Origin of the sequence: Chryseobacterium candidae (assembly GCF_004916905.1) — a bacterium.
GTDB classification, from domain to species: Bacteria; Bacteroidota; Bacteroidia; order Flavobacteriales; family Weeksellaceae; genus Chryseobacterium; species Chryseobacterium candidae.
Genome location: NZ_SDLV01000008.1, coordinates 1 through 57671, shown reverse-complemented (window position 1 = coordinate 57671; position 57671 = coordinate 1). Strand labels below are relative to the sequence as shown.

General features: G+C 36.8%; 53 protein-coding genes and 2 tRNA genes (1 of these 55 running past the window's edge). 28 read left to right on the top strand and 27 right to left on the bottom strand.

Annotation, left to right across the window (positions count from 1 at the left end; translation table 11 throughout):
• From EK417_RS04805 to EK417_RS04795, 3 genes are all read left to right on the top strand, one after another.
• Positions 1 to 201: the 3' end of a tRNA threonylcarbamoyladenosine dehydratase gene (locus tag EK417_RS04805; protein ID WP_076595343.1), read on the top strand. It extends 531 nt beyond the left edge of the window; the window shows 201 of its 732 coding nt (coding positions 532-732); the start codon falls outside the window, past its left edge; the stop codon is at positions 199 to 201.
• A complete protein-coding gene (gene rnpA / locus EK417_RS04800) occupies positions 201 to 572 on the top strand; it encodes a ribonuclease P protein component (protein ID WP_110368416.1) in 372 nt (123 codons plus the stop codon). Before EK417_RS04805 ends, rnpA begins: the two co-directional genes overlap by 1 nt.
• 248 nt (positions 573 to 820) lie before the next feature.
• Positions 821 to 1429, top strand: a complete 609-nt coding sequence (locus EK417_RS04795; RefSeq protein ID WP_136521479.1) for a DUF4126 domain-containing protein — start codon at positions 821 to 823, stop codon at positions 1427 to 1429.
• Between the two features lie 37 nt (positions 1430 to 1466).
• On the opposite strand, the gene EK417_RS04790 is transcribed toward EK417_RS04795, so the two are convergent.
• The 12 genes from EK417_RS04790 to EK417_RS04735 all read right to left on the bottom strand — a co-directional run bounded on the left by EK417_RS04790 (position 1467) and on the right by EK417_RS04735 (position 15935).
• Positions 1467 to 3482 carry a DUF8458 domain-containing protein gene (locus tag EK417_RS04790; RefSeq protein WP_136521478.1) on the bottom strand — a complete coding sequence of 672 codons (2016 nt, stop codon included), beginning with the start codon at positions 3480 to 3482 and terminating at the stop codon, positions 1467 to 1469.
• Position 3483: 1 nt separating this feature from the next.
• Positions 3484 to 4035: an LptE family protein gene (locus EK417_RS04785; RefSeq protein ID WP_076595518.1), complete on the bottom strand. Its 552-nt coding sequence runs from the start codon at positions 4033 to 4035 to the stop codon at positions 3484 to 3486.
• Positions 4025 to 4729, bottom strand: a complete 705-nt coding sequence (locus EK417_RS04780; RefSeq protein WP_136521477.1) for a hypothetical protein — start codon at positions 4727 to 4729, stop codon at positions 4025 to 4027. Before EK417_RS04780 ends, EK417_RS04785 begins: the two co-directional genes overlap by 11 nt.
• Before the next feature lie 13 nt (positions 4730 to 4742).
• Positions 4743 to 6029 (bottom strand): sigma-54 interaction domain-containing protein, encoded by a 1287-nt coding sequence (locus EK417_RS04775; protein ID WP_076595334.1) that lies wholly within the window; start codon positions 6027 to 6029, stop codon positions 4743 to 4745.
• Between the two features lie 25 nt (positions 6030 to 6054).
• Positions 6055 to 6858, bottom strand: coding sequence for a tetratricopeptide repeat protein (locus EK417_RS04770; protein WP_076595333.1), 804 nt, complete (start codon positions 6856 to 6858; stop codon positions 6055 to 6057).
• A complete protein-coding gene (locus EK417_RS04765) occupies positions 6830 to 7342 on the bottom strand; it encodes a hypothetical protein (RefSeq protein WP_076595332.1) in 513 nt (170 codons plus the stop codon). Before EK417_RS04765 ends, EK417_RS04770 begins: the two co-directional genes overlap by 29 nt.
• A gap of 10 nt (positions 7343 to 7352) precedes the next feature.
• Positions 7353 to 8789, bottom strand: a complete 1437-nt coding sequence (gene miaB, locus EK417_RS04760) for a tRNA (N6-isopentenyl adenosine(37)-C2)-methylthiotransferase MiaB (RefSeq protein WP_136521476.1) — start codon at positions 8787 to 8789, stop codon at positions 7353 to 7355.
• 178 nt (positions 8790 to 8967) lie between these two features.
• Positions 8968 to 9450, bottom strand: a complete 483-nt coding sequence (locus tag EK417_RS04755; RefSeq protein ID WP_228457887.1) for an energy transducer TonB — start codon at positions 9448 to 9450, stop codon at positions 8968 to 8970.
• Positions 9451 to 9589: 139 nt separating this feature from the next.
• A complete protein-coding gene (locus EK417_RS04750; protein ID WP_136521475.1) occupies positions 9590 to 11323 on the bottom strand; it encodes a thiamine pyrophosphate-dependent enzyme in 1734 nt (577 codons plus the stop codon).
• Positions 11324 to 11574: 251 nt separating this feature from the next.
• Complete coding sequence (gene lysA / locus EK417_RS04745; protein ID WP_170872057.1) at positions 11575 to 12777, bottom strand: diaminopimelate decarboxylase; 1203 nt, start codon at positions 12775 to 12777, stop codon at positions 11575 to 11577.
• 260 nt (positions 12778 to 13037) lie between these two features.
• The gene (locus EK417_RS04740) at positions 13038 to 14261 is read right to left on the bottom strand and encodes a 3'-5' exonuclease (protein ID WP_136521474.1); all 1224 of its coding nucleotides are present in this window, start codon (positions 14259 to 14261) and stop codon (positions 13038 to 13040) included.
• Between the two features lie 147 nt (positions 14262 to 14408).
• Positions 14409 to 15935, bottom strand: a complete 1527-nt coding sequence (locus tag EK417_RS04735) for a helicase HerA-like domain-containing protein (protein ID WP_136521473.1) — start codon at positions 15933 to 15935, stop codon at positions 14409 to 14411.
• A 346-nt stretch (positions 15936 to 16281) separates the two neighbouring features.
• Between EK417_RS04735 and EK417_RS04730 the strand changes: the two genes are divergently transcribed.
• The 3 genes from EK417_RS04730 to EK417_RS04720 are packed head-to-tail and all read left to right on the top strand — an operon-like array spanning position 16282 to position 18386.
• On the top strand, positions 16282 to 17691 hold the full coding sequence (locus tag EK417_RS04730) for an MBL fold metallo-hydrolase (protein ID WP_136521472.1): 1410 nt from the start codon (positions 16282 to 16284) through the stop codon (positions 17689 to 17691).
• A 4-nt stretch (positions 17692 to 17695) separates the two neighbouring features.
• A complete protein-coding gene (locus EK417_RS04725) occupies positions 17696 to 18073 on the top strand; it encodes a rhodanese-like domain-containing protein (RefSeq protein WP_136521471.1) in 378 nt (125 codons plus the stop codon).
• Between the two features lie 13 nt (positions 18074 to 18086).
• Positions 18087 to 18386 carry a thioredoxin family protein gene (locus tag EK417_RS04720; RefSeq protein WP_076595323.1) on the top strand — a complete coding sequence of 100 codons (300 nt, stop codon included), beginning with the start codon at positions 18087 to 18089 and terminating at the stop codon, positions 18384 to 18386.
• A 137-nt stretch (positions 18387 to 18523) separates the two neighbouring features.
• Here the strand turns inward: EK417_RS04720 and EK417_RS04715 are convergent, their stop codons facing one another.
• A complete protein-coding gene (locus tag EK417_RS04715; protein WP_136521470.1) occupies positions 18524 to 19276 on the bottom strand; it encodes a nitrilase-related carbon-nitrogen hydrolase in 753 nt (250 codons plus the stop codon).
• 221 nt (positions 19277 to 19497) lie between these two features.
• Between EK417_RS04715 and EK417_RS04710 the strand changes: the two genes are divergently transcribed.
• The 4 genes from EK417_RS04710 to EK417_RS04695 all read left to right on the top strand — a co-directional run bounded on the left by EK417_RS04710 (position 19498) and on the right by EK417_RS04695 (position 25166).
• Positions 19498 to 19938: a DUF6646 family protein gene (locus tag EK417_RS04710; RefSeq protein ID WP_105703900.1), complete on the top strand. Its 441-nt coding sequence runs from the start codon at positions 19498 to 19500 to the stop codon at positions 19936 to 19938.
• 106 nt (positions 19939 to 20044) lie between these two features.
• Entirely contained in the window at positions 20045 to 21535 is a 1491-nt protein-coding gene (rseP, locus tag EK417_RS04705) for an RIP metalloprotease RseP (protein ID WP_136521469.1), read from the top strand.
• Between the two features lie 80 nt (positions 21536 to 21615).
• Positions 21616 to 21689, top strand: a tRNA-Asn gene (locus EK417_RS04700).
• Between the two features lie 300 nt (positions 21690 to 21989).
• Positions 21990 to 25166 (top strand): S41 family peptidase, encoded by a 3177-nt coding sequence (locus EK417_RS04695; RefSeq protein ID WP_136521468.1) that lies wholly within the window; start codon positions 21990 to 21992, stop codon positions 25164 to 25166.
• A 106-nt stretch (positions 25167 to 25272) separates the two neighbouring features.
• Here the strand turns inward: EK417_RS04695 and EK417_RS04690 are convergent, their stop codons facing one another.
• Genes EK417_RS04690 through budA form a run of 3 tightly spaced genes read right to left on the bottom strand, consistent with a single transcriptional unit; the run spans position 25273 to position 27829 of the window.
• A complete protein-coding gene (locus EK417_RS04690; protein WP_076597836.1) occupies positions 25273 to 25575 on the bottom strand; it encodes a putative quinol monooxygenase in 303 nt (100 codons plus the stop codon).
• 47 nt (positions 25576 to 25622) lie between these two features.
• Positions 25623 to 27035 carry an L-dopachrome tautomerase-related protein gene (locus EK417_RS04685; RefSeq protein ID WP_228457886.1) on the bottom strand — a complete coding sequence of 471 codons (1413 nt, stop codon included), beginning with the start codon at positions 27033 to 27035 and terminating at the stop codon, positions 25623 to 25625.
• A 23-nt stretch (positions 27036 to 27058) separates the two neighbouring features.
• A complete protein-coding gene (gene budA, locus EK417_RS04680) occupies positions 27059 to 27829 on the bottom strand; it encodes an acetolactate decarboxylase (RefSeq protein WP_136521467.1) in 771 nt (256 codons plus the stop codon).
• A 111-nt stretch (positions 27830 to 27940) separates the two neighbouring features.
• On the opposite strand from budA, the gene EK417_RS04675 reads away from it, so the two are divergent.
• The 3 genes from EK417_RS04675 to EK417_RS04665 all read left to right on the top strand — a co-directional run bounded on the left by EK417_RS04675 (position 27941) and on the right by EK417_RS04665 (position 31808).
• The gene (locus EK417_RS04675; RefSeq protein WP_136521466.1) at positions 27941 to 28783 is read left to right on the top strand and encodes an AraC family transcriptional regulator; all 843 of its coding nucleotides are present in this window, start codon (positions 27941 to 27943) and stop codon (positions 28781 to 28783) included.
• Between the two features lie 146 nt (positions 28784 to 28929).
• Positions 28930 to 29003, top strand: a tRNA-Asn gene (locus tag EK417_RS04670).
• A 273-nt stretch (positions 29004 to 29276) separates the two neighbouring features.
• Complete coding sequence (locus EK417_RS04665) at positions 29277 to 31808, top strand: DUF5686 family protein (RefSeq protein WP_228457885.1); 2532 nt, start codon at positions 29277 to 29279, stop codon at positions 31806 to 31808.
• Positions 31809 to 31895: 87 nt separating this feature from the next.
• Here EK417_RS04665 and EK417_RS20970 read toward each other — a convergent pair whose 3' ends face one another.
• The 4 genes from EK417_RS20970 to rplU form a co-directional block, all read right to left on the bottom strand.
• Positions 31896 to 32060, bottom strand: coding sequence for a bacteriocin-like protein (locus EK417_RS20970; protein WP_167498883.1), 165 nt, complete (start codon positions 32058 to 32060; stop codon positions 31896 to 31898).
• A 204-nt stretch (positions 32061 to 32264) separates the two neighbouring features.
• Positions 32265 to 32432: a bacteriocin-like protein gene (locus tag EK417_RS20965; RefSeq protein WP_168801926.1), complete on the bottom strand. Its 168-nt coding sequence runs from the start codon at positions 32430 to 32432 to the stop codon at positions 32265 to 32267.
• Positions 32433 to 32608: 176 nt separating this feature from the next.
• Positions 32609 to 32866, bottom strand: coding sequence for a 50S ribosomal protein L27 (gene rpmA, locus EK417_RS04660; protein WP_002984034.1), 258 nt, complete (start codon positions 32864 to 32866; stop codon positions 32609 to 32611).
• A gap of 12 nt (positions 32867 to 32878) precedes the next feature.
• Complete coding sequence (gene rplU, locus EK417_RS04655) at positions 32879 to 33457, bottom strand: 50S ribosomal protein L21 (protein ID WP_076597840.1); 579 nt, start codon at positions 33455 to 33457, stop codon at positions 32879 to 32881.
• 184 nt (positions 33458 to 33641) lie between these two features.
• Between rplU and EK417_RS04650 the strand changes: the two genes are divergently transcribed.
• From EK417_RS04650 to EK417_RS04615, 8 genes are all read left to right on the top strand, one after another.
• Positions 33642 to 34529, top strand: a complete 888-nt coding sequence (locus EK417_RS04650) for a neutral zinc metallopeptidase (protein ID WP_110368459.1) — start codon at positions 33642 to 33644, stop codon at positions 34527 to 34529.
• A 146-nt stretch (positions 34530 to 34675) separates the two neighbouring features.
• Positions 34676 to 35764, top strand: a complete 1089-nt coding sequence (locus EK417_RS04645; protein WP_136521464.1) for an acyltransferase family protein — start codon at positions 34676 to 34678, stop codon at positions 35762 to 35764.
• Between the two features lie 74 nt (positions 35765 to 35838).
• Complete coding sequence (locus EK417_RS04640; RefSeq protein WP_076597842.1) at positions 35839 to 36417, top strand: MiaE family protein; 579 nt, start codon at positions 35839 to 35841, stop codon at positions 36415 to 36417.
• Positions 36418 to 36440: 23 nt separating this feature from the next.
• Positions 36441 to 37058 (top strand): DUF502 domain-containing protein, encoded by a 618-nt coding sequence (locus EK417_RS04635; protein ID WP_076597843.1) that lies wholly within the window; start codon positions 36441 to 36443, stop codon positions 37056 to 37058.
• A 93-nt stretch (positions 37059 to 37151) separates the two neighbouring features.
• Positions 37152 to 38528, top strand: coding sequence for a tryptophanase TnaA (gene tnaA, locus EK417_RS04630; protein ID WP_136521463.1), 1377 nt, complete (start codon positions 37152 to 37154; stop codon positions 38526 to 38528).
• A gap of 324 nt (positions 38529 to 38852) precedes the next feature.
• Positions 38853 to 39929 (top strand): FAD-dependent monooxygenase, encoded by a 1077-nt coding sequence (locus EK417_RS04625; RefSeq protein WP_136521462.1) that lies wholly within the window; start codon positions 38853 to 38855, stop codon positions 39927 to 39929.
• Positions 39930 to 39931: 2 nt separating this feature from the next.
• Entirely contained in the window at positions 39932 to 41089 is a 1158-nt protein-coding gene (locus EK417_RS04620; RefSeq protein WP_136521461.1) for a pyridoxal phosphate-dependent aminotransferase, read from the top strand.
• A gap of 161 nt (positions 41090 to 41250) precedes the next feature.
• The gene (locus tag EK417_RS04615) at positions 41251 to 43680 is read left to right on the top strand and encodes a TonB-dependent receptor plug domain-containing protein (protein WP_136521460.1); all 2430 of its coding nucleotides are present in this window, start codon (positions 41251 to 41253) and stop codon (positions 43678 to 43680) included.
• A 167-nt stretch (positions 43681 to 43847) separates the two neighbouring features.
• Here the strand turns inward: EK417_RS04615 and EK417_RS04610 are convergent, their stop codons facing one another.
• Positions 43848 to 45065, bottom strand: a complete 1218-nt coding sequence (locus EK417_RS04610; RefSeq protein ID WP_136521459.1) for a PQQ-dependent sugar dehydrogenase — start codon at positions 45063 to 45065, stop codon at positions 43848 to 43850.
• A 106-nt stretch (positions 45066 to 45171) separates the two neighbouring features.
• On the opposite strand from EK417_RS04610, the gene EK417_RS04605 reads away from it, so the two are divergent.
• The 3 genes from EK417_RS04605 (at position 45172) to uvrB (ending at position 49130) form a co-directional block, all read left to right on the top strand.
• Positions 45172 to 45543, top strand: coding sequence for a BlaI/MecI/CopY family transcriptional regulator (locus tag EK417_RS04605; protein WP_110368465.1), 372 nt, complete (start codon positions 45172 to 45174; stop codon positions 45541 to 45543).
• Between the two features lie 2 nt (positions 45544 to 45545).
• Positions 45546 to 46964, top strand: a complete 1419-nt coding sequence (locus EK417_RS04600) for a M56 family metallopeptidase (protein WP_136521458.1) — start codon at positions 45546 to 45548, stop codon at positions 46962 to 46964.
• Positions 46965 to 47138: 174 nt separating this feature from the next.
• Positions 47139 to 49130 (top strand): excinuclease ABC subunit UvrB, encoded by a 1992-nt coding sequence (uvrB, locus tag EK417_RS04595; protein WP_076597849.1) that lies wholly within the window; start codon positions 47139 to 47141, stop codon positions 49128 to 49130.
• A gap of 74 nt (positions 49131 to 49204) precedes the next feature.
• Here uvrB and EK417_RS04590 read toward each other — a convergent pair whose 3' ends face one another.
• The 4 genes from EK417_RS04590 to EK417_RS04575 form a co-directional block, all read right to left on the bottom strand.
• Positions 49205 to 49432 carry a DUF3820 family protein gene (locus EK417_RS04590; RefSeq protein ID WP_076597860.1) on the bottom strand — a complete coding sequence of 76 codons (228 nt, stop codon included), beginning with the start codon at positions 49430 to 49432 and terminating at the stop codon, positions 49205 to 49207.
• A gap of 21 nt (positions 49433 to 49453) precedes the next feature.
• Positions 49454 to 50533 (bottom strand): AI-2E family transporter, encoded by a 1080-nt coding sequence (locus EK417_RS04585; RefSeq protein WP_076597850.1) that lies wholly within the window; start codon positions 50531 to 50533, stop codon positions 49454 to 49456.
• A gap of 13 nt (positions 50534 to 50546) precedes the next feature.
• Positions 50547 to 51272 carry a beta-carotene 15,15'-monooxygenase gene (locus tag EK417_RS04580; RefSeq protein ID WP_136521457.1) on the bottom strand — a complete coding sequence of 242 codons (726 nt, stop codon included), beginning with the start codon at positions 51270 to 51272 and terminating at the stop codon, positions 50547 to 50549.
• A gap of 72 nt (positions 51273 to 51344) precedes the next feature.
• On the bottom strand, positions 51345 to 52070 hold the full coding sequence (locus tag EK417_RS04575) for a hypothetical protein (RefSeq protein ID WP_083688933.1): 726 nt from the start codon (positions 52068 to 52070) through the stop codon (positions 51345 to 51347).
• 45 nt (positions 52071 to 52115) lie between these two features.
• On the opposite strand from EK417_RS04575, the gene EK417_RS04570 reads away from it, so the two are divergent.
• Together EK417_RS04570 and EK417_RS04565 are read left to right on the top strand one after the other, a co-directional pair.
• Positions 52116 to 53093 (top strand): aminodeoxychorismate synthase component I, encoded by a 978-nt coding sequence (locus tag EK417_RS04570; RefSeq protein WP_136521456.1) that lies wholly within the window; start codon positions 52116 to 52118, stop codon positions 53091 to 53093.
• Positions 53077 to 53703: an aminotransferase class IV gene (locus EK417_RS04565; protein WP_136521455.1), complete on the top strand. Its 627-nt coding sequence runs from the start codon at positions 53077 to 53079 to the stop codon at positions 53701 to 53703. Before EK417_RS04570 ends, EK417_RS04565 begins: the two co-directional genes overlap by 17 nt.
• 2 nt (positions 53704 to 53705) lie before the next feature.
• Here the strand turns inward: EK417_RS04565 and menD are convergent, their stop codons facing one another.
• Positions 53706 to 55376 (bottom strand): 2-succinyl-5-enolpyruvyl-6-hydroxy-3-cyclohexene-1-carboxylic-acid synthase, encoded by a 1671-nt coding sequence (menD, locus tag EK417_RS04560; RefSeq protein ID WP_136521454.1) that lies wholly within the window; start codon positions 55374 to 55376, stop codon positions 53706 to 53708.
• 84 nt (positions 55377 to 55460) lie between these two features.
• Here menD and EK417_RS04555 point away from each other — a divergent pair, with 84 nt between their 5' ends.
• A complete protein-coding gene (locus tag EK417_RS04555) occupies positions 55461 to 56411 on the top strand; it encodes an isopenicillin N synthase family dioxygenase (protein WP_076597856.1) in 951 nt (316 codons plus the stop codon).
• A gap of 102 nt (positions 56412 to 56513) precedes the next feature.
• Here EK417_RS04555 and EK417_RS04550 read toward each other — a convergent pair whose 3' ends face one another.
• Entirely contained in the window at positions 56514 to 56786 is a 273-nt protein-coding gene (locus tag EK417_RS04550; protein ID WP_136521453.1) for a hypothetical protein, read from the bottom strand.
• A 228-nt stretch (positions 56787 to 57014) separates the two neighbouring features.
• Here EK417_RS04550 and EK417_RS21760 point away from each other — a divergent pair, with 228 nt between their 5' ends.
• The gene (locus EK417_RS21760) at positions 57015 to 57176 is read left to right on the top strand and encodes a bacteriocin-like protein (protein WP_438830155.1); all 162 of its coding nucleotides are present in this window, start codon (positions 57015 to 57017) and stop codon (positions 57174 to 57176) included.
• Positions 57177 to 57671: the final 495 nt, after the last annotated feature.

Sequence of the window (57671 nt, the reverse complement as noted above, 5' to 3'; positions counted from 1 at the left end):
AGATTAAAAAAAGAAAAGATCAACAAAGGCATACGATGTGTTTTCTCTAATGAAATTCAAAAGGAAGAAAGCCTGAAAATGACGGACGGAAGCAATTATAAGAGATCATTCTACGGTACCATCAGCTTTATTCCTGCAATTTTCGGATTGTATGCAGCCGCTGAAGTGATTAATCATTTAGTAAAAAAGACGAAAGATTAATGCAGAACTTCAAATATCCAGGAGTGGAAAAGCTCAAAAAAAATACGGAGATCAGTTTGCTTTTTGAAAAAGGCAAATGGAGAACGAACGGAAATCTGAGGATCATTGTTCTGAAAGATAAACCTAATCTTCCGGTAGAAGCTGCAAGATTCGGAGTTTCTGTTTCTAAAAGATACTTTAAAAGAGCTGTGCACAGGAATCGTATCAAAAGGTTACTGAGAGAGTGTTACCGTCTGAATAAAGATCTTTTCAGGCAAGCCTTTGGAGAAAAAACTATGGCGATGCTGTTTTGGGTTTCTTCTGAGATGCCTCCGAAATTTCAGGATGTGGAGGCTCAGTTTATCAAGCTTTGTGAAGCACAGAAAAAGTAATCATCTATTCCGATGAAATAATATAGAACTGTGAGGCATTTTCTTACAGATCTTTTTATTTCCCACAGATCGCACAGATTGTCACAGATAAGTATGAATAAAATATTTTTAACTCTACCCTAAATCACGAACTGCAAAGCTCGAGACTCTTATCACATATCACTCATCCCAAACTCAGACATTAACATTACTTCAAATATCATATAGTTTTTGTATTTTTAGGGAAAACAGTAAATCTGAAAATTAATATGTTAGACAATGTTCCCTATTTTTCTTATATAATCAGTGCATTTATAGGTATTGGATTGGCGGCAGCTACAGGCTTCCGGGTATTTCTTCCCATGTTTGTTGTAAGCCTTGCTTCTTATTTTGATTGGATTCCTATGAATGAGCATTTTGATTGGCTTGCAGGCCTTCCTACACTTATTACAACAGGAATAGCCACTATTATTGAGATCCTGGCTTACTATATCCCTTTTGTTGATCATTTGCTGGATACCGTTTCTATTCCTATGGCAACAGTGGCTGGCTCAATATTATTTGCCAGTCAGTTTGCTGAACTTGGCACGTTTCCACAATGGGCACTGGCATTAATTGCCGGTGGAGGTACAGCAGCCACTATCAGTTCCGGATTTGCAGGAATAAGAGCTGCTTCTACTGCGACTACCGGAGGTTTAGGAAATTCCATAGTAGGAACAACCGAGACAGCAGGTGCAGGTATGATGTCTATTCTTGCAATGGCTGCACCGGTAATGGCCGCAATATTTGCCATCATCACGTTAATTGTTGTAATTATATTTGGACGAAAGGCCTGGAAAAAATTAAGAAGTAGTAAAGATACTTCTCAGAGATTATAAAATAAAAAAGGTACTGGTGAAAACAGTACCTTTTTCTTTAATTTTTACTTCTGAAATCCTTGATATCCTGTATTTTGGATTCAAAATATTCTTTCTTTTCAGGACTCTTTCTGATCAATATTTCAAATGCTTTTATTGCCTTTGTATAGAGTTTCTGTTCAAAATAAAGATTGGCCAATGTCTCTGTCATCAGATGCGAGATATCGTCATTCTTTTCTTTTACAACATAGGTGCTTTCTTCTTTTAACTGACTGATTCTGGGATTGTTCTCAATAAAGGTTTCAATAGCCTTTTCTTTGATTTCGGTTTTTTCCTTTACGATTTCTTCTGTTCTGCCAATCTTAAGCCAGCTCTGCCATGTATTGATAAAACCCGGAACATTACTGTCTATTGATGATTGAGTAGTATTTTTCATAGTAACCTCCTGTACTTTTTCTACAGGTTCCTGTTTCTTTTCTTCAACCTTAAGGGTAGAAATATCGGTTCCAAAGAAAGAAACATTCATCACGGGAACATCTTCTTTTGGCTTTTCTGTTTCCGTTTTTTCTTCCTGAGCTGATTCAACCGGGGCAGAATGATCTTCTTCAGCTTCAGAAATTTCTTTCTCTACCGGCTTAATTTCTTCCTGAGCAGCTCCTGCAACAATTTCATTTGTTTCTCCTGATTTTGGTTCTTCAATGGCCACTTCCGGTTCTGCAACAGCCGCTTCTTCTGTTTCCTGAGTTTTAATTTCGTGGGTAGATGCTTTTTCTGCTTTACTGATGAGTGAATCTGGCAAATTGGATTCCACGCTCATTGGCTTCCATGCAGTCTGCACTTCCGGTATTTCCTGTATTTTTTCTTCTGCAGTCTCGGGTTCAGTTTCCTCAGTTACAGGCGGTTGATCTTCAACAACATCTTCCTTTACAGACTCTTCTTTTATTTCTTCAGGCTTATCCTCACTTGTTGACCAGAAATGGAAGCTTTGGGTATCTGCGAAGCTAATCTCATGATCTTCAGAAGCTTCAGGCTCTGTCTTTTCTTCCTGAACAACAGGTTTGGCTTCCTTCATTTTCTTTTCAACTTCCTCAATCAGACGTCTCATTTCCTCCTCATGCTTATTTACATTCGGTTGGGAAATTTCAGCGGTCTCCGCTATTTCTTCGTTGTTGGCCTGGATTTTAACGTCCGGCATAAATGATTCTGTTCCATGGAAACTTACTTCCGCATCAGATACTTCTTCAACAGCATGCTCTTCTTCTGAAACAGGCATAGTTTCATGATCCGTTGCTTCTGTATGTATAGGTTCTTCTACTATTTCTGTTTCAATGCTTTCCGCAGGTTGTAATAGGTCAACCTCATGAAAGCTGGTATTTTCTTCTTCTTCAATCTTCTCTTCCTCTTTTTCTGAAGAAATCTGCTCTTCGTGGATGATGGTTTCCGGGGTAAAGCCTTCTCCGGCATTCTCCTCAGTTTCAATCTGTATTGATACGGTTTCCTGCTGAACCGGCTCTTCCATTACAGATTCAGCCTTTTGCGTTACCAGTGTTCCCGATTCCAGAGTAGATTCAAGATCTATTATTTCAGCATTTTCACCATCCAGAAAGTTTTCTTCTCCTTCAAATAAAATTCTGTTTCGTTCACCATTTACGTAGATTTGCTTAACTTCTTGTGCTGTAGGTAACACACAAATATTTTTCTCCTCCTCTGATGGCTTTTCCAAAGATATTTCCTCTTCTCTCCTGATAGGAAAGGATTGGGTCTTTGGTATCACTTGAGCAGGTTTTTCAATTGTTTTAGAAAGTCTTTTCTCTTCAGCAATCTCAGATTTAACCTCCTGTCTGATCTTTCCATTGATCAGTTGATACAAAATCTTTTTATCAGTAGTATATGCTGCCGTGATAGAAAGCTCTTTCTGATAGTTTTCTTTTTCGTACAGATGTACCCCATAAAGGTGAAGTGCCCTGATATTCTGAATATAAGGAAAAGTGTGAATCTCTTCTTTCAAAAGACCGAGGTCTTCTAACTGAATATTTTTCGGATTTTTTATTAATTCTAAAACTCTTGGATTCATCTTACCAGTTCGCTACAATGTCGTTAAATATCTTATTAATAATTCTATCTGTTACCAGTTTTACCTGCTGGTCTTCGATCTGACTTAGGGATACATCACTGTTGAAAGCCGCTTCATCAGAATATGTTCTGTCAAAACTTGCATCCGGATGAATTTTATTTTCATAATGTACCTTTACTGTAATCGTAAGTTTATTCTGCGCCTGCTGAATCACCCCACCCGAAGGATTTGTCTGGGTATTGGAGCTAATTGTGGTAGGCGTTATGGAATAGTCAGTAATTTCTCCCTCTATGAGAATATCAGGATTTTCTTTGGTTCCTTTCAAAGTGGTTCTCTGAAGGAATCTGTTTTGTATTGCTGTAGAAAACTGTTGTGATAATGCAGGGTTTACAAGCGGTGCATTATTGGGAAATTCATTGATCTGAACTGTTTTCTCATCTGTAAGAGACGATCCTGTAAAGCTGTAACATGAGTTTAAAACTCCCAGCAATGCAAAAAGCATCACTGTTAAAAATGACTGTTTCAGGCTGATACTGTTAATTTTAAAATTCATTTTTAGATCCGATTTCAATAATTTCATCATATTCAATTTGTTGAATAGCATCTTCATAAGCACAATAATTTGCTGTGTATAAGAATGGTAAGGTAAGAAAAATTCCTATCCCGCAAGCAATAATACCAATCTGGGACAAAATACCCACTACCAATGAGAAAAGAAAAATTGACAATAGATTTCCTTTGCTCATTATTTTTGAAATAGTCCAGGCTTCTTTTACTTCTCTTATTCCTTTGAGACTGATGAGTGGTATGATATAAAAGCCCTTCAATACAAAGTAATATATAGCCGCAATTAATAAAAACATATAAGGAAATACAAAAAGCATTACCATTGGATTGGGTTCATCACTACCGGAAATTGCACCCGATATCCCCAGCACAGCAAATAAAGGAATGTAAAGCAGTAAAACACCACCGAAAACAATTAACTGCAACATGAAATAAGGCATGAAGTCTTTAAAATCAAAGATATCTCCGGGACTAGCCGGCTGGTTTCTGTTCAGCCTTTGAAGATATTTGTATAAATTGCCCATCGCCAATAAGCTGCAGAACGGAATAATAGACATGATAAAGCACGCTAAAAATGCAACAAAAATATTCCCGAAATCTTTCTTTAAAAGTTCGACCCCTTTGTTAATATATTCTCCGAGCTTAAAATTGACCGGTTTAGGTTTTAAATTGACTTTCATTATTTATGTTGTGTTAATCTTCCAGGTTATATTGTTTTATTTTTCTGTATAAAGTTCTTTGTGAGATTCCCAGCTCGTCTGCTGCTCTGTTTCTACGCCCCTTATGCTTTTCCAAGGCCTTGATAATCAAATCCTTTTCATTATTCTGAAGAGAAAGGGATTCCGGTCTGTTTTCTTCGATTTCGATATCTTCAATATCTTCATAGCTGTCATCAGGGTTCGAAATAATTGTAGGAGTCTGAACAGCAGGCGTATCATTATTATTTTCAAAATATAACACTGATCCGGAATTCACCTGCGGCTGACTATCAGAAGTATAAATTCTGTTGATCAGATTTTTCTCATGGTTGCTCAGATCTGCTGTTCCTCTGTTCTTGATAAGTTCCGAAGTTAAGGATTTTAAATCATTAATATCATTCCTCATATCAAACAGAATTTTATACATGATTTCCCTTTCGCTTCCGAAATCACTCTGTTTAGGTGTGCTTTGAGTATTTACTACCATTGGAAGATGGGTTTCCATCGGAATATACTCGGCAAGTTTCTCAGCGGTGATATTTCTGTTTCTTTCCACAACGGTCATCTGCTCTACTAAATTTCTTAGCTGGCGGACGTTTCCGGGGAAAGAATAACTTTCTATGTAATGAACAGCACTCTGCTCCAGTTCCAGTTCCGGCATTCTGTACTTTTCAGCGAAATCTATAGCAAACTTCCTGAATAACAAATGGATATCTCCTTTTCTTTCTCTCAAAGGCGGCATATCAATCTGAACAGTATTCAAACGGTAAAATAAATCCTCACGGAATCTTCCATCATGGATGGCTTTCATCATATTAACGTTGGTAGCTGCCACAATTCTCACATTGGTTTTCTGCACCTGTGAAGAACCTACTTTCATAAATTCACCGCTTTCCAGCACTCTTAAAAGACGTACCTGAGTCTGCAGAGGAAGTTCTCCTACCTCATCCAAAAAGATGGTTCCGCCGTCTGCCACTTCAAAATACCCTTTTCTTGTAGCGGTAGCTCCGGTAAAGGCTCCTTTTTCGTGCCCGAATAATTCAGAGTCTATGGTTCCTTCCGGAATTGCTCCGCAGTTTACTACGATATAAGGCTGATGTTTTCTTCTGGATTCTGAATGAATGATTTTAGGAATAAATTCTTTTCCCACCCCACTTTCTCCAATTACAAGTACAGAGATATCTGTGGGTGCAACCTGGATAGATTTTTCCAGGGCACGGTTGAGTGCAGGAAAGTTTCCGATAATTCCGAAACGGTTTTTTATGTTTTGTAGCTCGTTCATTTTTTAGATTTTTAAATTTAACTTTTTACAGCTCTTCAATCTGAGCTCTGTAAACTTTATTGAAATGATGAGTATAGCCATCTTTCATGGTTTTACCCTCGTCATAGCTTTTTAAAGCTAACTTTTTTAAATCTAAATAATCCTTATTCCTGATTTTTGAAACTTTACTTTTATAATATATATTTTCAGCAAAATCGTTTTGCCTGCTTTGCTTTTCGAAATTCTCTAGTGCTTTGTCGTATTTTCCTAGCTCAAAATAAGTAACTCCAAGCTGATAATAATCAAAAAATCCAATGTTGTGGTCTTTTGCAGAAATTTGCTGCTCAATAATTCTTATGGCTTTTTCCTTCTGCCCCAAGGCAGAATAGCAAATTGCTTTTGCAATGTGAAGTTCATAATCACCGTTAGCAGAATATCCTAAATATCCTGTAGGATAGATTTTTTCCAACGCTTCGATGTCTGCAATAGCTCCTTTGTAATCCCGAAGAAACTGATATTTGCACCAACCTCTGTACCCTAAATGTTTTTGGGGCTCTAGTTCTACAGCTTTGTCGATAAGTTGTTTCCAGGTTTCGAAATCTCCTCTTTTCAAATACGGAACAGCCTTTTCCATATACGCATTTGAAAAAGTAGGACAAAGCTCAATTGCTTGGTCTAATTTTTCCTGAGATTCTCTGAATCCCTGAAATTCTCCCCAATAATTAAATATTTCACAGGCTTTTTTACAGTTTTCCCCTTCTACAGCAGTACAATTGACCTGAGCAGAAAGATGGCTGCTGTAAAGTATTACCAATAAAACACTAAGGTAGTATTTCTGAAACTTTTCCATCTACTATTTTATAGTTAATATATTGATAATAATCTATTTTTTTTCCTTCTATTTCTTTAGGAATCCATGCGTCCAAAGACTTTGTAAAACTAAGAAGTTTATCTTTCAACTGATTGTCCTGATTTACTTCATGATATTCAGAATCAATTTGTTTTACTCTAAACAAACCCGTCTTTCCTTCACAATTTACTAAAAATCTTACAACTATATATCCATTGAATTTTCCATCTGCTGTCAGATCTGTTTTAGCAAGTTTTTCAATAATCGCAAGCTTTTCACCCTTATACTGAAATCCTTTAGAATCATTATAATATTGATAAGCATATTTATTTTCAGGAATACATCTTTTAAAATCCGGATCATCAGTTCTTTTGTCAAAAAGGATATCTCCCACCTGAGCAGGATACTTTGAAACAGACGCTTTTTCTGTTTGGCAGTTACTCAAGAGAGGCAATAAAAATAAAAGAAACAAAAGATTTTTCATCCGATTTTTTTTACTTCACTGTTCTCCCTAAAAGTGTGCCCTGCGTATTGTCGTATACAAAAACGTTCACAATGTCACCTATTTTCTGTCCTTCCAGTTGATCGAAGACACATACGGCATTCTGAGAGTTTCTTCCTTTCCACTGGTTTTTGTTCTTCTTGGAAATTCCTTCAATCAGAATCTGGTGTTCTCTTCCTACGTAAGATTTCATTCTTTGTTTTGAAAGCTCTCCCTGAAGGGCAATAACCTCAGCAAGACGTCTCTGCTTCACATCAGCCGGAATATTGTCTTCCATTTTCTTGTGAGCCGGAGTTCCCGGTCTTTCCGAGTAGGCAAACATATAACCGTAGTCATATTCTACTTCTCTCATCAGGCTTAAGGTATCCTGATGGTCTTCTTCTGTTTCATTACAGAATCCTACAATCATATCCTGAGAGAATGCTACTTCCGGAACAATTTCCTTCGCTTTTCTGATCAGATCAAGATATTCTTCGCGGGTATGCTGCCTGTTCATTGCTTCAAGCATATTATTGCTTCCGCTTTGTACTGGAAGGTGTACATATTTACAGATGTTGTCATGTTTTGCCATCATTCTGAATACATCCAGGCTCATATCCTGAGGGTTAGAAGTAGAGAATCTGATTCTCAGTTCCGGAACGGCTTTAGCCACCAGATCAAGTAATTGAGCAAAGTTTACAGCTGTTGCTTTCTGCATTTCAGAAGCTTTGGCAAAATCTTTCTTTGGACCGCCTCCATACCAAAGGTAAGAGTCTACGTTTTGTCCTAAAAGGGTAATTTCTTTATATCCGTTATAGGCAAGATCTTTACATTCTTCAATAATAGAGTGTGGATCACGGCTCCTTTCTCTTCCTCTGGTAAAAGGGACCACACAGAATGTACACATATTATCACAACCTCTGGTAATGGTAACAAATGCGGTAACCCCATTTCCTCCTAAACGGACAGGATTGATATCTGCATAAGTCTCCTCTTTGGAAAGAATTACGTTGATAGCATCTCTTCCGTCATCAGTTTCTTTTAAAAGATTCGGCAAGTCTCTATAGGCATCCGGACCTACAACAAGGTCTACCAATTGCTCTTCTTCTAAGAATTTGGTTTTCAATCTTTCCGCCATACATCCCAGAACGCCTACCGTCATATTCGGTTTTTCTTTTTTCAGATTTTTGAATTGAGAAAGACGCATTCTTACCGTCTGTTCGGCTTTTTCACGGATGGAACATGTATTTAAAAGAATCAGGTCAGCTTCTTCAACTTTCATCGTTGTATTATAGCCCTGTTCATTGAGAATGGATGCAACAATTTCAGAGTCAGAGAAGTTCATCTGACAGCCATAGCTTTCTAAAAACAGTTTTTTAGAGTTCTCCGGTCTTTCTGCAATAGCAAAAGCTTCGCCCTGTTTTGTTTCGTCTATATATTTTTCCTGCACGATAATCGATTTAAGGTCCGCAATATTAAATTACGAACAAATAAGTTTGCAAAGATACAAAATATTGTGACAGAATGTCAGCGCTATTATTTTAACAAAATCATAAATTGAAAAAGTGTTGGAATTCTCTCATTGAACCTCCCTTTACTTTAATTTTGAAAAAGAAAACTAATAAATCCTAATCAATATCCACAGCCATTGAAGAGAAGTTAATTTTAACTTTAATCTGTGAGGCTACTGGCTTCCCGTTACAAGACGCCGGAATCCAGTTTTTCTTTATTCTTCTTACGACATACTGCATATCATCAAAAAACACTTCGCTGTTGGCAACTTTAGGCATTCCTTTCACATCTACTACTTTTCCTTTTTCATCAAGCACTAAAGTAAATGTAAAATCTCCCGTCAAAGCATAGAAATCAGAATTCAGATAGGCATACATATATTTATTCAGTATACCTTTATAGGCTGCAACACCTCCTTCATAGGCTGCAGCTTTAAAATCATTACATTTTACAGCCACCTGCATAAAAGGTTCTTTGATCTCTATTTTCAGAACATTTTTATTGCTCTCCCTGATAAAAGAATCATCACGTTCTTCCTGATCCTGTGCAAAGGAAAAATTCACCGCACACAAAGCCAAAAATAAAAGTATTGTTCTCATAATTTTGTTTCCTATATAATAAGCAAAGGTAAATATTTAGCTTCTTTATAAAAAAGAAAAACTTCACACAAAGTATGAAGTTTTAAAGTTTATATATTGTGAATGAGTGGCCAATTTTGAAATCATTGCTCTTTACATCTTACAGCAGACCTTTAATATGTTTATAATTGCTTTTTACCGTTTCAAAAACCTCATCCATTTTACCACCAAGCATCAATTGAGCCATAGATTTGGACATTCCCATGATCTGATCAAATTCAATCTTAGGAGGAAGAGCCAGTGCATTGGGATTGGTGAAAATATTCAGCAGATAAGGTCCATCGTGATCCAGACATTCTTTGATAGCACTTTCCACTTCTTCGGGGAGGTGTACATTTTTCCCGGGATAGCCCATGGCGTGTGCTACCATGGCAAAATCAGGATTAATCATATCTGTTTCATTGTCTGGCATTCCGCCAACTTCCATTTCCAGCTTTACCATTCCAAGGGTTCTGTTGTTGAATACAATCAGTTTCACAGGAAGTTTATACTGAAAGATAGTAGCCATATCTCCTAACAGCATAGATAATCCTCCGTCTCCACATAGAGCAATCACCTGTTTTTCAGGATGAGCCAAAGCAGCTCCGATAGCCATTGGCATTGCATTCGCCATAGATCCGTGGTTAAATGATCCCAGCATTTTTCTTTCGCCTGTTCCTGTAATAAATCTAGCTCCCCAAACACAGCACATTCCTGTATCTACGGTAAAGATAGCGTCATTTTCAGCAAGCTTATCCAAAGTGTGGGCTACATATTCAGGCTGAATAGCATTCTCTTTTCCAAAATCCTTTACATATTCCAGCTGGTTTTCTTTTACTTTATCATAAAACGCCAGCTGTTCATTCAGAAAATGAGCATCCGTTTTTTCTTCTAGTAAAGGAAGCAGCGCTTTAATGGTTTCTTTGATGTCTCCGGAAAGCCCCAGCTCCAGTTTTGCCCTTCTTCCTAATCTTTCAGGACTTTCATCAATCTGTACTATTTTATTCTTTACAGGCATGAATTTCTGATAAGGAAAATCTGTTCCTAAAAGAATGACAAGATCGGCTTCATGCATGGCGTGATAGGCAGAAGGAAATCCCAGTAATCCTGTAAGTCCTACCTCATTGGGATTATTGGGCTGAATAGCCATTTTCCCACGGAATGAATATCCTACAGGTGCCTTTAAGAGCTTTGACAAAGCGACCACCTCATCACGGGCTTCAGCAGCGCCTATCCCGCAGTATAGGGTTACTTTTTTGCTTTTATTCACCAGTTCCGACAAGCTTTTCAGCTCATCATCGGATGGTCTTATAACAGGATTCGTTTTAAAGATTTGGGTGGAAGTAGAGCCTTCTTCAGCATCCAGCTCAGAAACATCTCCCGGCAGACCTATTACCGCAACTCCTTTTTTGGATATAGCATGCTGAATAGCGGTTTGCACGGTTCTCTGTACCTGCTCAGGTCTTGTAATCATTTGATTATAATAGCTGCAGTCATCAAACAGCTTTATCGTATTGGTTTCCTGAAAGTAATCCATTCCCATTTCATCACTTGGGATTGTAGAAGCAATCACCAGCATAGGAACATGAGAGCGATGAGCTTCATATACCCCATTGATCAAATGAACGTGTCCGGGGCCGCAGCTTCCCGCACAAACTGCCAAACCATCAAGCTCAGCTTCTGCAGCGGCGGCATAAGCTCCTACTTCTTCGTGTCTTACATGAATCCATTGGATACTGCTTTTTTTGACGGCAATATTCAGATGATTAAGACTGTCGCCGGTTACTGCATAAATTCTTTTCACATTGGCATTTTCGAGCATTTCAACAATTTGCTCTGCTATGTTTTTAGCCATAATTAGTCTGTTTTGGTGTTGTTTTTTATGAAAAATGAGAATTGTAATGAATGTAAATCCCTACTTCTATCAAATTTAGCTAATAAAGTTGAGACTCCATCCCTAATTCAATGTTAAATACTTTTAAATTAATTTTATTTTTTTTCTATTGAAACCTCACAGGTTTTGAAAACCCGTGAGGTTTCGTTCTCCTGTAAAACAAAAAAACAGCCGCCCAAAAAGGCAGCTGTTTATATAATATGCTTCGGATTTTACATCACTATTTCAATCTGATTTCTCAAAAGGTCTTCAAACTCGTCTCTTTTACGGATCAAATGAGCTTTTCCGTCTAAGAATAATACTTCAGCAGGCTTTAATCTTGAATTGAAGTTGGAACTCATCTCGAAACCGTAAGCTCCTGCGTTATGGAAGGCAAGAATATCTCCTTCTCTTACTTCATTCAGTTTTCTGTCCCATGCAAATGTATCTGTTTCGCAGATGTTTCCTACTACCGTATAAATCCTTTCTGCTCCTTTTGGATTGGACAGGTTTTCAATCATATGGTAAGAATCGTAGAACATAGGGCGGATCAGGTGATTAAATCCGGAATTCACTCCAACAAAAACAGTTGCTGTCGTCTGCTTGATCACATTGGCTTTCACTAGTAAATATCCGCTTTTTCCCACTAGGAATTTTCCAGGCTCAAACCATAATTCGAATTTTTTTCCTGTAGATTTTGAAAATTCAGAAATTACTTTTTCCACTTTTTTTCCTAATGTTTTCACATCAGTTTCTTCTTCACTATCCTGGTAAGGGATTTTGAATCCGCTTCCCATATCCAGATATTTCAGATTCGGGAAATGCTCAGAAAGCTCCAGCATGATCTCCAAAGCCTGAAGGAATACATCCGGATCTTTAATTTCACTTCCTGTATGCATGTGAAGCCCTTCAACATTAAGGTTGGTACTTTTCATCACTCTTTCAATGTGACGAACCTGGTGAATGGAAATCCCGAATTTACTATCGATATGTCCTGTTGAAATCTTATAGTTACCGCCGGCAAAAATATGCGGGTTGATTCTTACTAAAATCGGATAAGTATTTCCGTACTTATTCCCGAATTGCTCAAGAATAGAAATGTTATCAATGTTAATATGAACTCCGAAAGTCATTGCTTCTTCTATTTCGGCAAGGTCAACACAGTTGGGGGTAAATAATATCTTTTCTTTCGAAAAACCTGCCTTTAAGCCCAGCTTAACTTCGTTAATAGATACACAATCCAAAGAGGCACCCAGATTCTTTACATACTTAAGAATATTGATATTCGTTAAAGCCTTCGCTGCGTAGAAGAACTTAGTATGTTTTAAAAATGAAGAAGTCAGTTTTTCGTATTGAATTTTGATGGATTCAGCATCATAAACATACACTGGTGTACCAAACTCATTGGCAATCTTTAATAATTCTTTTGAATTCATAATTTCATTTTAACATAAAAAAAGGCAGATTCTTATAAAAAAGAGCCTGCCACATTGATTATTTTTTATGCAAGACAACTCTTTTAAATATTCCAAACCTTAGAGAACTTCACAGCTCCCTTTTTTCCAGTTTTATTTTGTTTAAAATTTTGCATTGCTTCTATTTATTTTTTGCAAAAATACTATTTATTTTCTATTTCAAGAAACTTGATTTGAATGCATCCTATTCAGAATACAATCTGTAAAGTGTAGACACTCTATTACTTCGGTAGTGGCAATGTTTCAAAATCCCCACGAAGCAGAGCCAGCTGCAATTCGTTATTCAAATCTGTGGAAGATAGTGAAAGATCAATTTTCAACTTAGCCAGTTTACTCAGCGTCTGAATCTGCGTAAACAGTTCATAGAAACCAAAGGACATCACTTTCCCGTTTTCTATGATTAAAAATAACTTTTCTCCTAATTTCCTTCCTGGTCCCAGCCAAAGCTCATTCCTTTTTCTGAATTCAATTTTCTGTTTCAATACAGAAAAATCTTTAAATTCTTCCTGAGAACCTATGAACTGAACAGCTTTTGTTCCCTGAGTAAATGATCTGAATTTCAAGACCGGCTTCTCAGTTTTATTGAGTGTATTTTTCTCAACCAGATATTTTTTGTTTCGGAAATACAGCCCAAAAGGCAAAACCTCTTTCTTTTTAATATTCTTGGAATTCAGAATCAGCTTGGCAATAATGTCTGTTCCGGTAAGTTCAAAATTAATCTGCTCAACATCTTTCTGAATCTGTTCCCATTTTTTTGATTTGGAATTGAAAACCTTTTTGGAAAACTTATTGATATCCTGAACATAATCAGAGAACATGATACGCCCGGCTTCATCCTGAAAGTACACAAATCCTTTATCATTAGGAAGGTCCTGGGTAAGTTCTTTGATCTTATTGATATACGTTTTTGCATTAGACTCATCGTGCTGTTTCTGAATGATCTCATTTTCGGTATCTTTTGAAATCAGAAGTTTGAAAAGTTCTAATGTAGCTCTCGCATCACCCTCTGCCCTGTGATGGTTAGTCAAAGGAATACCCAATGATTTCACCAGTTTTCCCAACGAATAACTTACCTCATCAGGAATCAGCTTTTTTGCTAACGGAATTGTATCTAAAGTGTTGATTTTAAAATCATAACCAAGCCTTTTGAATGACTGGCGAAGCATCCTGTAATCAAAATCAATATTATGGCCTACCAAGGTCGTATTTTGAGTAATTTCGATCACTCTTTTGGCAATTTCATGAAATTTCGGAGCAGTTTTGACCATTTTTGGGGTAATACTGGTCAGCTTTTGTACAAAAGGGGTAATATCACCTTCAGGGTTTACCAGAGATATAAACTGGTCTGTAATTTTCTGACCGTCATATCTGTAGATGGCGATATCTATAATGCATTCATTTCTATAACCTGCACCATTACTTTCTATATCTATAATTGAATACATTGAATGTGTGTTAACTGCTGTTTTGTCATTTATATGTAAAACCGATCTTATTCCCCAATAAAATCCGGTTCTATTTTTACTGTTAGTAAAGATAACCTGCTAAAATAACAAAAAATATGTCAAAATACAGCAAGTTAGCTTTCAAAATTATCTTCTTCTGCCTCCCAGACCGAACATGCCGAGAATGGCTTTTGCTCCTTCTCTCATTAATGTGGAGGTAAAAGTACGGCCTGCTTTACTCTGTAATACCTGCTCAAACATACCAGGTTCTTCCTTCACCGGCCTTGTCTTTTGTGTAGGTGCCGGATTTTGAGCAGCCTGTTCCATTCTGCTGGTAAGCATTTCGTATGCAGATTCTCTATCTAATGCCTGCTCATATTTTGCTACAAGTGCTGATTTTGAAGTCAGATCAGAGATTTCTGTTTCACTCAGAACATCCATCCTCGATTCCGGAGAGATCAGGTAAGTATGTACTAATGGTGTTGGTATGCCTTTCTCATCCAAAGCCGTCACAAATGCTTCTCCAATTCCCAGATTCTGGATCAGGCTGGAAGCATCGTAATATTCTGTGGTAGGATAATTTTCAACCGCTTTGGTAATTTCTTTTTTATCTTTTGCCGTAAAGCCTCTCAGCGCATGCTGTATCTTCAGTCCTAACTGAGAAAGTACATTTTCAGGAACATCCCCAGGAATCTGAGTAATAAAATAAATTCCTACTCCTTTGGAACGGATTAATTTTACCATTGTTTCGATCTGTGAAAGAAGGGCTTTGGAAGCTTCATTGAAAATCAGATGAGCCTCGTCTATAAACAGGACTAGTTTTGGTTTCCCACTGTCTCCTTCTTCCGGAAAAGTCATATAAATTTCAGCAAAAAGTGAAAGCATAAACGTCGAAAAAAGCTGTGGCTTATTCTGAATATCTGCTACTCTAAGAATATTCACTACTCCTTTTCCATCCCTTGTTTCTAATAAATCATGAACATCAAAGCTTAATTCTCCGAAAAACCCTGCCGCTCCCTGCTGCTCCAGAGCAACAATAGATCTTAAAATAGCACCGAGAGATGCTGATGCAATGGATCCGTAATTGGCTGCCAGTTCTGCTTTTCCCTGTGCATTATCCGTTACATATTGCAGCACTTTTTTCAGATCGTTAAGATCGATCAAGGGAAGTCCTTTATCATCACAGTATTTGAAGACAATAGACATGATGCTTTGCTGCGTATCATTCAATTCAAGGATTTTGCTTAATAAAACTGGTCCGAATTCTGTAACAGTAGCTCTTAATTTCACTCCTTTTCCTCCGGAAATGCTCATTAATTCTACAGGAAAGCCTTGAGGATTATAAGGAAGCTGGGTCTTGGCATATCTTTCCTCAATGATAGGATTTATTTGACCCCCTTCTGCAATTCCGGAGAAGTCTCCTTTAATATCAAGAACCAGAGATGGAATTCCTGCATGAGAAAGCTGTTCTGCAAAGACCTGTAATGTTTTTGTCTTACCGGTTCCGGTAGCTCCGGCGATAAGACCGTGGCGGTTAATTGTTTTCAGTGGAATGGTTACATTTACTTCTGTGACCACTTCACCATCCAACATTCCTTTTCCTAATATTATATGTTCTCCTTTCGGAGTGTATCTAGCGTTGAGTTCTTCAACAAATTGTGTTTTGTCTGCCATTTGATCGCTTTTTTAACTTATAAATATAAAATTTTTTGTAAAATATGTAAAGATATTTTCTGAAGAACTTCTTTCTATTCCTTTTGATAATAAATTTGTCCTTAGATCATCAAATTTTAAACCACGATTACTGTTTTTTAATATGAGGAAGATCATAAGAATTTAACATGATATAAAACAGCATTTGCCATTATCTGTATGTAAGGCATTCTTTTTGCTCAAAAAAAACAAAACATACTAAACATGCGTTTAACAAAGTATTGAAAGAAACTATCAATGGGATTTAACATTTCATTTAGAATCTATCTAATACTTCGTATCTTTAACTCATTAAAAAAAGACTCCAATGAAAATTGAACAAATATATACGGGCTGTCTGGCTCAGGGCGCCTATTATATTGTATCAGAGAATGAAGCAATAATTATTGATCCTTTAAGAGAAGTAAAACCTTACCTGGATCGTATCGAAAAAGACAATGTCACTTTAAAATATATTTTTGAAACTCACTTCCATGCGGATTTCGTATCAGGACATTTGGACTTAAGCAAGAAGACAGGTGCTCCCATTGTATACGGACCTACTGCTGCTCCGGAATTTGATGCCATTATCGCTGAAGACAATCAGATTTTTGAGATCGGGAAAGTGAAGATAAAGGTAATGCACACTCCGGGACACACCATGGAAAGCAGCACTTACCTTTTAATAGACGAAAATGGTGTTGAAACTGCTATTTTTACAGGTGACACACTGTTTCTTGGAGATGTGGGAAGACCGGATCTTGCACAGAAGGCAACCAACCTTACCCAGGAAGATCTTGCGGGGATTCTGTATGACAGTCTTCAGAGTAAAATCATGCCATTGGATGACAGCATTACTGTTTATCCGGCTCACGGAGCTGGATCTGCGTGTGGAAAAAACATGCAGAAGGAAACCGTTGATATTCTGGGAAACCAGAAGAAGACCAATTACGCTCTTAATCAACCGGATAAAGAATCTTTCATCAGAGAAGTTCTTGATGGTTTAACAGCTCCACCAAAATATTTCGGAATGAATGTTGCGTTAAACAAAGGCGGCTATGAAAGCCTTGATGTTGTAATGAACAAAGGCTTACAGCCCATTGCACCGGAAGACTTTGAAGCACTGGCAGAAGAATCAGGGGCATTAATTTTAGATACAAGAGGACCAGCGGATTTCCACAAAGGATTTGTTCCCAACTCTATCAATATAGGACTGAAAGGAGATTTCGCACCATGGGTAGGAACTCTTATCGTAGATGTAAAGCACCCTTTATTATTAGTTACTGATGAGGGCACCGAAGAGGAGGTTATCACCCGGCTAAGCAGAGTAGGCTTTGACAATGTGATTGGATACCTGAAGGGAAGTTTCGAGGCATGGAAAAACGCTGGAAAGGAGACGGATGAGATCAAAAGAATAACTCCGACTGAATTTGCGGAGCAATTTACAGAAGAAGCTACCATAATTGATGTAAGAAAACTGACTGAATATTCTGCAGAGCATATTGACAATGCTTATAACAAGCCACTGGACGCTATCAGTGACTGGGCACATACCATTGATGATTCTGATCATTTCTTCCTTCACTGTGCCGGCGGATACAGAAGCATGATTGCAGCAAGCATCCTTAACTCACACGGAATCAGGAATTTTACTGAAATAGAAGGTGGTTTTAACGGAATCAAAAAAACGGAAAAGCTCCCAACTACAGATTTTGTATGCCAATCTAAGACCCTGTAAGATCATGAAAATTCAGTTTTCCGGATTACTTTTAGCATTAGCTTTTATGCTAAGCAGCTGTAAGACATCACCTGCGACAGCAATCCCTACAACCAGTATTAAAGAAGTAGTCAACAGTTCTGATGTAACACTGGTAGATGTCAGGATTCCGGAGCAGTACGCAGCAGGAACAGCGAAAAATGCCATTAACATTCCATTGGCAGAGATTCAAAACAACATAGAAACTCTAAAAGGTAAAAAAGTTGTTGTGTTTTGCAATAAAGGAATTCAGGCAGATCAGGCGATGGAAGTTCTGAAGAAAAATGGTGTAGAAGCTTATGATGGTACAACCTGGAAAAATGTAAAGGCAATCCAGGACGAAACAAACAAAAAAGCAAACTAATAAACCCCCAATTATGTCACAAAAATTTCAGGAAATCATTGATTCCGAAAGACCTGTATTGATTGATTTTTTCGCAACATGGTGCCAGCCCTGCAAAGTTCAGTCTTCGGTATTAAATACGGTAAAGGAAAATATAGGCGAAGGAGCCAGGATTATAAAGGTAGATGTAGATCAATATCCCGCACTGGCAGCTCAATATGGAGTGCGTGGAGTACCTACACTGGCAATTTTCAAAAAAGGAGAAATGCTATGGAAGGAAAGTGGTGTTCATGATGTGAATACCCTTACACAACTTTTACAACAATATGCTTAAAACTGTGATTTTTCACAGTTTTTTTGTTTTGGTTTAAAAGTCCCACAAATCGCACGGATTTTCAGAGATGTTTATACTTATTTTCTTTATATAGAAATTAAAAATCTGTGAAGATCTGCGAAATCTGTGGGAAAATCCTAAAATTTAATAGAAAAAGGATCTCTATCATTCAGAAACTGGAAATGGCTTCTGAAATCTTTCAGTTCCTCCATATTCAATTCTGCGTTTACGAGATTACCTTGTTTTTGAGAAATTTCTTTTCCGTCAGCAAAGAAACAGTGAGAACTTTCCTGATAAAAAAGATTATTTCCATCTGTCCCGATTCTGTTTAAGCCAAATACAAAAGATAAATTTTCAATAGCTCTGGCTTTCAACAGATGCTCCCATGCTCCCACCCTTTTCTCAGGCCAGTTGGCAACATATAAAACAGCATCATAGTCATCATTATTTCTTGCAAAAACAGGAAAACGCAGATCATAGCAGATCTGAAGCAGGAATCTTATCCCTTGATATTCAACTATCACCCTTTCTTTCCCAGGTGTATACACTTTATCTTCTCCTGAAAAGGAAAACAAGTGTCTTTTATCGTAGAAAGCTGTTTCACCATCCGGCCTTATAAAGAACATTCTGTTGTAGAACTTACCGTTTTGTTCTACCGGCGCACTCCCGCAGAATGCTGCATTTTTCTCTTTTGAGATCTTTTTCAAAAATTCCAGTGATTCATTATTCCTGTCCGATACTTCGGAAGCATCCATACAGAAACCTGTTGAAAACATTTCAGGGAGAAGAAACAGATCTGCCTCTACATTTTGCAGTTCGTTTTCTATGAGTTTAAAATTCTCAGTTTTATTTTTCCAGATGATATCTAAATTTAGCCCTACAACTTTCATCTTTTTTCTTTTTTAAATTATTCCAAATGTGATGATAAAAATACAGCTTTTATCTTTACAAAAGGAGAATTAAATAGCTCAAAGGCTAGTTTCTCCCCCGAAAAAAGAGCCATATTTCTTAATAATTTATTAAAGTCTCCCATTTTTATAATACAGATATTCTTTCGGTTTCATTTTTGATAGAAATATTTTTTATTACTATCCTTAAAAATTAGAAATTTATGAAGAAATTGTTTTTTATGGTGACGATCTTCTTTTTTGGTGCTATGGCCAATGCTCAGGCCTGGACAGGAAAAGGAGATCAGAAAATACAACTGGGGCTGAGTGCCTGGGGATATGGAACCGGAGTAACGGGAACTTATGACTATGGACTCAATCAACTTATTTCAGTAGGAGCTGGAATTAACGGCTACTTTGACAATTATAAAAACAACGATAAGGATAATCGTGTTTTTGTGTTCGGAAGACTGAACTTCCACTTGCAGGAAGCTTTAAATCTACCTTCAAAATGGGATATTTACCCTGGAGTAGACCTTGGAGTTCTTGGGAAAGACTTTGGAGTAGGCGCTCACATTGGAGCCCGCTATTTCTTTACAGAGAAAATAGGCGTATTCGCAGAAGTAGGTAATAATGGCAGCCTTGGAGTTTCTTTCAATTTATAATCAAATCGTCTTTAAATATGACAAAGCTTCTCGTTTCGGGGAGCTTTTTTATTTGGCATAGTTTTGATAATTGTTACCTTTGCAAATTAAAATCTAAAATTTATTAATGGAAATAGCAATCAAACTTTTTCAGTTCATTCTGAGCATCTCTATACTTGTCCTTCTTCATGAGCTTGGGCATTTTTTACCAGCAATATGGTTCAAGACCAGAGCAGAGAAGTTTTTTCTGTTTTTTGATCCTTACTTTTCCATATTCTCCATGAAGAAAATCAACGGGAAATGGCAGTACAAGTTTTTATCCAAGAACCTGCCGGATTCTGAAGTAATAGAGGTGAACGGAAAGAAGGAAGAAGTTCCTATCGATATATCAAAACTTCCTGACAACGACTGGAGAAAACATCCTGAACAAACTAAATACGGTATAGGATGGCTTCCTTTTGGAGGATACGTGAAAATTGCAGGAATGGTGGACGAAAGTATGGACACTGCCCAAATGAAAAAACCGGCAGAACCATGGGAGTTCAGATCAAAACCGGCCTGGCAGAGACTGATCATTATGTTAGGAGGGGTTACGGTAAACTTTTTCCTTGCATGGTTAATCTACAGCTGTCTGTCTTTCTTCAACGGAGAAACGTATACAGATATTACAAAATTCAACAATGGTATTGAAGCCACTTCGGCAGGGAAGAAAATGGGATTCCAGAATGGTGACAAAATCATCAGTGTAGACGGAAAACCTGCAGAAAGACTTGAAAATACTTCAATCAATATTCTTTTAGGAGATCATGTTACTGTAAACAGAAACGGGCAGGAAGTTACCTTCCCTGTAAATGCAGATGGTGTAGCAGATGTTCTTAAACAGAGAGAAGCTAAGCTATACATTACTCCAAGAGTTTCTATGATTATTGATTCATTAGCTACTCCTTCTTCCCAGACATCTGGTCTTGCGAAAGGAGATAAAATTGTGGGAATCAATGGTAAGAAAGCAGCATTCTTTGATGAAGTAAGCACTCTTTTAAGTGAAAATAAAGGTAAAACAGTTTCTGTAGACGTAGAAAGAAACGGAGCTCTACAGACCTTACCAGCAGTTTCTGTTGATAAAAACGGAAAACTGGGTATCGCAATTGACACGAAAAGTATCGCAAAAGATATTGTAACGAATAAAAAATATTCCTTCGGAGAGGCTATTCCAAGAGGATTTACAAGAACTATTGAAGCACTAACCACTCAGGTTAAGCAGTTCAAAATTATGTTCAACTCTAAAGTTCAGGGTTATAAGAACGTTGGAGGTCCTATTGCTATCGTAAAAAATATGCCTGTAGATAAAGATGCAGACGGAAGCTTTAAAATCAACTGGGTTGCTTTCTGGAGCTTTACAGCCATGTTCTCTATTTGGTTGGCATTCCTGAACCTTATTCCGATTCCGGGACTTGATGGTGGGCACGTTTTATTTACTTTATATGAAATGATTGTAGGAAAACCAGTTCCGCAAAAGGTTCTAGAAAACGCACAGATGATTGGAGTGATCTTCCTGTTAGGATTGATGTTACTGATCTTCGGAAGCGACATCTTCAAGGTATTTACAGGGAAATTATAATTTTTTAAAATTTTTTCTTAAAAATATTTGTAGGGTATAAATATTCGTCCTATATTTGCACCACTTAAAACAAAGGACATTCCTCCTTAGCTCAGTTGGTTAGAGCATCTGACTGTTAATCAGAGGGTCGCTGGTTCGAGCCCAGCAGGAGGAGCAAAAAGACTTACATTTCTGTAAGTCTTTTTTTGTGCTTTAATGTGAGCAATTTCATGGCAATGAGCTCAGAAATACAGATATTTGTATTTTATCTTAAGTTTTTATGAAGTATTGATCTGATTTATTGAATATCATCCACCCTTTCAGGCACTTTTCATGTAACGATTTCCTTAATCATCCGACTATTCTTTTTTAAAGTAATCGATATTGAGAAAATTCTTACCAAATGAATACTTCTCTACAAAGACTAAAAATAATAAAACCAATATATAGTATTGTATAAATATCCAATTGTACCATGAAGAAAACTATTATTTCGTTATTAACAGCATTTTCTATTATAGGAATCTCGGCGCAGGAAAAGTCTTATTTTTTATCAAGTCCATCATTGAGTCCTGATGGAAAAACTGCTTACTTTGCTTACGATGGTGATATCTGGAAAGCAGATTCCAATGGAGGAAATGCTTCAAGAATTACTGCCCTGGACGGAGAAGAAATCAATCCACGTCTTTCTCCGGATGGGAAATGGCTGGCATTCAGTTCTAATCAATATGGAAATTATGATGTCTATGTAATGCCTGCAGGAGGAGGAACAATCAAGCAGTTAACCTTCCATACTGGAAGAGACGAAATGGAAAGCTGGGCATGGGACAGTAAAACGATTTATTTTACTTCCAGCAGAAATAATAATTTCGGAAGTTTTAAAACTACAATTGAAGGAAAAACACCTCAAAAGCTTTTCAATAATTATTTCAACAACACCAATGGCCTTGTAGAAACGCCTGCAGGAGAATATCTTTTCACAAGCTCTTCAGAAAGCGCTCATCAGGTACAGCGTAAGCGCTATAAAGGAGAAAACAATCCTGATATTCTGGGATATAACCCCAAAAGCAATTCTTTCAAACAGTACACCAACTACGAAGGAAAAGATTTTAATCCAAGTGTAGATAAAAATGGGATAATTTATTTCATTTCTGATGAGAATAATGGAGAATACAATCTTTATAAACTCGAAAATGGTCAAAAGACTGCTTTAACGCAATTTGACACTTCTATTAAAAAGCCGTTTGTTTCAGCAGACGGATCGAAAGTTATTTTTGAAAAGGACTATCAGCTTTACACTTATGATGTGGCTTCGAAAAGCACCACTCCTCTCAATATCAATCTGAATACCAATAAAACACTGGAAAAAGCACAGAATTTCAATGTGGAAAACAATATTTCCTATTATGATGTATCTCCGGATGGTAAAAAAATGGCGTTCATAAGCCGTGGCATTATATTCGTTTCAGATATTGAAGGAAAATTTGCACAACAGGTTTCTGATGGAAAAGAACGTGCAATGGAAGTAAAATGGCTGAAAGACAACCGCACTTTGCTTTACAGCCAAACGTATAACGGTTATCAAAACTGGTTTACTATTCAGGCAGACGGAAAAGGCCAGCCAAAGCAATTAACAGAAGATTCAAGAAATAACCGCAGCATTACGCTGAATGACGATCTTTCAAAAGCAGTTTATTTAAGCGGAAGAGACGAAGTAAGATTATTGGATTTAAAAAGTTTTACATCTACAACCATTGTAAAGGATGAAATCTGGGCATTCCAAAATTCAAGACCGTCTTTTTCACCTAATAACGAATATGTATTATTTTCTGCAAAAAGAAATTTCGAACTTGATATTTTTATCTATAATATTAAAAAGGGACAGACCCTAAACCTTACCAATACTGGTGTTTCAGAGGAAGATCCTGTATGGTCACCCAATGGTAAATATATTTATTTTGCCAGCGACAGGACCAATCCGTCTTACCCTTTAGGCCTGCAGAAATCTAACATTTACCGTATGGCTTTAGATTGGTTTGACGAACCTTTTAAATCCGAAAAATTCGACAATCTCTTCACTGAAGAAAAGAAGGAAGAAAAATCTTCTGATAAAGAAAAAGATAAGAAGGACAAAAAGGAAGACGACAAGGATAAAGAGAAAAAGGAAGAAAAAGAACCGGTTATCAAAGAATTGAAAGTTAATCCTGATGATACTCTGGACAGAATTGAGCTGGTTACCGACCGGTATGGATATCAGGATGACCCTGCTGTTTTCGCTGATGATAAAAAAGAGATTCTATTATTCAATTCTAATCAGGATAATGGAAAAAGACAGCTGTTCAAAAAGGTATTCACAGATTTTGAGCCTGCCAAATCTGAAAAAGTCTTCGATAAAGCAGCGTATTATTTAACTAAAAATGAGAAAAACCTGTTTGCCCTGATTGAAGGCAATATTTACAAAACAACTATTGCGGCATTGAAGCCTGAAAAGATAAATATCCAATACAGTTTTGATAAAGACCTGGCATCAGAATTTACTCAGATGTATGCTGAAGCATGGACGGGCGTGGAGGAAAACTTCTATGACGAAAAATTTCATGGTATCGACTGGAAAGCTAAAAAAGTGCAGTATGCAAAGTATCTTCCGTATGTTCATAACAGAAATGATCTTCGAATTTTATTGAATGATCTTTTAGGGGAACTTAATTCTTCGCACACCGGATTTTCCTCTACAGGAAAAGAAGAGGCTGTGTATCTGAATTATTTCACCAATGAAACCGGAATTATCTTCAAAAAAGATCAGCCTTACACCGTAGAAAGCATTGTGAGAAAATCCCCGGCTTACCGTTCAGGAGTTGATATCAAACCAGGAGACCAATTGACCTCTGTAAACGGAAAAAAGATTGATCTGAACGAAAATATCGAAACCTATTTTACAAGCCCTAAAAAACAGGATGAACTGGTTCTTACTTTCAACCGTGATGGTAAAACGGTAATAACCAAAGTACATACGATTTCTAACGGAGAATTAAAAGGATTGCTTTACGACGACTGGATCTACAATAATCATCAGCGTGTAGACAAGCTGAGCAATAACCGCATTGCCTACTCCTGCATGAAAAATATGTCTACTGATGAGCTGGACAGGTTCCTTCTGGATATGGTAGAACAAGAGAACAGAAAAGATGCTGTTATTCTTGATTTACGCTATAACACAGGCGGAAATGTTCATGATAAGGTATTGAATTTCCTTTCTCAGAGACCTTATCTTCAATGGAAATACCGTGAAGGAAAGATTACAACCCAACCCAACTTTGCACCATCCGGAAAGCCTATTGTCCTTTTGATTAACGAAGCTTCACTAAGTGACGCTGAAATGACCGCAGCCGGCTTCAAAGCACTAAAGCTGGGTAAAATTATCGGCCAGGATACTTATCGATGGATTATTTTCACTTCAGCCAAAGGATTGGTAGACGGGTCTTCTTACAGACTTCCTTCATGGGGAACTTACACATTAGACGGACAGAACCTTGAGAAAACAGGAGTGAAACCTGATATTTATGTTAAAAACACGTTCATGGACCGTCTTCAGAACAATGATCCACAGCTGGAAAGAGCTGTTCAGGAAATACTTAAAGATTTAAAGAAATAAAATTTCGGAAGTATAAAAATTAAAAAGATCTGCATTTCTGTAGATCTTTTTGTTTAATATTAAAACCTGTAATTGATTAAAGACAGTTTTTATAATGACAACTATTTTACCCGCCTGAAATTCTTTCCAGTTCAATCAGCTGTATTGGTTCGCTCATCCATTCATGCATCTGTCCCGCGAAGTTTTTAAAATGCTCTGTCTGGGTATGAAATTCAAAAGCTTTGTCATCTTTAAAGGCTTCCCACATATAGAAAGTTCCGGGGGATTTTTTATCTTCAAAAAGAATATAATAAATACAGCCGGCTTCATTTCGGGTAGGATCTATGAGCTGCAGCAAAGCATTTTTCAATTCTTCTCTTTTCTCCGGTTTAGACTTCAGTACTGCTACTGACTTAAATTCTTTGTTCATTGCGTTAGATATTTTTATGTGATGGATGTTGATAAGAAATTTTAAGGCTATAGTTTCACCCGATATATAAAATAAGGAGGTTTTCCGGCATCCGGCTGTCCGGAAAAGGCGGTTGTTGTATGAAGCTGGTTCACTGAAATATACAGATAACCATCATCTGTGACTGCAATATTATCTGGCCATTGTAGCTTAGGATCTTTAATCAACCCGGTAAGTTTCCCATTTTTATCAAGCTTACTTATACCATGACCTCCAAGGTTTGTAATATAATGATTCCCTTGTTTATCTGTAGCTACACCATCACTCACTGGTTTTTCTCCAAATTTCTTAATGGAATTCCCTATTGTATTATCATCTTTATTTTCTCTGAAAAGTCTGGCTGGAATTTCATACCATGCCGTCCCGTTCATAGAGCCAAAAAATAATGTTTCCCTGTCATCTGATAGGGTAATAGGATTAACCCCCACACGCGATGGTTTTCCACCAAAATCAATGACTTTTCCATCAATAATCATATCTACATCCTCTGTCTGTAAAGCCGGATGCCCACTAAATCTTCTGGCTTTTTTCGTTTTTAAATTCAGAGCAATAATCCCCGGGTTGGCAATATCAGCAAGGTAGACCCAGCCATTCTTTTCATCTATCGCAACATCCTGAATGAAGCTCCCTTTCGGCGCAATATCGGCCGGCAGCTCTATCTTTTCTGCCACTTTGTTCTTTTTAAGATCAAAACACCACAGACGCGTCTTACCGAGACCCAATCCCATATCAATCATCCAAAGGCGGTTTTCTTTATCTGTGATGACTCCAAGCGGAGTATCGAATTGATTATCATTAGGCTGCTGACCATTTTTCTGGAATTCGGGAGATGGAAAAGGCTTTGCCTTGCCATTAATAATTTCGACTAATTGTTGTTTAGGGTCTGATAAAGGATGCATCGTTGCAAATACCCTCCCGTTATGGCTTACCGCAACATTTCCCGGTCTGGTATCATTAAACTGTGCAACAATTTCAAGTTCTTTCCCTTCTTTTGAAAGATAAGATGCCGATCCCTCTACCCAGTCTTTACGTACCGGAGTAAAGAAATCCAGATCTTCAGTACCGTCTTCAAGGCAGAAAAACTCATGTGTAATACCTGCAGGTATCACCAGCACACCGCCGGCCTTCACAATATATTCTTTACCATTCATGAGTACTTTTACACTCCCTTTAGTGATGTACGTCACCTGTTCGTTCGGATGGTTATGAGGAGCAACATGAGCATCTTTATCCATTTTCCAGAAAGCAAATGTACTTTCTGTACCAGATACCCATTTGCGCTTTAGCCCTTTGTCTACCTGCTCCCAGATTCCTTTATTAAAATCCGTCTGAAGCACTTTCTGTTGTGCCTGAACTGAATTGAAAAAAAACATAAATGCCATTGAAGGCAGAGACAATAATCTTTTGTTTTTTATTTGCATATCAAATAGTTATATACTTATTATTAATATTGAGCACTTGGCTCTGAAGATTTCCATTGACGCCGATAACCGTCATTACTTTTGCCGGGCAAAATAAGCTCATAAGCATTTTTTTCATCAAGCTGTACGGTAATTTTTGCAGAGTCGAAAGTGCCTTCCATTAAGTGACCACCAACTCGCTTATCTTCAGATAAAAAGTGGAAATGAAACGGAGAGAGATCCAAACCACCAATATAAGAGGGGTTATAAAATCCTGTAAGCGTTCCTTTTATATTCTGTTTTTTATACAGCGGACGGGTTTTCATCAAAACAGCAATCCCCGTTGTATCTTTTTCATGAACTTTTTCTGCTCCGCCTAATGTCACATTCATGAAAGTGGTCTCTATTTTTACAGCATAAAAACGATTGGAAGACGGAAGGACCTCCAACAGTTTCTTCATCAGCATATCTGTTGTCTGAATATTCTCCAGCGTAATAAGATGATCTTTTTTAAAAAAGGTAAATGATCCGAAAGGAACCAGCCTTTTATTATCCGCAATTTCAACTGAGCCATCTGAAGCAATCCTATAAACATTTCCATCCAATGCAATGAGTTCACCATCAAGAAGATTATAAGTTCCCAAGCCGAAGTCTCCTTTCTTTTTAAGATCTTGTACCGTAAGATCTCCGGTATATACCCCATTTCTCATAGCATCCATAGAAGAATAATGGAAAATTTTGTCTACAGGCTGCTGAGCTTTCAGAAAAGCAAACAATGCCGTTACTACTATTGTATTGAATAATTTTTTAATCATATTCTATAATTCCAAAATTGAATAGAGCAAAATTATACTGATAATTAGCAAATTACCTGTATAAAACCTCCTTATTTTTGTATAATTTTGCCTACTCGTAAAATAACACTCATGAACAGAGAAGTCTTATATGAACCTTATAGCATTCATTTTGAAACGCTGGAAACATTCCCTGACAAGGAAAGCAGAAAGAATTTTTTTGAGCTCGTCTTTATTTTATCGGGAACAGGCCAGCACTGTATTAACAAGCACAGCTTTGCCTATTCGGATAATCATATGTTTCTTCTGACACCACAGGATTGCAGCCAGTTCTGGATTGATACCACAACGCGGTTTTTCTTCCTGAGATTCAGTAATATTTATTTGAAAAATGATAAGATTTCGAAAGAAAATATCAAACGTCTGGAATTTATTCTTGAAAATGCCAACCACAAACCGGGATGTATTTTAAAAAACCAGACGGACAAAACACTGGTAAGACCTATCGTAGAAGCTCTGATTCGGGAAGCCGTGAATAAAGATGTGTACCACAGTGACATAACCACACAACTCATTAATACACTTATCGTTATCGTTGCCCGCAATATTGCGAAATATCTGCCTCAGAAGATAGATGAATCTTCTGAATCAAGAATCATTAGTATTCTGAATTATATCCAGGCCAATATCTATGAACCTGAAAAAATACGAACTGAAAATATCTGTAAAGAGTTCGGATTTTCTGAAAATTATTTAGGTAAATACTTTAAAAAACATAGTGGTGAAACCCTGCAGTCTTATGTGAATAATTATAAAACGACATTAATAGAGCACCGTTTAAAACACAGCAGCAACAGAATTTCAGAGATTGCTGATGAACTGGGATTCACGGATGAGAGCCATCTTAATAAATTTTTCAAAACACAACGTGGGAAAAGCCCCAAAGCCTACAGGCAGGAAAATATGAAATCATGAATAATCTCCTGCTCATCACCAAAAATATTTAAAATTTAATTTATTGAAAAATAAACCAATAGCTTTTTTCGTTCAATATTCAAGAATAAAAACTTGCTTGGTACGGATATTCCTATTATATTTGCACCACTTAAAACAAAGGAAATTCCTCCTTAGCTCAGTTGGTTAGAGCATCTGACTGTTAATCAGAGGGTCGCTGGTTCGAGCCCAGCAGGAGGAGCAAAAAAGACTTACAAAATGTAAGTCTTTTTCTTTTATAAACCCTTCATAACAGCAGCAAAATATTTCTAAAAAGCAGGAACTCAACCTTTCTTTTAATTCCCTGATTATTATATTTTAAGCATTACAATTTCCCAATTAATTTTTAACCCATACATATATTATTTTCGCTATTTTTGTCGTTTTATAGGATAGAATAAAAATATTTTATTTTTTTACCTGTTTTTAAATAAACTGCATGCTTTTTGTTTATGCTAATTGCCTGAAGAAACGAATGATGTTAAACAATAACTCCCCAAAACACTATTTTTTATTATTTTTCCTGATTCTCACCAGTTCAGTATGTGCTCAAAACAAAGCCAGCGGTAAGGTGGTTGACGAAAAGAACAATAAAGAGCTGAATAAAGTTGATATTTTTATCAACAATGATAAAACACCTTCCCTGACGACAACTTCAGGCAGTTTCATCATTCAGTCTGATAGCATTATTCATCAGTTAAGATTTTCCAGAAAAAATTATACCACAGAAACCCTTGATATTACCCCTGAAAATGCTGAAAATATTTTTGTACAGCTTTCGCAGGCTAAGGTGAGTGACATTCAGGAGATTGTTCTTAAAAGCGGTAAAACAAAATACAAAAACAAGAAAGAAAATCCGGCTTATGCCATTATGCAGAAAGTATGGGCGCAAAAAAGAAATAACGGGCTGGAAAAATTCGATACTTATTCATATAAAGAATACGAAAAAACACAGTTTGATCTGAACAATCTTGACAGTGCCTTCATGAAGAAAAAGATTTTCAATAAACTGGATTTCATTTTCAGTTATGCTGATTCTACTGCGAGTGGAAGGCTTGGCCTTCCTATCTTCCTGAATGAAGCAGTTTATGAAAATTATGGCAGGAACAAACCAGATAAGGACAGCAAAAGAACTCTGGTTGCCCAAAAGACTTCTGGGTTTCAGGACAATCAGGTGATAACAGTTTCAGCTAAAAACCTGTATCGTGATATTAATATTTACGATAATACCCTTAATTATTTCGACATTGGTTTCCAGAGTCCCGTGGGAACAGATGGTTTCGGCACCTATGACTACAGTCTTATGGATACCATTACAATTCGTGGTGAAAAAGCATTCCAGATAAGATACCAGCCGAAGAGAAAAGATATCCTTGCATTTCAGGGAAACCTTTATATTGATACAGATACTTATGCCGTTTTAGGCGCAACATTGAAATCAACACAGAAAATCAATGTTAACTTTGTCAACAGTGTCTATACCCAAGTGGAATACGATAATCCAGATGATGCTACATTTCTTCCCAAAAAACTGGTGACCGAATTTGAAATGAGTCCTTTTTCAAAAAAGAAAGGAGCAAAAAGTATCATCGCCAAGAGATCGGTAGATTATTCCGATTATCAGTTCAACAAACCTCTTGACCCCAAAGTATTTAAGCGTACCGAAGAAGAATACGAAGATAAATTTACCAATAAAGATGATGCTTACTGGACAAAAGTCAGACCTGACACTTTATCCAAAGCAGAACAGGGAATTTACAATATGCTTGACCAGCTTCAGCAGACACCCAAATTCAATCGGATGGTAAAACTTTTTGAAACCCTGGGATCACGTCATTATAATGCATTTAAAGGCATTGATATAGGTCCTATATTCTCGATTTACGGAAGAAATGAAGTAGAAGGAGACCGGATAAGATTAGGGGCAAGAACCTATTTTGGATTGAATGATACCTGGAGAGCTCAGTTTTACACGGCATATGGATTTAAAGATCAGCAGATTAAGTATGGAGTAGAGGCAAGATACATGTTCAATAAGCTTAACCGTTTTATGATTGGTGCAGGAACCAGCAGAGATATTGTTCAGCTTGGAGGACAGCTTACATCCGGTGATGGTGTGACGCCACAGTCCTCATCTACCAGTACCTTTTTTGCAAGAGGAGAAAATATTTCCTTAAGTTCTGTAAACAAAACAAGCGTTTTTGCAGCTATTGAACCATGGAAGAACTTCCAGATCAGAGTAGATGGAGTGATGCAGAGTATTAAGTCTGCTATTCCTGAGAAATTCAATCTGATGTATTATAAAGACGGACAGTTGAGACAAACAGTTAATGACTCTCACGTTACCATCAGTTTAATTGCCAAACCTGGTGCAAAATTCTCACAAACCGGTATTGACCGTTACCAAGCCAGAAACTTAGCTCCAACTATCGTTTTAAGATACACAAGAGGTATTGAAGGATTATTCAATGCTGACTTCAATTATGACAAGCTTCAATTCATGCTTTATAAGCCATTTTTAATTGGAAGTATGGGGAAACTAGTTGTCAATTTCGAAGCAGGAAAGAACTTCAGCACAGTTCCACTGGCACTACAGAATATTATTCCTGCCAACCTTTCATATGGTTTGGTACCGAATACATTCTCCCAGCTTAATTATTACGAATTTGTTACTGATGCCTATACTACACTTCAGCTGGAGCATCATTTTAATGGTAAGATCCTTTCTTACATTCCTTTGATTAAAAAATTGAAACTGAGAGAAGTTGCATTTATCAGAGGAGCTTACGGAACATTAAGCGATGCTTCCAAAGCAATCAACGTAGAAGGATTTAAATACTCTGCACCAAGCGAACATATCTATTATGAATACGGATTCGGAATTGAAAATATAGGAATCGGAAATCTTAGAATCTTCAGAGTAGATTTCAACTGGAGAGGAAATTATCTTGACAGACCGGATATCTCAAAGTTCGGTGTTAAAGCAGGTTTTCAGGTAGGATTCTAAATAAAATAATACATTAAAAACAGTTTCGGCGGCATCTTCGATGCCGCCGAAACTGTTTTTAAAGCTTTACAACAAAGTCGGAGATGATCAAAAGCACTCACAGCCTTCTACATCAAGAAGACAACGCATTTTCTGCTCCTTTGTCAATCCGCACCATACACTACATGATGTAATTGGTTTCGCCGGACACCATACTTCTCCTCCGTTAATACTTCTCAGGCTGGCTTTTGTTAATTTTCTTAAATTTTTCATGATTGTTTAGTTTTATGTGTGGCCTACTCTCTTTGCTTTACGGCTTCCGCAATGATTTATTTATTTGATTACTGACAAATATATCAATATTTCACAGCAATGAGATATTATTTAATTTTTTAATATTTAAAAAAGCTGAACCTTTAATAGTGTTCAGCTCTGTTTTGTATCTTAAAGAATAATACAATCTATAGCTGCACTATCTTATTCAAAGCAATCTATGCATGGCTGAGAAAGCATACAGTGTGATTTCTGCCATGGAGACCATCTGCACCATTCATCACAAGACTGGAACATAGAAGGACATTCTGATGCTACACCTCCTGTTACCTCTTTTAGACTCTTTCTGCTCAATTTTCTTACATTTTTCATAGATATTTTGTTTTAATATTTGCCTACTCTTTATGCTTTTCGGCTTTCGCAATTGACTCAAAGCTGGCCAGTTGGCAAATATAAAATATTTCACGAATAAAAGAATAGTATGAAAACCGGTAAATAAAAAAACCTCAGTAAAAACTGAGGTTTTAATTTTTATAAAAACGCCTAAATTATGCGTTTGGCTCTACAGATACGAAAGATCTGTTGTTTGCTTTCTTTCTGAAAACTACTTTACCATCTACTAATGCAAACAAAGTGTGATCTTTACCGATTCCCACGTTATCACCTGGGTGGTGCTGAGTACCTCTTTGTCTAACAATAATATTTCCGGCAATAGCTTCTTGTCCTCCGAAAATCTTCACACCTAATCTTTTAGAGTGAGACTCTCTACCGTTCTTGGAACTACCGACTCCTTTCTTGTGTGCCATTTTATTACTGGATTATTTATTAAGTGCTTTAAATTGATCGATATTCTTAATGATAGCAGCATCTACTTCTTCATGAGTAAGAATATTCTTTTCTAATTCCACTTTAACTGCTTTACCTAAAGTAATTAAAGTTTCTCTGTTCTCTTTAGACTGAGACAAATTGTTTTTCTTTAAGTGATAGTTCAATTCATGATCTTCACCAAAGTTAACAGTTGCGTTGTCTGAAAGAACTTCACCTTTCACAGTTTCTTTTTTAGCAGCAGCTTTTTTAGCTCCTCCTTCAAAACCTGTAATCCCAGTGATTACGATTTGAGTTAAAGATTGTCTGTGACCGTTTTTCACTTTGTAACCTTTTCTTCTTTTCTTTTTGAAAACGATTACTTTATCAGCTTTAACGTGGTCAAGGATCTCTGCTTCTACAGTGATTCCGTTTACAGCTGGGGCGCCTACAGTGATTGCACCGTTTACAGTAAGAAGAACTTTATCGAAAGAAACTTTTCCTCCTTTATCTCCTTTTAAACGGTTTACAAACAACTTCTGGTCTTGCTCAACTTTGTATTGAAGCCCTGCTATTTCTACAATTGCAAACATTGTTTATAAATTTTTAGTTATTTCGAGGTGCAAATATACATATAAATTTCTAAATAGCTTACAATCAAAGCAATGTTTTTTTTAATAAAATTCTGTTCACTATGTTTTGAATAATTTTTTCCAATAATGTACTCACACTTAAGAGATAATTTCATAACTTCGTTATACCAAATTGATATTAAATATGAAAAGAAACTTTAATCTCTGCTTACTAGCAGGTGCCATTGCTGTTACTTCTTTAACAGCATGCCGTGATGACCAAATGGACAACAATGTTCAACCCGAACAAGAGGTACTGACTGCAAAACCCGACCAACCGGGATCTACTGAAAAAGGCTGCTCTTATGTAGACAACAACTGGAGCTCCAATTCAGTTTTACTGACCGGACTTCAAAACTCCACAGACACCAATTTTATGAACGGTCAAATGACTAAAATTGCAAGCATGTGGGGAAGAAGCAACCCTACCCTACGTTTTGTGAATGATCCATCCAATTTCAATTCAACGTACAATGCCATTTCTTATTCTACAGGAAAGATCTATTATGGCTATGCTATCTATTATGATGCAAAATCAAAAGGTGGCGACATTGTAAACGCAATGATCCTTGCACATGAATACGGCCATCAGTTACAATACATCTTCAACCTTCCATCTGTATCAGAATCAACGTACAGACCGAATGAGCTTGAAGCAGATGGTTTTGCAGGATATTATCTGAGAAGACCTAACGGGTACAATAAAACCAGCTTCCCGGAAATTGCAGCAGCCTATGAATTTGCTCAAAGTATCGGTGATTATCAGACAACCAATGTCAACCATCACGGAACACCTGCACAAAGAAGATCTGCAGTTCGTTTAGGATTCCTTTTAGGCCAGTATAACCTTAATGCTTCGAATTTCGATTACAACTTCTTCTATTACTATCAGGGAGTATTAAATGGCACTTACAAGATGGCTAAGAATACCGTAAATCCTGAAATTGATGCCTACATGAGCCAATATATAGATGAGCTGAAAAAAATTCAGACAGGAGAAATTTCTGCGGAAGAATTTAAACATCTTCAATAAACAAGAACATTCATTTTTAGCATATTTAAGAAAGGAGGCGGACAGTATGTTCCGCCCCTTTTTGCTTTCAAAGCTTTTTATACTCAAACAAATCAATTTGTTTGTATTTTTGAAAAATAATAAAAAGAACTTCCAACCCATCTATAATGAACAGAGATCTATATATTGATTTCGCCAAAGGACTGGCAACACTTTCCATCATTTTTATCCATACCGCTTTCTGGTCCGGACAATTTTATATTCCCGCAGAAGTAAGAGTCTTTTCGCTGGTTTTTGATGTGGCTCTTTTTTATGCACTAAGCGGCATCACTTCAGGAGCCAATATTGAAAAAACTTTGTACCGGCTTCTGAAGCTCCAGATTACCTATATGATTTTTGTAACCTTCCTGTTCTTTTCAGATTACTTCTTTAAAGTTTTCGGACTGAGTTTCTTTTCGATGGAATGGCTGCAGAATTTTTATTCCACATTTGGATCAAAATACGCCACAACCGGCATTTCAGCACATCCTCAATGGGAAAATCTTGGAAACTGGTATCTCCATCAGTATACTAACGCTGATACTTTTCCGGTGGTAATGGGAAGCTTCTGGTATCTTAAAGTATATTATGTACTTACCGTTTTGGGAGTACTTATTTTAAGGTTCTTCCCGAAACATGTCAATTGGTTTATCGGGCTGTGTATTACCTTAACCTTATTATTCAATATCTTCCCGGGATATTATCCGACAGGACAAGTGGGTTATGTTGCTTTCTACCTTGCTGTTTTTTTAACGGGGCATAAAATGCAGGGAAAAAAAATTCCTGCAAAAGTAATTCCTGTATTGTATGCAATTGTAGGAGCAGCCATAGTATGGCTGTTCTGGTATTATGGGACCGATATTTTTTATAAAATTAATAAAAATAAATTCCCGCCGAAAATCCCTTATATCATCTGGGCATTATTCTCTCTGGTAACCTTATTTGCACTTTATAACCGACTGAAAATCACAAAAGAAAACTTCATCACCTATATCGGAAAGAATGCCATCTTCTTCTATTTTGCACAGGGAATAAGTTCTTCGTTAGTTTATTTCCTGGTGGTTCCGTTAAAAGAAAATATTCCATGGTGGCTTTTAATGCTCATTATTTATGGAATTAATATCATTTTAGCCTTCCTCATTTCGGCAGGACTGAAAAAAATGGATACATGGGGCTGGAATATTCTGGAATTCTTAAGAAGAAAGACCGCAGCTTAAGACTTTAATGATCAAATTGAAATAAAGTCACATTTCTTACTTCAATTTGTTTAAATTTACAAAAATTTTACAACATGTTTAAGTTGAAACTACCTACCGACCCAAGGTGGGCAAATATTGCAGAAGGAAACATTGGAGAAATTTTAACAGATCATGCCTGGTGCGAACAAAAAGCAGCAACCAATGCCATAGGCCTGATCACGATGCTTCCTGAATATCCCGAAATTGTAACTGAGCTTCTTGCCATTGCACAGGAAGAACTGGATCATTTCAACCAGGTACATGAGATCATCAAAAAAAGAGGCTTTACTTTCGGAAGAGCAAGAAAAGATGATTACGTGAATGAACTGGCAAAATTTATCATTCAGGGAAGCAGAGAAGACCTCATCGTAGACAAAATGCTTTTTGCTGCTATGATTGAAGCCAGAAGCTGTGAAAGATTCAAGGTTCTTACCGAAAATATCAAAGACGAAGAACTGAAGGTTTTCTATAAAGAACTGATGATTTCTGAAGCCAATCATTACACTACTTTCATCGGGTTTGCAAGACAACTCGGAGACCCTGAAAAAGTAAACAAACGCTGGGAAGAATGGCTGGAATATGAAGCCGGCATTATTAAGTCCTACGGAAATAAAGAAACCATCCACGGTTAAAATAAAACAGTAAAGAATATCCCTTGAAGAAGCCAAGCTTTGAAAATATCGCCAATCTGTTCCTGAAGAATTTCTTCCAGGGGTTGGTTATCATTGGCCCTATCGGGCTTACCATTTTTGTGATCTGGTATATTGTAAGTGCGATTGACAACCTTGTTCCTTCCCTTGCCAAGCAGATTCCGGGGCTTGTATTTGTATCAACCATACTGTTTACAGCTATTTTAGGATATTTAGGAAATAAATTCGTGGTCGGAAGATTCTTTTTTGACACAATGGACAGCTTACTGGAGAAAACTCCGGGAGTAAAACATATTTACACTCCTACGAAAGACGTAATGTCCTCATTTGTAGGCGACAAGAAAAAATTCAACGATCCTGTATGGGTAAAGACCAATGAAAATCCGGAAATCTGGAGAATCGGTTTTTTAACTCAAAAAGAAATGTCAGACGTTGACAAGCATAATTACGTTGCGGTATATCTTCCCCACTCGTACGCCATCTCGGGTTGGGTAATTGTTACTGAAGAAAAAAACATCAAACCTGTAGTGGGAATGACAGCAGCTTCTGCCATGAAGTTCGCGGTGAGCGGCGGTGTAGCCGGATTCCATTCTGATGAAAATATATTTAAGGCTCCGGAATAATCTCTTTTCCGACTTATCTATACATTGATGAATTTTGAAAAATTACTTTCAAGCACATTTTCTTTACAAACAATTTAAAACATAATTTAACTCATGAATTTACCGTACGCGGAACCTTTCCGCATTAAAATGGTGGAAGAAATCTATCAGTCCACCAGAGAAGAAAGAGAGCAATGGCTTAAAGAAGCTAATTATAACCTTTTCAACCTAAGATCTTCACACGTTTATATTGACCTGCTTACCGATTCAGGAACGGGAGCAATGTCTGATAGACAATGGTCTGCTTTGATGACCGGAGATGAAAGCTATGCTGGATCACGTTCTTTTGAACAATTACAGAAAACCGTTGAAAGCATCACAGGATTCAAATATTTATTACCAACTCACCAGGGAAGAGCTGCTGAAAACGTTCTTTTCTCAGTATTGGTAAAAGAAGGCGATGTAGTTCCCGGTAACTCGCATTTTGACACTACAAAAGGACATATCGAAATCAGAAAGGCACATGCTATCGACTGTACGATAGACGAAGCTTTTGATATTAATGACCTTCATCCTTTCAAGGGAAACATCAACCTTGAAAAACTGGAAGAAGTTTATAAAAGCCATCCTAAAGAAAATATTCCTTTCTGTTTAATTACCATTACGTGTAACTCTTCAGGAGGACAGCCTGTTTCTCTGGAAAACATGAAAGCTGTAAAAGCTCTTTCTGACCAATACGGAATCCCGGTATTCTTCGATTCAGCGAGATTTGCTGAGAATGCTTACTTCATCAAAAAAAGAGAAGCAGGACAGGAAAACAGAAGCATTAAGGAGATCTGTAAGGAAATTTTCTCTTACGGAGACGGAATGACAATGAGTTCTAAAAAAGACGGTTTAGTAAACATCGGAGGATTCATTGCTTTGAATAATGAGGAAGTTTTCAGAAAAGCATCCAATTTTACCATTATTTATGAAGGTTTCATTACCTATGGCGGTATGGCAGGAAGAGATATGGCAGCATTAGCAGTAGGTCTGGATGAAGCTACAGAGTTCGCTTATCTTGAAAGCAGAATCTCTCAGGTTGAATATCTGGGTAATAAATTAATTGAATACGGAATCCCTGTTCAGAAACCTATCGGAGGACACGCTGTATTCATCGATTCTTTAAACTTCCTTCCGAATGTATCCCGTGAAGAATATCCGGCACAGACCTTAGGGCTTGAAATTTATAAGGAAGCAGGGATAAGAACTGTAGAAATCGGTACATTACTTGCGGACAGAGATCCTGCTACCAGAGAAAACCGTTATCCGAAATTAGAGCTGGTAAGACTGGCTATTCCAAGAAGAACCTACACCAACAACCATATGGATTATATTGCTGCTGCCATCAGAAACGTATATGAAAGACGTGAAGAAATAGCAAAAGGATATAAGATCACCTGGGAACCGGAAATCTTAAGACACTTTACTGTTCAGCTTGAAAAGGCTTAATGATAGAACCGGAAATTTTTTCCGGTTTTTTTATACATTAACATTCGAAAACTTGTCAAACAGAATAAACTTATAGGTTCTTACTATAATCACCACCACACCATTAACACCTTATAACCAATCAGATAACACAAATAAAAATAAATCAATCATATTAATTTATTACAAACGATACCCAATGCTTTTCATCTGTTTTTTATAAAACAAAAATAAAATTGACACATTTTTTGAAATAGTAAAGGTTTTTAATTCTAATTTTGTATTTATCTAAAGGAGATAAAAAATTACTTACAAAACCACCTGAAAAATACTTTATTCCGAAAAATGAAGAAAATTGCTGTCGTGGGCGCCGGTATTTCCGGCTTAAGCATGGCGAATTACTTAGAAAAGCACAAAATCGACTACCACATTTACGAAAGGAGAAAAAAGAAAGATCTGGCAGGTCACGGTTTTCTCATTCCGAAGGAAGGAATGGATTATCTCTATCAAATCATTAATCCTGATCATCTTCTCCAACACGGAAATTTTCTAAAAAAATATACACAATATTCTCATACCGGGAGAATTCTGGCAGAGAAAGAACTGGACAATGTTTTCGCGATTTCAAGGCACTCATTAATCAATTTGTTAGCCCAGAATATCTCTCATGAAAAAATAACCTACGAGGAAACCATCATCCCGGATGATCAACACACCGGAAAATTAAAGCTTTCTGACGGAACTGATATTGATGCGGATATTGCTATCATCTCTGATGGCTCCAGAAGCCGCACCAGAAGGAATCTTTTTAAAGATGAAACGATGAGGGTGGCAAGGGAAAGTGAAGTAGTGAATATCATTCAAAATAAAGAAATTTCAGCTTCTATTGAAAAGGATTTTATGAAGTTTCATCATGAAGATGGGGGCTTGACTTTCGGAATCCTTAAACTTTCTGACGATACTGTTCTCTGGTACTCACAGTTTGACAACCAGAAATACATGATTAACGGGTGTTCTACCGAAAATTTAAGGAAATATATGCTGGAAGTTTTTGAAAACTGGCATCCTATAGTCCCGGAAATCATACAGAAATCATACTATAAAAATGTACATTTATGGAATGTTTATGAACTGGAAAAGCTAAACCCTTTTTACAAAGATAACTTTGTGTTCATTGGGGATGCTGCTCATCCACTCATACCATTTACCAGCCAGGGAGTCACCTCTGCTCTGAAAGATTCTTTCTTATTAACGAAATATTTAGTTGAAGAAGAGAATATACATACTGCCTTCAGTAAATACGAGATTGAGAGAAAACCTGAAATCGAGGTTCATATTCACAATGGAAGAGCATTACTAAATCAGTTTTTACTTCCACTCAGCCAACAGACAGAAAACATTATCCCCATATCTTATAAATAAATATGTTCACCAATAACGACATTAACTTTGAAGCTCTGAAAAGAAAGGCCTATAACGGAAGATGGGCCACCCTGGAAGACGGAATCATTCCTCTTACGGCAGCTGATCCGGATTTCAGAACAGCACCAGAAATAGAACAGGGAATCATTGAATACATAAAGGATGGCTACCTAAGTTACGGCCCGTTTTCCGGACTTCCGGAATTTAAGAAAAGTGTTGCAGATCATTTTAATCATGAAAAACACGGGAGCTTTTCACCCGAAAAAGTGTTGGCAGTGAATAGTGCCGCCCAGGGAATGTTTCTGATTGCATCTTACGTCCTTAATCCCGGTGATGAAGCCATTATTCTGGATCCTGTAGATTTTCTTTTCAAAAAATCTGTAGAAACAGCAGGTGGAAAAGTAATGCTTTGCCCCGTAGATACAACAACAGGAGAAATTGATTTTGAAAGACTGGTTTCTTTGATTAATTCCAAAACCAAACTTATCAGCATATGCAACCCGCACAATCCGCTTGGTAAAGTTTATTCCAAAGAAGTTTTAATACAGGTGGCTGAAATTGCAGCGGCTCATGATCTTTGGGTGATGAGTGATGAAATCTGGAGTGATATTGTTTATGATCATAAAGATTTTCATACTTATTCATCCGTATCAGAGAAGGCAAAGAGAAAAAGCTTTACCGTGTATGGGTTTTCAAAATCATTCGGAATAGCAGGATTAAGAATAGGTGCCGTCCTGTGTAATGATCAGGATATTCTCGAAGACTTTACAGAGAAATCCAATTTCAATTCCACAATAGAAGGGGTCTCCACTTTATCACAGATCGCAGGAAGCGTAGCCCTTGAAAAAGCAAAACCGTGGTATAAAGAGTTTCTGGCTCATTTACAAAATAACCGAGATCTTGCTTTCAGATTATTAAGCCGTTCGGAAATTGTAACGCCTAATCTGCCTGAAGCTACTTTTGTACTGTTTCCAAAGATTGAAAACGGAATGTCCGGCGATACATTCGCTCAGCACGTTCTCACACATGGAAAAGTAGCCATTGTTCCGGGATCAGAAAGATGGTTCGGAAAAGGAGCGGAAGGGCATATCAGAATTTGCTTTTCCACATCACAGGAAATTTTAGAAGAAGGAATTAACAGAATCATTAGAAGCTTTTAACATTAAAATTTTAAACTAAATTCAAGTAATAGGTTGTTATTTTTCCTAATTTACCACAAATCGTTATAAAATTAAGAAATCTATACTAAAAATTTTATTTTAATATGGATTTAAAAATAAATATTGATAATTTTGATTAAATCACTACTAAAATTATTAATATGAAGATAAAATACATCAGTATCATTTTACTTGGAGCTTCTACCTTCACCTATGCCCAGCAGATAAAAGATACTTTGAAAGAATCAAAGATCGACGAAGTAGCCATTACCGGAAGCCGTAACAAAAAGAGAACAGTAGTCAATACTCCTGTTCCTATTGATATCATCGACATTAAGCAGGTGAGCCAGTCTACAGGGCAGATAGAAATCAACCAGCTTTTGCAATTTTCCGCACCTTCTTTCAACTCCAACAAACAATCAGGATCTGACGGTGCTGATGCTGTAGATCCGGCTACGTTAAGAGGTCTTGGTCCTGATCAAACCTTACTTTTACTGAATGGAAAAAGATATCATCAGTCTTCACTGATCAACCTTTTTGGAACCAAAGGAAGGGGAAATACCGGATATGATATGAATACCATTCCGATTGGAGCCATAAAAAGAGTGGAAGTCCTTCGTGACGGAGCATCAGCCCAATATGGTTCGGATGCTATTGCAGGAGTAATTAATGTTATTTTGAATGACAGAAATAATGGTTTTGAAGGAAATCTATTCACAGGTATGAATCTTTTCAAAAGTCCAGGTAATAATGACGTTGTATCAGATCACAAAGTAGACGGAACTACCTTTGATTTCAGTGGAAATCTGGGAACTAAAATAGGATCAAAAGGCGGTTTTGGAAATTTCACAGTAGAATTTGTTAATAAAGATTACGCCATACGAAATGCTAATCCTGATGTTTATACGGCACCAAGACAGCGTTTCGGAGATGCCAAAGCTCAAAATATTTACTTTTTCGGAAATATTGAAGTCCCGTTATCCGATGGATTGAAATTTTATTCCCGTCAGGGCTTTTCCCATAGAAATACCAAAGCTTATGCGTGGACAAGAACACCGGATGCAGACGGCAATATTCCAGAAGTTTACCCTACAGGATTTAACCCGGTTGAAAACACCAGCATTACGGATTTCACATTTGACAACGGATTAAAGTTCAAAGTTGCAGACTGGGATGTAGATTTTTATAATGCTTTTGGCAACAACAGATTCACCTACCAGATAGACAATACAATTAATGCCACTTTAGGAGTCAAATCTCCTACAAGCTTTAATGCGGGAGGACATTCACTGCTGCAGAATACAACTGGGTTCAACGCTGTGAAGCAGTTCAAAGTACTGGAAGGGCTTAACGTTGCTTTCGGGTCAGAGTTCAGATATGAAAAATTTGATATCATCAAAGGAGAAGAGGCTTCTTACACCATGTATGATAAAAACGGAAATCCTGTGACGCCAGATACCCCTGAAAGTTTACTGGTAACCAATCCTTTAAATGAAAATAGCGTAAGGCCAGGCGGTTCGCAGGGATTCCCAGGTTATTCTACAGATATCGGCAAAAGCAGAAATAACTTTGCTGCCTACATAGATACTGAATTGGATGTGACTAAAAACTGGATGATAAGCGTTGCCGGAAGGTTTGAAAATTATAATGATTTCGGAAGTACGCTGAATGGTAAGTTTGCTACACGATATGCATTTACTCCTCAGTTTGCTTTCCGTGGATCCGTTTCTACAGGGTTCAGAGCGCCTTCTCTGGCTCAGAAATACTACAGCCAACAGTTTACCAACTTCCAGGGCGGACAATTGGTCACTATTCAACTAGCATCTAATGATAGCAAAATCGCAAGTAGTCTGGGAATACCTCAACTGAAACAGGAAACCTCTGTGAACGGAAGTGCCGGGTTTACGTTCAACACAGGAAAATTTACAGCGACAGTAGATGGATATTATATCGAAGTAAAAGACAGGATCGTTCTTACCGGATATTTTGCACAGGGAGATTTGCCGGCAGATGTCCAGGCAGAAAATCCATTTATTGACCAGGTACAGTTCTTTTCTAATGCGATTGATACCCGCACGAAAGGGATTGATCTTATATTAAGCTATAGTGAAAATCTAGGTTCCGGAAAGCTTACCGCTACCTTAGCCGGAAACTATAATGACATGGAAATCACCAAAGTAAACACTTCAGAACAGCTGGCAGGAAAAGAAGATATTTACCTGAGTGCAAGAGAAAAAGCATTTATTCTTGCTTCTGCTCCGAAGACAAAAGTGAATTTAAATCTCAATTATAAGCTCAGCAAATTCAATGCAAATCTGCAGTTAGTAAGATTTGATAAGGTTACTCTGATTGGTTATGACGGTACAGAACAGGTCTATAATCCAAAAGTAACCACCGATCTTTCTTTTGGCTATGAATTCTCTAAAAACCTGAATCTGACTTTAGGAAGCAAAAACCTGTTCAACAGATATCCTACCTTGCAAACCACTCAGGTAAGTGATGGAAATACAGAATCAGGAGGTATCTTTGACCCTGTACAGATGGGATTTGCCGGAAGACAGGTTTTCGCCAGACTTAATTTTAAATTTTAATGGAATAAAAAGAAACTGTATCAAAGGTTAATAATTTCACCTTTGTTATTCTGATGAAGGAAGAATCTCATCTATAAACCAATAACATAAGATTCTTCACTACATTTCTGAACTACGTTCGCAAACTTTTAGTCTGTGTTCAGAATAACATTTTGATACAGTTTTTTCTATTTTTTTGAAATCTTATACAATTTGCCACTGTCGGTTACCGCATACAGATTCCCATCCATCCCGTTTAATACATCACGGAAGCGTTCTTTCTGATCTGCAAGAAGACGTTCTTCACCTACTACTTTATTATCTTTCATGACAATTCTGTCAATATGCTCGCCACTTAAACATCCGATAATGAGATTTCCTTTCCATTCCTCAATATTTCCCGTATAAAAAGTAATTCCGCTTGGTGAAATCACAGGATCCCAATAATAAACCGGTTGCTCTGTTCCTTCTTTTTGGGTAATTCCCTGTCCTACTTTATCTCCTGAATATTCAATTCCATAGGTTACATCTCCCCATCCGTAATTCTTTCCCGGCTGGATCAGATTGATTTCATCACCTCCTCTCGGACCCATTTCAACATCCCAGAGATTGCCATTAGGATCAATAGCCATTCCTTGCGGGTTTCGGACTCCATAAGCATAAATTTCCGGTTTATATCCTGATTTTCCGATAAAAGGATTTCCCGGAGCAGGTTTACCATCCTTTGTGATCTTTAAAATTTTACCAAGATAATTATCTGTCTTCTGGGCATACATGCGGGTAACTTTATCTGATCTTTCTCCTGTACTGACAAATAAATGTCCATCTTTATCAAAAGCAAGACGGCTTCCATAGTGTTTATCACCATCATAAGAAGGTTCTGCACGGAAAATAACTTTTACTTCTGAAATATTTTTAAGATCTGCAGACAGCTTTCCTTTTGCTACAGATGTTAAGTTTCCTTTTCCAAATGGTTCCGAAAAACTGAAATAAATAATATTGTTAGTTTTAAAATCAGGATCAAGCGCTACATCCAGCATTCCGCCTTGTCCTTTTGAATCTACTTTTGGAAAACCATCTATTTTTGACACCTGTTTTCCATCTGCTGAAACAACATTCATATAGCCTTTCTTATCGGTGATGAGAAATTTACCGTCAGGTAGATTGATAATCCCCCATGGTCTTCCCAAATCTTTATTCAGTATTTCAACATTATAGGCTGCTGTTGTCTTTACAGCCTTAATTCTTGTCTGCCCTTTAAATGCCGGCTTATAGTCAGAATTAGGATTTTCTGTTTCTACACTTCCGTCATTTCCTGTCTTCTGAGCATTGGCATGATTCTCTTTGCATGAAGATAAAAAAAGAAAAAGGCTTACTACAGGAATATAAAATTGATTCATTTTCATAGTGTTATGATTAGGTTTTACCAAAAGAATGGAAAAATAATGCCAATAAAATTTGTACATATGAATTTTTATTCTACATTTGTAGAACAAATTACAAACTTGTAGAATGAAAGAAGTTAAACTAACTGATTCTGAAAAAAGCCTTATGGAAATTCTTTGGAAAAAAAAGACCGTTTTCATGAAGGACATACTGGAAACCTATCCGGATCCAAAGCCAGCAGCAACAACTATTGCAACCTTGCTTAAAAGAATGCTGAACAAAGAGCTGATAGGCTATAAACTCTATGGAAATTCCCGCGAATACTTTCCAAAAATAGAGAAAGGGGAATATTTCAAGGAAGAAATGACTTCCATGATTGACCGTTTTTTCAACAGCTCTGTGACACAGTTTGCATCATTTTTTACATCTAATGCAAAACTTAGCCAAAAGGAACTGAAAGAACTTCGCAATATTATTGATGAACAGATAAAAGAATAAATATGACTGCTATTATTTTGAAAATAATTCTGTGCTCTTCTATTTTCATTGCTGTTTATTATCTGTTTTTAGAAAAAGAAAGAATGCACAGATTTAACCGAATGTATTTATTAAGTTCGTTATTACTTTCTTATATAATTCCGTTTGTAATCATTAGTACGCCCAATCAGAATATAGAAAAAACGCCACAGTTGATTATAGAAGAGACGGCACAACAACTGGTTTTCATCCCTCAAAAACAGGAAAGCTTTAACTGGGTGAACGTGGTATTGGCAATTTATATTTTCATCACCTTTTTTCTGTTGGTAAGAAATATTATTTCCATTCTGAAGATCAAAAGAATATCCGGAAAGAAACATGTATACCAGAACCATAATATGTTATTGACAAAAGAAAATCTTTCACCTTTCAGTTTCTGGAATACAATTTATATGGGCGAAAGCTATATGAAAAACGATACAATAGATCCAAGAATTTTCATTCATGAAAAGACTCATATTGAACAAAAACACAGTCTGGACATTTTGATTTTGAACACATTAAAAATATTCACATGGTTCAATCCTGTACTTTTCCTATATGAGAAAGCGATGATCGCAAACCATGAATTTTTGGCAGACGAAGCTGTTATGAAAAGTAACTATAACATTAAAGAATATCAGGACCTTATTCTCGAAGAAATTCTCAATCATCAAAATCCTCCTTTAACCCATTCATTTAATTTTAATAACACCAAAAAAAGATTTATTATGATGAAAACAAAAAAATCAAAATTTAGTTTGCTAAAGAAAACAGCAGGAATCACCGTTTTAGTTGCTTCAGCGGTATTATTCTCTGAAAGAACATACGCAGAAAACTCCACTCATGTTCGTCTTTCCGAAAGAATAGCAGAGATACCAGACCAAATTGCACACCAGAAGCCAATACAAGCAGACTTAATAGTCCCTGCTTATTTTGAAAATGACAGAGAAGAGAGAAATGGATCTGATTCTATGGATTTCAAAAAAGAAGAATTGAAAAAAGTTCTGGATACAGCAGTTCCGGGAGTGTATAAAACAAGTGAAGGTGAAGGTAAAAATACAAATACAGCCATCAATACTCAAGAAAATACAAATGAAAGCCCAGCTCAATATCCCGGGGGTTCTAAAGACCTTAGAATCAAAATAAGCAGAAGTGTAGATGTGAGTAATTTAGGAAACTATAGCGGACCTATAACATCTACCGCTTATATTCATATTAATGAAGTAGGAAAGACAACTCAGGTAACTACTTCGGGAGAAAATGAAATCCTGAACCGGGAGCTACTAAAATCAGTCACTGAAATCAGTAATGAAACAGTATGGATACCCGCAATGAAAGATGGAAAGGCCATTGCCTCAGTATTGAAAATACCTGCAACCATGACTTTTACACGACCATAACAACAAAAAGCGCTAATTCCAGCGCTTTTATTTTTTTCAGCAATTCTTATTCAGACCCTATCAAAAACCCAAACCAAAGGTCATTAGTTAAAATTTTATTATCAAAATATTCACCGTCAAAACATTAGACAGTCTAATAATTTCTTTCGTATTTTTGTTGTATACATCTTTTCTATGGATTTTAAGCTTCAATCAGAATATAAACCTACCGGAGATCAGCCTCAAGCTATTGAAAAGCTTACCGAAGGAATAGAGGTCGGTGAGAAATATCAGACACTTCTTGGAGTTACCGGCTCCGGAAAAACCTTTACTGTTGCAAATGTTGTTAAAAATGTTCAGCGCCCAACCCTCGTACTAGCCCACAATAAAACTCTTGCTGCACAGCTTTTTATGGAGTTCAAAGAGTTCTTTCCGGAAAATGCTGTGGAATACTTTGTGAGCTACTATGATTACTATCAGCCCGAAGCTTATATTGCTACAACGGGAACTTATATTGAAAAAGACCTGAGCATTAATGAAGAAGTTGAAAAGCTCCGTCTTTCTGCCACCGCAAGTCTTCTTTCAGGAAGGAGAGACGTTTTGATCGTAGCTTCTGTTTCATGTATTTATGGTATCGGGAATCCAACGGAATTTCATAAATCTTTGATTTCCATTGCCATTGGTGAGAAAGTGACAAGAACAGCACTTCTCCATTCATTAGTAAATGCATTATATGCCAGAACACTAAATGAATTCCAACGAGGAACATTCCGTGTAAAAGGAGATGTGATTGATGTATTCCCCGCTTATACTGATAACGCAATCAGAATTCAGTTTTTTGGAGATGAAATTGAAAAGATTCAAAGTTTTGACCCGGTAACAGGAAATGTAGAAGATAATTTTGATCAGATACAGATTTATCCTGCCAATCTTTTCGTAACATCAAAGGAAACCTTAAACGGAGCGATTAAAGATATTCAGGACGACATGGTAAAACAGGTTGATTTCTTTAGCTCCGTTGGAAAACCATTAGAAGCAAAACGACTCCAGGAAAGAACTGAACTGGATCTTGAAATGATCAAAGAGCTTGGCTATTGCTCAGGAATTGAGAACTACTCAAGATACTTAGACGGCCGTCTTCCGGGAACAAGGCCTTTCTGCCTGATTGATTATTTCCCTAAAGACTTTTTAATGGTTATCGATGAAAGCCACGTTACCGTTCCGCAGGTTCATGCCATGTACGGTGGTGACCGAAGCAGAAAAGAAGCATTAGTAGAGTATGGTTTCAGACTTCCGGCAGCAATGGACAACAGACCTTTGAAGTTTGAAGAGTTTGAAGCCATTCAGAATCAGGTTATTTATGTTTCTGCAACACCTGCAGATTATGAACTGGAAAAAACAGGTGGTGCTTATATAGAACAAATCATCCGTCCTACAGGACTTTTAGATCCGATTATTGAAGTAAGACCATCATTAAATCAAATTGATGACTTAATGGAGGAAATCCAGAAAAGGGCCGATGCTGATGAAAGAGTACTGGTGACTACTTTAACCAAGAAAATGGCGGAAGAACTTACGAAATACTTCACCAAATTCGGAATCAGAACAAGGTATATTCACTCAGATGTAGAGACCCTGGAGCGTATTCAGATCATGCAGGATCTTCGTTTAGGCCTTTTTGATGTGTTGATTGGGGTTAACTTATTGAGAGAAGGTCTGGATTTACCCGAAGTTTCTCTGGTTGCCATTCTGGATGCTGATAAAGAAGGAATGCTGAGAAGCAGAAGATCGATGATCCAGACCGTAGGACGTGCCGCAAGGAATGTGAATGGAAAAGCAATCATGTATGCAGATAAAATCACAAAATCTATGCAGGCTACGCTGGATGAAACCGAATACCGACGTGCCAAGCAAATGCAGTACAATGAAGATCACGGCCTGAAGCCAAAAGCATTAAATAAAAAGATATCCGAAAATCTCGTAGGAAGAAGCAAAGACTTCCCTGATGAAAAATATACGCAAAAAGAAATCCTTCAGAAAGTTGCCGAAACAAAAGCAACCTATGCCAGTGAAGATATCGAGAAAATGATTGCCCAGAAACAAAAAGAAATGGAAGCAGCAGCAAAAAATCTTGATTTTATTAAGGCAGCCAAGCTGAGAGATGAAATTTCAGCATTGAAAGCGTAAAAGAATTGATTATAAATAGTTTCGGCGGCATCGAAGATGCCGCCGAAACTATTTATAAATGGTATATTTTAATTTTACAGTCCTTTTCTTACTGCGGCCCGGATAGGAGTCAAAAGATCCATCAAACCATTTAATTTGATCTCGTAAACCGTTGAAAGCTGCATTCCCAATTTTCCTTTTGGCATTCCGTTTCTGTTGAACCATTCCAGGTAGCTCACCGGAAGATCAACCAGGACTGTTCCTTCGTATTTCCCGAAGGGCATTTTCATGACACAGATTTCTTTTAGTATTTCGGGATTAATTCCTTCCACGTTTTTATCTAATTAAATTAATTTTTCTTTAATATCATCCTGGCCCGGCAGTTCAAGGTCCGGAGGTGTTTCTTCATCCGAAAATTCATTTCTGTATACCTGAACCAGAAGAAGAGTCAATGAGATCAGAATAGGACCAAAAATAAGCCCCATAAAGCCAAACAGATTCATTCCCATAATGATTCCAAATACCGTATTCAGTGGATGGATGTTTTCCAGTTTCTTTAAGAAAGTAAAACGAAGAAGATTATCGGTAAGACCTACTACTACAAGACAGTAGATTGCTAATCCTATCCCCTGTCCTGTATTACCTTCCGCAATCATAAAGATACACACAGGAACATATATAATAGCAGTTCCTACAACCGGAATCACTGAAGCAGCAGCTGTTAGTGCAAAAAGCAGAACAGCTCCCGGCGCACCAAAAATCAAATAACCTATGAGTGCTACAATTCCCTGTCCTAATGCTACAACGGGAATTCCAATAGCATTTGCCATGATCAGTTTTCTCATTTTATCGCCAATCAGAGAAATGTTTGCTCTCTTCAGCGGGGCAGAAGAAGTAAGAATCTTTTCAAAGAGCCTTGGTCTTTCCAGCATAAAATAGAGAATAAAATACATGGACATTACTATTGTAAGAGTATTGAATGTCCCACTGACTGCTGAAGTAGAAAATTTCCCTACATTATCCTTCAGTTTCGCCATATTCTCCTTGCTTAGAATATCAAATCCTGTTTTAGAGAAGATATAAGAATGGATTTTATCCAGGAAAACATTGAATTTGGCCATATAAGCCTGTGCATTTCCCAATTTATCAATAATCAGATCGGCAATAAAATAAATCGGAAGAATAAGAACAATAAGACTTGCCAACATCAATGCAAACGCAGCCAGTGACGGTTTCCACTTTTTCTCTTCCTGCAGATAAAAATTGTATTTTCTGCAGACTACATAAATGGTAATCGCCCCCAACACTGAGGGAATAAACAATGCCAGATTAAAGCAGATCAATCCGGCCAATACCAGAATGATAGCCAGTAACGACATCTGCTTTATCGCAACACTGCTTATTTGTTTGTCCTTATTCATCATGTATTTTTATATTTTATTTGCTGTACATAATTTGTCTTGGTTTTCCTAAGAAAGCACAATAGATAGAGTACATTACAATCATCATAAACGGAGCTGTCAGGATGATCCCTATTCCGCAAAGAATAATTCCCGCAACAGAAATCAAACCTCCTAAAAGACCTGTTAATAAAAAAGTTCCATAGTTTTCTTTAGCAATATTGAACGACTTTGATAAAGCTTCTGTAGCTGAAGCATTTTCAAATAACAGAATCGGATATCCTATTAAAAGGAAAGGATATACAAAAATGATAGGCAACACACACAATGCCAGAGCAATGGAAGAAATTATCCAGGTAAGAAGACTATAAATCAAAATGTTTACAAAATTCTGGCGGTATCCGATAAAAAGATCAGAAAATTCAATCGGGCTTTTGGTATTGTATTTATTCACCATATAGATCAATCCTACATACAAAGGAGATAATAAAAGACCGAAAAGGCTGGACGCTCCCATATATAAAGGAAGCCCGGGAGCACTCCAGTAATTAAAATCGCCTCCTGACTTCATTTCTTCCACCATAGAAGCAGAGTCAAATCCTGTAAGCATTTGAATAACAGATCCTCCGATCAGGTAGATGATCATGGCTACAATTCCGTAACCGAAAACGCCTTTGTACATTTCAAAAGCATGAGAAATAATTGATCCCGTATCTCTGTTAGGCACAGAACCCTGCTGATCAAATTCGTTAAATTCAGACATAGTTTAAATATTTAATGATTTTACCAAATTTACTTTTTTTTAGTAAAAAATCCCATTAAACACGAATGAATTTTAACTTTTCTCCGAAAAGACTGTTTTATACAATGAATAAATCATTGCATTCCAAAATGGAAATGTGAAAAGACCTCCAATCAGGAACAAGGCAAAACCTAAGTACTTGAATAGAAAAGCAACAATTACACATACCATTATTTCAACGAAATACATTTTAAGCGCTTTAAAATTCAGGGAAATGGATTCGAAAATCCTTTTATTGGTGAAGAACATCAATGGAGCGACAAATAGTGTTACCGCCACCCAGATTACAGCTAATACGACAGTAGGAAGGGTAAACCTGTAAATAAAGAACCAGAAAAGAAAATAGCCCACATACTTAAAAAAGTTAAGTCCGTTATATCCGGCAAACAAATCTCCTATCACAATATTTTCTTTAAGATCAAGCTTGCGGAAAATCTGAAACATCCCGAGATTCAACGGATACAGAAATGCTGTTGTTCCCCAGATTGCCAATGTAAACATCTGATAATTTTCAGTTGCCGTTATTGCTTCCATTTTTTTCAAATAAACCTGAGTCCCCTGCATAAAAGCTTCCTGCAATTCTTTATTATAAGAAAAAATGCCATACTTCTCTCCGAAAAGCATCACCGCAGTAAGCAGTATTCCAAAAAAGACGATAGAAAACATCAGCTGAAAAACGAGGGTTTTATTCCAGTAAAAAAATGCCTGCTTCAATATAAAATCTATTCCTGGTTTCTGAGGATATTTATTCTGCATCATAAAAAAATTTATGCAAAAGTAAACATCAATAAGTACTTTTGCAGAATGTTTTCAGTGAATCATCAAAAATTTATGGAAATGGATGAACTTTCTCTTCAGAAGGTTCCCTATTTTTTCATCATCGACTTTCTCTCGGAGAATGTTGAAATCTATCAGGAACATGAAATTAAAAAAGAGGGTTTAATTATTGATTTCCAAACATTTTCAAACACAAAAGAGATACATAAGCTGAATAAAAAGGTCGTCTGGAAATCCTATCCTGAAACATTGGAAAACTTTCAAACAGGTTTTAACAAAGTTCAGGAAAATATTCGTTTAGGAAATTCCTATTTAGTAAATTATACCAGAAAAACACGAATTGAGACGAATTTAACCTTAGAAGAAATTTTTTATCATTCAAATGCGAAATACAAAGTTTTTTATAAAGATTTTTTTGTATTTTTTTCTCCTGAAACTTTTGTAAAGATCATTGACGGAAAAATTTTCACCTATCCCATGAAAGGAACCATTGATGCATCTATTGAAAATGCAGCAGAAATTCTGAAGAATGACAGAAAGGAGAAGGCAGAACATTACACCGTAGTAGATCTGCTCCGGAATGATCTGAGTATGGTGGCTGATGATGTAAAGGTAGACCAGTTCCAGCATATTGACTTTATCAAAACCCAACAAAAGGATCTGTACGCGATGAGTTCTAAAATTTCAGGAAAGATAAAACCTGAATTTGAAGGAAAAGTAGGAAGTATTATGCAGAAAATTCTTCCTGCAGGCTCTATTTTAGGAGCTCCCAAACCTAAAACACTGGAAATAATTCTGGATGCGGAAGGATATGACAGAGGATATTACACGGGAATTTGCGGCTGGTTTGACGGCCAAAATGTAGACAGCTGTGTAATGATACGCTTTATTGAAAAACAGGAAGACCAATTGTATTTCAAAAGCGGAGGCGGTATAACGCACATGAGTAAATTAGAAGACGAGTATCAGGAAATGAAAAATAAAATCTATGTCCCAATTCATTGAAAGCATTAAAGTAGAAGATCAGGAGATTTTTCTATTGGATCTACATCAGAAACGTGTCAATCAGACATTTTCCCATTTTGGGAAGGAAGACTCTATTGATGTGGCCAAGATCTATAAAAATCTGCAGCATGATGAGGATGGTCTTTTCAAGTTAAGAATTGCTTATGACCTTGACAAAAGAATCAGAACACAGATGATTCCTTACGCTATTCCTGAAATACAGGATTTTCAGCTGGTAGAAAACAATAGCTTTGATTATTCATTCAAATTTGAAGATCGTAAGGAACTGGAAAAAATGAAGATGAAAGCTAAGGCAGAAGAAATTATCATTGTCAAAAACAATCATATTACGGATACCTCTTTCTCCAATATCTTATTTTTAAAAGGAAAAGACTGGTTTACTCCTTCTACTTATCTGTTGAATGGAGTTCAGAGGCAGCATCTTTTAAAGCATAAAAAGATCAAAGAAACGGAGATCACTTTACAGAACATAAAGCAATTCACCCATTTCCAGATCATTAATGCGTTGAATGATTTTGATGATATGTTTATCTATCCTATCGACAGAATTATCAATCTGCCGGGGAATGAAGAATATCTTGATCTTTAAATCTACTTCATAAACTCAAAATATGACTTCAGTACATCTGCACTGTTCTTCCCGAGAGTATTTACTTCCAGGATTTTTGGCTGTACATCAGGTTTAAAGAAATTCTCAAGAACTCTGTCCAGCGTAAGTTCGTCCTCTACTCTGATATAGGAGAATCCGAAATGCTTTGCAAGAGATTCGGCGTTCTTGCGGTGCTTTGTGGCAATAAATTCGTCTAATGTATTCGGATTGGCATTTCTGGGGCCCGGAATAATTTTAAAGATATTTCCTTCACCGTTATTGAAGATCATAATTCTTACAAACGGTGGAATATATTGATTCCAAAGACCATTGATATCATAAAAGAAACTCAGGTCACCTGTGATCAATAAAGTTGGATTTTCATTTTTGATGGCAAATCCCATTGCCGTAGAAGTAGATCCGTCAATACCGCTTGTTCCTCTGTTACAGTAAATCTTTCTCTTCCCGAAATCAAACAGCTGAGCATATCTGATCCCTGAAGAGTTACTGAAATGAATGTTATAGTTTTCAGGAATGGCTTGTGATGCTTTATTGAAAAAATAGAAATCTGAAAAATCAATTGTATTCAGAAACTGTTCGTGTTTAGCATCTTTTTTATCCCTTAAAACATCCCAAAGATTATAATACGGTCTAGGCTCCAGATTAATAAACTTCAACAGTTTTGAGAAGAAAACCTCTGGCTTCACCTCTATCTTTTCTGTCAATGAGAAATACGTATCAGGCTGCCACACTTCATCCAGATGCCAGTGCTGTTTAGGACGGGCGCTTCTAAGGAATTGTTTCACTTTTTTGGAAACTACATTCTGACCTACTGTAATCAACAGGTCAGGAGCGTACGTTTTATAATCCTCTTCCGTAAAATTGAAAATATAACGGTCTATATGTTTGAAAAACTTCTCATGGTGTAAATTTGAGTTGGCTTCACTCAATACTACCACAGAATGGTTCTTCACCAACTGAGTCAGCTGGTTTTCCAGTTCCGGGCTGTAATCTCTTGTTCCCACCAGCAGCATAATTCTTTGGGAAGTATGCCATTCCGCAATCAGACTGGACGGAATTTCATATTCTTTATGTTTGATGGTCTTTTCTACCGTTGGAAAAGTAGGAAGCTCTGAAACCAGCTCATATAATGGTTCTTCCAATGGAATATTAATGTGTACCGGACCTTGCTTCTCAAAACAGAGTTCAATAGCTTTTTTAATGATATCGAAATTAATATCTTCCGCATTTTCTTTGCTGTCTTCCAAAAGCTGGAAGTCACCATAGGAATGCTGATGAAAAACATCCTTCTGTCTGATCGTTTGTCCATCGAATATATCAACAAAATCAGTCGGTCGGTCTGCTGTAAGTACCAAAAGCGGAATGTTCTGATAAAACGCTTCAGTAACCGCAGGATAATAATTAACCACCGCAGATCCGCTGGTACAGGTAATAGCTGCCGGCTTTTTCTCACTCTTCGCCATTCCCATTGCCACGAAAGCGGCACTTCTTTCGTCTACAATGCTATAACAGTTGAAACCATCTATCTCTGAAAAATGGATAGCCAAAGGAGCATTTCTTGACCCCGGAGAAATTACTATATCTGCAATTCCGTACTGCTGAAGAAGATGTGCAAGTATTTGGATACTTCTCTTAGAAGAATATTTTTTCATACAGCAAATTTAACTTATAAATAATGATTTTAAAATCATTTAATTTAAAAAAAATGTAATTTTGCTGTTCGTAAATTTCTAAAAATGGATAAAATACCTAGTGTAGACCTGCGTGATTTCCTTTCGGGTAACCCGGAACGCAAACAGAAATTTGTAAATGAAATCGGAAAAGCTTATGAAGAAATTGGTTTTGTTGCCTTAAAAGGCCACTTTCTTGATGACAACCTAGTAGATGATTTGTATGGAGAGGTAAAAAACTTTTTTGAACAGCCAGTGGAAACGAAACAAAAGTATGAGATTCCAGGAATTGGTGGCCAGAGAGGTTATGTAGGATTCGGTAAAGAAACTGCAAAAGGTTTCAAAAAAGGAGACTTAAAAGAATTTTGGCACTTTGGGCAGTATCTGTCTGATGATTCAAAATACAAAAGTGAGTATCCGGACAACGTAATCGTTGAAGAACTTCCAAGATTCAACGAAGTTGGTAAAGAAGCATTCCAGATGCTTGAAAAAACAGGACAGTATGTGTTAAGAGCGTTAGCATTACACCTTGGTTTAGATGAATTTTATTTTGATGACAAAATCGCAGAAGGAAATTCTATTTTAAGACCTATTCACTACCCGCCAATCACTGAAGAACCGGATGATGCAGTAAGAGCAGCTGCCCATGGGGACATTAATCTTATTACTCTTTTAATGGGAGCACAGGGAAAAGGTCTTCAGGTTCAAAACCACAACGGAGAGTGGATAGATGCTATTGCAGAACCAGATGAGCTGATGATTAATGTTGGAGATATGCTTTCTAGACATACCAACAACAAGTTGAAATCTACTATCCACAGAGTGGTAAACCCACCAAGAGAAATGTGGAGTACTTCAAGATACTCAATTCCTTTCTTTATGCATCCCATCAGTGCAATGTCTTTAAATGCACTTGATAACTGTGTAGACGAAAACAATCCTAAATTATACGAAGATACAACTGCCGGAGAATTCCTGCATGAAAGATTGATCGAACTGGGATTGATCAAAAAATAAACGCAATGGCTGTCTCAAATTAAGACAGCCATTTTTACTATTATATTTCACTTGGAAATATGCAACAAGCGTACATACTATTGTACATCTATAAAACCTATACTATCCTGTTATACAGTAAAATTCCGGACACGGCGTAGGCTGTGTAAAAGTTCCCCACGGACAGATACAAGTATAAGAATCACCACCGCCATCAGGATTTTCTCCACCTCCGGGGCCTTCACCATAAGGTACACATTTTCCATTTGAACAAATTTCTCCGGCAGAGCATCCTCCTTCTCCAGGTCCTCCTCCTTCAAAACAATATGCCGGAAAATTAATTCCTGCAACAATACCCTTTCTGTCTTCTCTTGAAAGTTTTTTTAAATTTTTCATAATTTTTGATTTTTGGTATTTCCTACTCTATAAGCTTTTCGGATAACGCTTATTTAAAAATAACATTTATTTTATTAATAATCAATACTTTAAATTAAATCCAAGGATTAATATAGCTCTTAAGAGATCTTATTATGTTAAATTTCTATTATTAATTAAAAAAATACCATTTAGTTAATAATATTTTAACTATTTTTACATTAACTACAATTTTTTAATCAAAACAATATGAAAAATCTAAAAAAACTAAAAAAGAGCCAATTAAAGAACATTTCAGGTGGGGCTAATCTTCCGGAAACAGATTTCTGTATGTATTATTGCAACGGAGTTATTGTTTGTGCCACATGCAGTGACAACTTTAAATGTCCGGACACCAATAGTGATATGTAAGATTCAAAATCAAAATGCCATAAATGGAACCACTTCTTTACAGAGGTGGTTTTTTATTTCTTTTGGCTTAAAATAAAGTAGATTTGAGCTACGCGGACATATTTATCAGGAAATTGTACTTCTTATTTGTGATAATCGATTTATGAGCTTAAAAAAAGGAAAGAATATTATTCTCCCAATAGAATAGATAAACATTCTTTTCCAATTATTTCTTTTCCAATGGCGTCTTTTTTTTTATTTGGACTGCTTCTTTCCTACTGTGTCATTCCGCAGGAATCCAGCCAACTTTATTAGAGTCTTTAAAGGATTTAAAAGGTAAAAGTAATACTTGAGTTATGTGCTAATACTTTGTTCAGACTCCTATGGAGTTACAACTGGAGTGTGTACTGTCCAGCATAAGTAATAAATGATAAGTGATAGTTGATAATGGATAATGGATAAGTGATAAGTAAGTGATCGTTGATGATTGATGGTTCATGAATAATCGATGTATTG

Coding starts and splice junctions, on each gene's coding strand:
- EK417_RS20965 (WP_168801926.1), bottom strand. CDS start 32,432: ATGAAAAATGTAAGAAAATTGAGCAGAAAGAGTCTAAAAGAGGTAACA.
- EK417_RS04790 (WP_136521478.1), bottom strand. CDS start 3,482: ATGAATCCAAGAGTTTTAGAATTAATAAAAAATCCGAAAAATATTCAG.
- rnpA (WP_110368416.1), top strand. CDS start 201: ATGCAGAACTTCAAATATCCAGGAGTGGAAAAGCTCAAAAAAAATACG.
- EK417_RS04650 (WP_110368459.1), top strand. CDS start 33,642: ATGAAAAGAAACTTTAATCTCTGCTTACTAGCAGGTGCCATTGCTGTT.
- EK417_RS04795 (WP_136521479.1), top strand. CDS start 821: ATGTTAGACAATGTTCCCTATTTTTCTTATATAATCAGTGCATTTATA.
- EK417_RS04765 (WP_076595332.1), bottom strand. CDS start 7,342: ATGAAAAATCTTTTGTTTCTTTTATTTTTATTGCCTCTCTTGAGTAAC.
- EK417_RS04625 (WP_136521462.1), top strand. CDS start 38,853: ATGAAGAAAATTGCTGTCGTGGGCGCCGGTATTTCCGGCTTAAGCATG.
- EK417_RS04565 (WP_136521455.1), top strand. CDS start 53,077: ATGTCCCAATTCATTGAAAGCATTAAAGTAGAAGATCAGGAGATTTTT.
- EK417_RS04755 (WP_228457887.1), bottom strand. CDS start 9,450: ATGAGAACAATACTTTTATTTTTGGCTTTGTGTGCGGTGAATTTTTCC.
- EK417_RS04730 (WP_136521472.1), top strand. CDS start 16,282: ATGAAAATTGAACAAATATATACGGGCTGTCTGGCTCAGGGCGCCTAT.
- EK417_RS04750 (WP_136521475.1), bottom strand. CDS start 11,323: ATGGCTAAAAACATAGCAGAGCAAATTGTTGAAATGCTCGAAAATGCC.
- EK417_RS04605 (WP_110368465.1), top strand. CDS start 45,172: ATGAAAGAAGTTAAACTAACTGATTCTGAAAAAAGCCTTATGGAAATT.
- uvrB (WP_076597849.1), top strand. CDS start 47,139: ATGGATTTTAAGCTTCAATCAGAATATAAACCTACCGGAGATCAGCCT.
- EK417_RS04645 (WP_136521464.1), top strand. CDS start 34,676: ATGAACAGAGATCTATATATTGATTTCGCCAAAGGACTGGCAACACTT.
- EK417_RS04740 (WP_136521474.1), bottom strand. CDS start 14,261: ATGTATTCAATTATAGATATAGAAAGTAATGGTGCAGGTTATAGAAAT.
- EK417_RS04775 (WP_076595334.1), bottom strand. CDS start 6,029: ATGAACGAGCTACAAAACATAAAAAACCGTTTCGGAATTATCGGAAAC.
- EK417_RS04710 (WP_105703900.1), top strand. CDS start 19,498: ATGAAGAAATTGTTTTTTATGGTGACGATCTTCTTTTTTGGTGCTATG.
- EK417_RS04570 (WP_136521456.1), top strand. CDS start 52,116: ATGTTTTCAGTGAATCATCAAAAATTTATGGAAATGGATGAACTTTCT.
- EK417_RS04785 (WP_076595518.1), bottom strand. CDS start 4,035: ATGAATTTTAAAATTAACAGTATCAGCCTGAAACAGTCATTTTTAACA.
- EK417_RS04695 (WP_136521468.1), top strand. CDS start 21,990: ATGAAGAAAACTATTATTTCGTTATTAACAGCATTTTCTATTATAGGA.
- EK417_RS04620 (WP_136521461.1), top strand. CDS start 39,932: ATGTTCACCAATAACGACATTAACTTTGAAGCTCTGAAAAGAAAGGCC.
- EK417_RS04580 (WP_136521457.1), bottom strand. CDS start 51,272: ATGTCTGAATTTAACGAATTTGATCAGCAGGGTTCTGTGCCTAACAGA.
- budA (WP_136521467.1), bottom strand. CDS start 27,829: ATGATTAAAAAATTATTCAATACAATAGTAGTAACGGCATTGTTTGCT.
- EK417_RS04575 (WP_083688933.1), bottom strand. CDS start 52,070: ATGATGCAGAATAAATATCCTCAGAAACCAGGAATAGATTTTATATTG.
- EK417_RS04735 (WP_136521473.1), bottom strand. CDS start 15,935: ATGGCAGACAAAACACAATTTGTTGAAGAACTCAACGCTAGATACACT.
- EK417_RS04555 (WP_076597856.1), top strand. CDS start 55,461: ATGGATAAAATACCTAGTGTAGACCTGCGTGATTTCCTTTCGGGTAAC.
- EK417_RS04600 (WP_136521458.1), top strand. CDS start 45,546: ATGACTGCTATTATTTTGAAAATAATTCTGTGCTCTTCTATTTTCATT.
- EK417_RS04675 (WP_136521466.1), top strand. CDS start 27,941: ATGAACAGAGAAGTCTTATATGAACCTTATAGCATTCATTTTGAAACG.
- EK417_RS04725 (WP_136521471.1), top strand. CDS start 17,696: ATGAAAATTCAGTTTTCCGGATTACTTTTAGCATTAGCTTTTATGCTA.
- menD (WP_136521454.1), bottom strand. CDS start 55,376: ATGAAAAAATATTCTTCTAAGAGAAGTATCCAAATACTTGCACATCTT.
- EK417_RS21760 (WP_438830155.1), top strand. CDS start 57,015: ATGAAAAATCTAAAAAAACTAAAAAAGAGCCAATTAAAGAACATTTCA.
- EK417_RS04690 (WP_076597836.1), bottom strand. CDS start 25,575: ATGAACAAAGAATTTAAGTCAGTAGCAGTACTGAAGTCTAAACCGGAG.
- EK417_RS04665 (WP_228457885.1), top strand. CDS start 29,277: ATGATGTTAAACAATAACTCCCCAAAACACTATTTTTTATTATTTTTC.
- EK417_RS04720 (WP_076595323.1), top strand. CDS start 18,087: ATGTCACAAAAATTTCAGGAAATCATTGATTCCGAAAGACCTGTATTG.
- EK417_RS04550 (WP_136521453.1), bottom strand. CDS start 56,786: ATGAAAAATTTAAAAAAACTTTCAAGAGAAGACAGAAAGGGTATTGTT.
- lysA (WP_170872057.1), bottom strand. CDS start 12,777: ATGAATTCAAAAGAATTATTAAAGATTGCCAATGAGTTTGGTACACCA.
- tnaA (WP_136521463.1), top strand. CDS start 37,152: ATGAATTTACCGTACGCGGAACCTTTCCGCATTAAAATGGTGGAAGAA.
- rpmA (WP_002984034.1), bottom strand. CDS start 32,866: ATGGCACACAAGAAAGGAGTCGGTAGTTCCAAGAACGGTAGAGAGTCT.
- EK417_RS04685 (WP_228457886.1), bottom strand. CDS start 27,035: ATGCAAATAAAAAACAAAAGATTATTGTCTCTGCCTTCAATGGCATTT.
- EK417_RS04770 (WP_076595333.1), bottom strand. CDS start 6,858: ATGGAAAAGTTTCAGAAATACTACCTTAGTGTTTTATTGGTAATACTT.
- EK417_RS04715 (WP_136521470.1), bottom strand. CDS start 19,276: ATGAAAGTTGTAGGGCTAAATTTAGATATCATCTGGAAAAATAAAACT.
- rseP (WP_136521469.1), top strand. CDS start 20,045: ATGGAAATAGCAATCAAACTTTTTCAGTTCATTCTGAGCATCTCTATA.
- EK417_RS04780 (WP_136521477.1), bottom strand. CDS start 4,729: ATGAAAGTCAATTTAAAACCTAAACCGGTCAATTTTAAGCTCGGAGAA.
- EK417_RS20970 (WP_167498883.1), bottom strand. CDS start 32,060: ATGAAAAATTTAAGAAAATTAACAAAAGCCAGCCTGAGAAGTATTAAC.
- EK417_RS04610 (WP_136521459.1), bottom strand. CDS start 45,065: ATGAAAATGAATCAATTTTATATTCCTGTAGTAAGCCTTTTTCTTTTT.
- rplU (WP_076597840.1), bottom strand. CDS start 33,457: ATGTTTGCAATTGTAGAAATAGCAGGGCTTCAATACAAAGTTGAGCAA.
- EK417_RS04585 (WP_076597850.1), bottom strand. CDS start 50,533: ATGATGAATAAGGACAAACAAATAAGCAGTGTTGCGATAAAGCAGATG.
- EK417_RS04640 (WP_076597842.1), top strand. CDS start 35,839: ATGTTTAAGTTGAAACTACCTACCGACCCAAGGTGGGCAAATATTGCA.
- EK417_RS04615 (WP_136521460.1), top strand. CDS start 41,251: ATGAAGATAAAATACATCAGTATCATTTTACTTGGAGCTTCTACCTTC.